This window comes from Pseudomonas sp. CCC4.1 (assembly GCF_035019225.1).
GTDB classification, from domain to species: domain Bacteria; phylum Pseudomonadota; class Gammaproteobacteria; order Pseudomonadales; family Pseudomonadaceae; genus Aquipseudomonas; species Aquipseudomonas bubulae.
This window is the reverse complement of record NZ_JASJWL010000029.1, coordinates 1-57,671: the sequence shown is the minus strand read 5'-3', so window position 1 is coordinate 57,671 and position 57,671 is coordinate 1. Positions and strand designations below refer to the sequence as shown.

Sequence of the window (57,671 nt, the reverse complement as noted above, 5' to 3'; positions counted from 1 at the left end):
CGAGACTTTCACCACCGGTGCCATCGCCAACCCATACGGCGTGCCGCGACCTGTGGTGAATACGTGCAGGTTCATACCGGCGGCCAGTTGCAAAGTACCGCAGACAAAATCGCTGGCAGGCGTGGCACAAAAAATCAGGCCCTTGCCCTTGACCCGTTCGCCGGGCCCCAGCACGCCATTGATCGCGCTGCTGCCGGATTTGACGATGGAACCCAGGGACTTTTCGACAATATTCGACAACCCGCCTTTCTTGTTCCCCGGCGTGGTATTGGCGCTGCGATCCGCCTCACCCTTGGCCAGGTAACGGTCGTACCAGTCCATTTCGCGCACCAGTTCCCGGGCAACGGTTTCGGTTTCGGCGCGAGAGGTCAGCAAATAGATGGCGTCACGCACCTCGGTGACTTCGGAAAACAGCACCGTCGCCCCCGCCCGCAGCAACAGGTCAGAGGCATAACCCAGTGCCGGGTTGGCGGTGATGCCGGAGAACGCATCGCTGCCACCGCACTGCATGCCCAAAATCAGCTCGGACGCCGGTACGGTTTCGCGGCGACGCTGATCGAGTTTTTTCAACCGCACTTCGGCCAGCGCCATGATCTGTTCGATCATTTCGGTAAAGCCGTGGCTGGAGTCCTGCAAGCGGTACAACCACGGCTCGCTCAAGTCCACTGAGCTGTCGTTTTCGTGCATCACCTGGCCGGCCTGGAGCTTTTCGCAGCCCAGACTGATCACCAGCGCTTCGCCACCCAGGTTGGGGTTGCGCGCCAGGTTGCGCACGGTACGGATCGGGATATAGGCGTCGGTGGCGCTGATCGCCACGCCGCAGCCGTAGCTGTGGGTCAGGGCCACCACATCATCGACATGCGGGTAACGGGGCAACAACTCGTCCTTGATACGCTTGACCGCATGGTCCAGCACGCCGGTCACACACTGCACGGTGGTGGTGATGCCGAGGATATTGCGCGTCCCGACCGTGCCATCGGCGTTGCGATAACCCTCGAAGGTGAAGCCCTCAAGTGGCATTTGCGGTGCGGGAACATCGGTGGCCAGTGGCAGGCTATCGAGCGGCGGTGCGGTGGGCATGCGCAGTTGGTCCTCATTGACCCAACTGCCCCGCGCAATGGCTTGCAGGGCATAGCCGATCACCTGACCGTAGCGGATCACCTCGCCACCTTCGGCAATAGCCGCCAGCGTGACCTTGTGGCTCTGGGGGACAAAATCCACCGTCACCAGCCCGTCGGCAAACACAGTACCCGCCGGTACGCCCTGGTCGTTGACCACCACCGCGACATTATCCCGCGGGTGCAGGCGGATCGAGCGCGGTGAGTCGGAATGTTCAATCAACGTCATGACGCCGCTCCTCAACTATGGACAGGTAAAATGTCAGCGATTTTCGGGTCGCTGGTCGGTGGTTCTTTAAGTACCACACGCTTGATCGGGCCGACGATCACCAGATAGCTGAAGACCGCCACCAGTGCGTTGCAACCGACAAACACCAGCGCCCATTTGAACGAGCCGGTGGCACTGATGATGTAGCCAATGACGATCGGGGTAGTGATGGAGGCGATGTTACCGAAGGTATTGAACAGGCCGCCGCTCAAGCCGGCGATCTGCTTGGGCGAGGTGTCGGAAACCACGGCCCAGCCCAGTGCGCCCACGCCCTTGCCGAAGAAGGCCAGGGCCATAAAGCCCACCACCATCCATTCAATGTCCACATAGTTGCAGGCCACGATACTGCTCGATACCAGCAGGCCGGCGATGATCGGCGCCTTGCGGGCGAAGGTCAGGGAGTGGCCCTTGCGCAGCAGGTAATCGGAAATGACCCCGCCCAGCACGCCGCCGATAAACCCGCAGACCGCCGGCAGTGAGGCAATAAAGCCGGCCTTGAGGATGGTCATGCCGCGATCCTGCACCAGGTACACCGGGAACCAGGTCAGAAAGAAATAAGTGATGCCATTAATGCAGTACTGACCCAGGTAAACGCCGAGCATCATGCGATTGGTCAGCAGTTGGCGTATGTAGTACCACTTGGGGCCGTCGGCCTTTTTGCCTTTCTGGTCCATGTCGACCATGCCGCCGTTGTCGGCGATGTGTTTGAACTCCGCTTCGTTGATGCGCGGGTGCTCACGCGGGCTGTAGATCACTTTGAGCCAGATGCCCGAGAAGACGATGCCGAACACACCCATCACAATAAAGACGTGCTCCCAGCCGTAGGAATACACGATCCAGCCCATCAACGGTGCAAACAGCACGGTGGCAAAGTATTGCGCCGAGTTGAAAATAGCTGAGGCCGTGCCACGTTCGGCGGTGGGGAACCAGGCGGCCACGATGCGGGCGTTGCCGGGAAAGGACGGCGCTTCGGCCAACCCCACCAGAAAACGCAGCATGAAGAGCGCCACCACGGCCGTGGACATGCCGAACTCACCGACAAAGCCTTGCAGCACGGTGAACAGGGACCAGGTAAAGATGCTCAGGGCATAGATTTTTTTCGAGCCGAACCGGTCGAGCAACCAGCCACCGGGGATTTGCCCGGCCACATAGGCCCAGCCAAATGCGGAGAAGATATAGCCCAGGGTCACGGCGTCGATGCCGAGGTCTTTTTGCAGGCTGGAACCTGCGATGGCGATAGTGGCACGGTCGGCATAATTGATCGTGGTCACCAGAAAAAGCATGAGCAAAATCAAATAACGGACATGCGTCGGCTTGGTCGCTTGCATGTAGTACTACTCCCACTGATTATTTTTATGTGCGGGTTAATCTGTTTTGGCTGTAGCTGACGGGTGGAACTTATGTGGGAGCTGCGTGAGCCACCGATCGTATTCCTTTACGTAAAAAGCCGCTGATTACTCAGCGGCCTTGGTCATTGCTTACTGCGGGCCTTGCTTGTCGATCAAGGCTGCCAGTGCCTCGTACTCGTCCGGCAGCAGATCGGTCAGCGGGGTACGCACCGGGCCTGCGCCGTAACCGGAAATGGTGGCCCCGGCCTTGACGATGCTGACCGCGTAGCCGGCTTTGCGGTTGCGGATGTCCAGGTACGGCAGGAAGAACTCATCGATGATCTTGCCGATCGTGCCGTGATCGTCACGGGCCACCGCACGGTAGAACTCCATCGCGGTTTTCGGGATAAAGTTGAACACCGCCGAGGAGTAAACCGGTACGCCCAGTGCCTTGTAGGCAGCGGCGTACACTTCGGCCGTCGGCAAGCCGCCCAGATAGCTGAAGCGATCACCCAGGCGGCGACGGATCGACACCATCAATTCGATATCGCCCAGGCCATCCTTGTAGCCGATCAGGTTGGGGCAGCGCTCGGCCAGACGTTCCAGCAGCGGTGCGGTCAGACGGCAAACGTTGCGGTTGTAGACGATCACGCCGATGTTTACCGACTTGCACACAGCCTCAACGTGGGCGGCAACGCCGTCCTGGCTGGCTTCAGTCAGGTAATGCGGTAACAGCAGCAGGCCTTTGGCGCCCAGGCGCTCGGCTTCTTGAGCGTATTCGATGGCCTGGCGGGTCGAACCACCGACACCGGCCAGGATCGGCACGCTGGTAGCGCAGGTATCGACTGCGGTTTTGATCACTTGCGAATATTCGCTGGCTGCCAGGGAGAAGAACTCACCCGTGCCGCCAGCGGCAAACAGGGCCGAAGCGCCGTACGGAGCCAGCCATTCCAGACGTTTGATGTAACCCTCAGGGTGGAAATCACCTTGAGCATTGAAGTCGGTTATCGGAAAGGACAACAGACCGGAAGAGAGGATGGACTTCAGTTCTTGTGGATTCATTATTCGAACACCCTGGGAGCACATTGTGATGAGAAATACGTTAGCGATTCGTTGCGTCGTACGTCATCGTACAACTTAAAAAACGAACGTCAATCTCATTTCTTGAAATCGTGGCTGCCCTGGGGCGAATCAGTTTCGATAAAAACAAAAAAGCCCGTCTAGTACGGGCTTTGGTGGAGTGTGGTGAAAGTGAAATTTAATTTTTGGTAAGTGACAGGTTGTCGTAGAACAGCTCATCTTACGCAGCAATACCCGGTGGGAGGGGCTTGCTCGCCATGCAAGCGCCGCGTTCTGTCAGGCAATCCGCGTCGATACGATCGCGGCCAAGCCCGCTCCCACAGGTGGAGGACGCCCTACCCGCGCTGCGCCTCTGCCTCTTCATGGGCATGGCGCAGGCGCTCGCGGCTGTTGGTCAGGTGCAGGCGCATGGCAGCGCGGGCCGCTTCCGAATCCTGACGGGCAATAGCCTGGTAGATTTCTTCGTGTTCACGGTTCAGGCGGTCCATGTACTGCTGCTGGTCATCATGGGCCAGACGCGCCGAATTGAGCCGGGTTCGCGGGATAATGCTGGTGCCCAGGTGAGTCATGATGTCCGTGAAGTAGCGGTTGCCGGTCGACAGTGCAATCTGCAAATGGAACTGAAAATCCGAGGCCACGGCATCACCGTTACGCGCGGTGTTTTCATTCAGGGCATCCAGCGCCGCGCGCATTGCGGCCAGTTGTTCGGCACTGCGACGCTGCGCCGCCAGCCCTGCAGATTCAACCTCCAGGCTGATGCGCAACTCAAGAATCGCCAGCACATCGCGCAATGTGACGACAGTTGCCGGATCGATGCGAAAACCGCTCGGGCTCGGTGTATCCAGCACAAAGGTGCCGATGCCGTGTCGCGTCTCGACTTGCCCTGCGGCCTGCAGTCGGGAAATGGCCTCGCGCACCACCGTACGGCTAACACCATGGGCTTCCATGATCGCCGACTCGGTGGGCAACTTGTCGCCGCGCTTGAGCATGCCGTCGCGGATCTGCTCGGACAGCACCGTCACCAACTCTTGCGCCAGGCTGCGGCGCTTGCGAGGGAGGCGGGGTACGTCGTTGTGGTTTTCCATGGTGAACATTTTTCTCGAAATCAAAAGGATCGGAAGCATTGATGATTAAAGCAGCTGATCTATCGCCTTGGCCGACCTGAACACTGCGAAATCGCGCCCCCGTAGGGACGCATCATAGCTCAAGGTGGTTGTACGATCACCTGCTGACACATGACAACGCAAAACCCCAAGGGGGTGGCCTGCCTGTAATACAGGCGCTGCGGTCTGGCTGGCCGGGTCACGGTATCGCGAGCAGGTTCGCGCCTACTGTTCCCCGGCGACCATCAGACGGTCAGTGGCAAAGACTGCTCAGCCTCGACATCGCTCACGGCCAATGTGTCGTCCGGTACCCAGAACAAAAACGGATCTTTGGCCGGACGGTTATCATGGGCCCGCACACGGCCCTCCTCGGTGACTGTTCCTGCGCGTTCAAAGCCATATACCCGACGGCGCTCGACATGAATGCTCGGCGCCGCGCCTTCGCCGCTGGCAGGCTCGATGTTCATTGCCTTCAAGGTAGCCAGCAAATCATCAATGATCTGCTGACGATCAAGGGTAAAAGCCGATGCAAAGCAACGCCAGAAACGCCAGCCCGCCCGCTCCAGAATACGCTGGCGACGCATGTCGCTGTCCCAGCGGTCCGGGCCGTGGAAGCGGTCGCCGTCACATTCGATGGCCAGGCGACTGTCGTTGTCGCCCTCGACCACCATGTCGATGCGATACGCGCCAACGCCCACCTGCGGAATCACCCGATAGCCACGCTGGGTCAGCTCATCGTACATCTCCTGCTCGAAGCCGGATTCGCACAACTCGCGCAGATCACTGACCTGCGCAGCATCCTGGGTAAAAGGGGTTTCAAAGTGCTCAATCAGGCCGCGGCGCAAACTGTCCACAGGGCTGAGGTCGGTCAGCTCGACACTGCGCACCAGGTACATGCGATCCCGTGCCCGCGAAGCGGCCACGTTGAAGCGCTGGGCTATCGAGTCGCGGCTGTTGGCAAAGCAATCGCCGGGAGAGGCCACCATGCTCAGGAACATGATGTCGCGCTCCTTGCCCTGGAACGTGCGGGCATCGCCACAGCTGATCTGGAACTGGGTAATAGCCTCTTCACCCAGCTCCTTGGTCAGCATCTGCATGATCTTTTGCGCTTGCTCGGCGCCCAGCAGCGAGACCACGCCGATGCTGCGTCCAGTGATCTGCGGCAGGGCGATCAGGCGGCGAATTTCCTCGACGATCACCTGGGCTTCGCCAAGGTTGAACTTGCCTTTCTTCTCCCCGTCCATCACCAGCAGATCCACCAGCGGCGGGTCAAGACGCTCAGTCATCAACGGCAGGCGCAGCGGTTTGAGTTCGTGGTTGTAGAACTCTCGCTTGGAGTATTCGATGATCGGCGCCACACAGCGAAAATGCTCGCGCAGCATGGTGCCGCTCTTGGCAAATACCACTTTGAACAGGTCATACAGCGAACGCTCGGGCGACATCAAGGGCCGATACAGGCCCACCTGATTGCCCAGAAAGCGCGCCATCATGTTCTGCACGCGCTCTTCTTCCATGCCGATACCATCGGGCGATACTTGTTTGTCATCGCCCACCACCAGCACTTTTTTCGCCCGCAGCAACGCCGGCAATGCACTGAGATCCGACTGCGACGCTTCGTCGATAATCACCAGGTCAAAGGCACCGTACTGCGCGGGCAGGCTTTCGCAAATGCGGTAATGCGGCATGATCCAGCACGGGATGGCCGAGATCGCCACATCGGCCGCCAGTCGCGCATCCTGACGATAACGCCCGGCGCGTACGCCGGTGCCCTTGCCGATCTTGCGGATTGCGGTGCGGTACAGCTCAAGGGCTGCCCTGACACTCGGCGTGGCGTTTTCCGACAGCCGCAGCCAGGTTCGTTTGACCACCGCATCCTGATAAAGACGCGACAGACTCAGCTCCAGCTCACCGCGTAACTTGAACAATCGCTTGAGGTCTTCGCGTCCGTCGATGCTTTCGAGGTAGCGGGCCAGACGGCTCAGGCGCCACACATCCAGGCAGTTGTCCGGGAGCAGGCCGTCGACCGGCCCGACGACCGGCTCTTCACGCAAACGGGCGGCCCAGAGCAGGCCGCCGCTTTGCGCGATCAGGTCGGTTACCCGCTGTACGGTCTCAAGGGCACTGGCCAGGGCCATCACCCGGCGCAACTCGTCCATCAGCGCGGACCACCGGGTTTGCAGTAAGGCGGTATCAACCTGAGGCTGACCAAGGCTCAAATCCAGAAAGCCTTGCAACTGCTCACTGATATCGCCACCACACCCGGCCAGGGCTTTGTTGAAGGTTTCCTTGATGGCCCAGGTGGCCGCCAGGCGATGGCGTATCAGGTAGTGTCGCAGGATGCTTTCGGCCTCGGCCAATACCGATGCGTTGCTGCGCAACTGGCTAACCTCGGCCCAGTCCGGGAGCAGCTGCTTGAGTTCGCGGTGGGCACGGGCTTCGCCCTGCTCTGTGAGCACAATGGCATCGAACTGCTCGATCGCCCGGGCCGCTGCCATCAGTTGTTCGGCGTCGGTTTCCAGCGTCGGCAAGGGTATTTCGGCGGCCAGCGCATTCCAGCGCAGCAGCAAGGTACGGCTGTGTTGCTGGAAGTGCACAAAGGCTTGCACATGCTGCCAGTCCTGGTCGCTTTGCGGCTTGCTGCCCAACACCACAATGGTGTCCAGCAACTGTTTTTGCGTGCCCTTGCCAAGCAGGCCGGACAAGCCGAACGGGCGTCGCCCCTGGGCCATGTTATCGATAGCTGCTACCACCTCGGGTTGCGCATGCAACTCGAACGACAGGCTTACCGGTCGTGCCACAAAGGCCTTGCGCCCTGCCAGCGCGTCTTCGATCTCGCCCTTGAGGCTGGCAAACAGCGCCAGCACATCATCGTTGCCACCACGCATCAGACAAGCCTGCATGGGCGCGGCCCAGCTGTGGGCCGAGGTGCTGATCTGTGTGCGCAGGGTTTGCAGTTGGCCCAAATGCTCGACCAGCGCCTGGGCCTGCTCCAGGGTTTCGGCACTGTTATCCAGCAGGCGCGGCACTTCGCCGGTGCTTTCCTTGAGCTGCAGCTGGCTTTCCTGAGCCAGATCCTGATGCACCTGAATCAGTGTCTGCGCGTCCGGGAAGTCAGCCAGCTGCGGCAGTTTCTGGCCCAGGTAGGCCAGTGAGTCCTTGAGTTCAAGCCGGGCTTCGCGCAAGGCGATGATGTCTTGCAACGTAAAGCGCGGACGATACGCTTCGTCCACGCCGATCCGGTCGGTAAAACCGCTGATTTCATCTTGGGCCGCCGCAACCTGCAAGGCCGCATGGGTAGGGCTCAGGCGCTCACCGTCGATCTCCAGGTCCGACAGATTACGCTCGGCCCAATGAGTGATCTCACGATCAACGCCGGCCATCTGACCATGAAGGGTGTTGATTTCGTCGTCAATCTGGCCGATTTCGCGCTTATACAGCGCACGATCGATGCGCTGTACTTCAGCTGAGATCTTTTGAATGGCAAACTCGAACTGCTTCATGCCGTCCGCTTCACTGCTCAACAAACTGATTGCCAGCGGACGTATGGCTTCCGGGAGTTTTTCCTGCAGCACCGCCAGGGCCGGGTCTTTCATCGACGTCACCAGCACCCGCTTGCCATTGGCCAGGTAATGGCTGATGACGTTGGCGATGGTATGGGTCTTGCCCGTACCGGGCGGGCCCTGCACCACAACGCCATCGTGCACTTGCAGCAGCTGGATGATTTGCACCTGCTCATCGTTGTACGGTTTGGGGAAATACAGCTCCTGCGCTTTTGCCGCCGGCGCATCATCCCCCTGGGTACCGCTGACGTAGGACAAACCACGAAACGGTGGCAGGACCACATCTTCCAGCACACTGGACGGTTCGGTGAGAATGGCCCGCAAGGCCGCCGGCAGCTCACCGGCCTCCTCGATCCCGGCTTCAAAGCGACCCAGGTCTTCAATAAACATATTGCTGTCGCGGGCGCGGGCAAACAGGCACCAGGTATCGGTGACACACAAGAACTCGGCAGCCTTGGGGACGGATCGATCACCCTCGGCCAGCGTCACCGGCAAAAACTGACCATGGGCATCGAGCAGGGTCGATGCTGAACGAATCACCGGCTCGTAGCTGGCGGCGTTGAACGGGCTGATGCCGGCCTGATCCTGTTGGAAAAAATCCTTGGCCAGGGTTGCCAGCGGCCCGACACCGGCAATATCGGCCGCCACATAGGCATCCACTTCCAGGCGTGGCTCGGCAGCGCGCGGACGCACTTCAATGGCCATGCTGTCGGGGTTGATGGCGATCTCCACCAACTGGCTAATTAACGGGTAATGGATGACACCGACCACGGGATGTTCCCACGTCGAAACCCCCAGGCCCCACACCAGTTCCAGCTGCGCATCCCCCAGGTTGCCCTGCATCTGTTGAACCAGCATAAAAAGCTCGGCATACAGTTCGATGCTTTTGCGCCGCTGTTTTTCCTCAGCGGCCCACAGGCGCCAGGCCGTTTGGCTGTAAGACTTGAATTGCGCACGGATCTCGCCAGCATCCAGGCAGTCTTCCAGATTGACCCACTCTTCGACAGCGACGTCTTCCCCGATCTGCAGGGCTACAGGCATCAAGCGCGAGCGTTCGTCCTCGGAGATCGCCGTGCTGTTGATCAGGACCTCCCGTGCCAGGCGGACCTTGAGTGCCGGTTCGGTCTGCGGCGTGCCCTTGAGTTCGATCCACAACCCCAGCAGCGGGCTGAGGGGCGCCGGTGGCTTGCGCTCATGCAGACGTTCGAGCTGCAGCCAGACTTCGTCTTCCTCGCCGTTGTGCAGATCCAGGCTGACCCCGGGCAACGCCCGCAATTTTTCTTCGCTGGCACTGAAGGCGCTGTGTTGGCTAAGGGTTAACGCCGGCCGCTTTTGCATCAGCGCGGTCTGTTTAACAAATTCAATCAGGCCGGCAAGACGGGCACGTACTGTTTCCATGGGTGAGCTGAACCACTTCGATAAGGGGGCACTTCGACAGAATCTGGAAGCGCCGAGTAAAAGCGAAATTTCTTACAATGGCCGACACGATACAGAGGTTCTGGTGGTATTCGGATACATCATTTTGTAAAACCTGTTCGCTATACATGACGACCTTATTATTACAAAAAAGGTCGTTCGTCATGCCCGCCTCACCCCAGCGTCTTGCGCTCACCCTTGCACTGCTGAGTACCAGCTGTTTATCCCCTGTGGCGTTTGCCAAAGCGGCCCTCCTCAGCACCGCCAGCACCGACAGCCTGACCCTCAATGGCAACGACACCCTGACGTTGACGCCCAGCGGCAGCCTGACCTCCACCAAGGTGGCGGTCACTCTGAAAGACGACACCCGCGGCTCAGGTGTCGTCATCGACAACGCCGGCAGCTTGATCTCGACAGGCGGGCGAGCCATCGATACCAGCGGCAGTACCCGTGGTGAACGCAACTACAGCATTATCAATCGCAGCGGCGCGACGATTCAGGGCAGTAACGATGCTTTGCGAATCGACACCAATTTCACCAGTGGCAGTGTGTTGATCGACAACAGTGGCACTGTGCGCTCGACCGGCAGTGGCCAGGCCATCGACCTCGACTCGCTGCGCAGCGAGGGTGTCCAGACCACCCTTATCAACCGCGAGGGTGGGCTGATCCGCGGCGAATTCAGTGACGGCATGAAAACCGGTTCCAACGCCACAATCCTCAACTACGGCGAGATTTCATCGGGTGATGCCCTGACCGACGACAACAAATTCGACGGCATCGATATTGACTCGGCAACCGGCGTGACCGTGACCAACCACGGCACCCTTTCAGGTGGTCGCCACGGCATGACCACCGATCTGGGCGCAACCCTGGTCAACTACGGCGAAGTCACCGGGCGCAACGGTTCGGGCTTTGGTTCGGACGGCAACGGCACCGTGATCAATTACGGCACCATCACCGGCGCCTATTCCGGGCTCAAGCCCAACGGTGACGGCGATGGCGTGGATATCGACCTGATCGCCCATATCGAAAACTATGGGGTGATTCAGGGCACCGGCGCCGGTGGCGTCGATAAAAACGGCTTTGCCAATGGCAGCGAAGGTATCGCCCTTGGCGGGGGTTATCTCTACAACGCCGAAGGTGCACTCATCAGTGGCGCCAACAATGCGGTGCTGGTGGATGACGGCAGCGATGGCCCCGGGGTCGCGGCCACCCGACTGATCAATAACGGCACAATCAAAGGGCTGGACGGTTTTGCCGTCAGATTTGTGGGAGAGTTCGATGATGTGGTCAGCAACAAGGGTCTGATCAGTGGCAGCAATGGTCTGGCCCTGGACCTCGGCGGCGGCGATGACCACCTGACCCTGGGCAGCGCCAGCCGCTTCGACGGCCTGGTGGATGGCGGTAGCGGCTACGACCGGGTGACATTGGATGACCCGGCCGGTGGCCGCTTCGGCAATAGCCAGAACGTTGAATGGCTGGATGTGAAGTCCGGCAGCTGGATCCTCACCAGCCACAACGACTTCAGTGACGGCGGCGAGGTGTTCAGCGGCGCCCGCCTGGTCAACCTGGGAGCCATCAGCGGCGCTATCACTGTCGATGAAGGTGGCATGTATGCCGGTGGTGGCAGCGTCGCCAACCTGCAGGTCAACGGCACGCTGCAAACCGACACGCAGCTGGGCAGCGCCACCATCAGCCATGACTTGACCCTGAGCAGCGGCGCGACCCTGGCCTATGGCGTCAATGCCGATGGCAGCAGCGCACCGGTGCAGGTTGGCGGCACCGTCCACCTCAATGGCTCGACCCTGGCCATCAATGCCGGTAGCGGTACCTATCCGTGGCTAAGCCAGTACAGGGTGCTGAACGCAGCGGCCATCGACGGCACCTTTGGCAAAGTCACCAGCGATTACGCCTTCCTCACCCCGACCCTCAACTACACCCCCACCAGCGTCGAGCTGACCTATGCGCGCAATGACGTAGCATTTACCGATTATGCCAGCAGCGCCAACGGCCACAGTGCGGCCATCGGCCTGAGCCAGCTAAAGGCCGGCAACGCGCTGTATAACGCCCTGCTCAACACCTCGGCACAGACGGCGGGCGCCGCCATCGAGCAGCTATCCGCCAGTAGCAATGCGAGCCTGGGCAGCGCCACACTGGGCGCCTCTTTGCAGGTGGGCAGCAGCATGCTGGCGGCCATGCAGTCGTTGGGCGCAGGCGGTGGCCTACAGGTTGCCAGTGCCGCCAGTGACACCCCTGCCCTGGCCGCCACGGGCCTGGTGCCGGGCGTGCGCAACCTCAACGACCCGAATGCCCGGGGCAGGCTCTGGCTGCAGGGCCTGGGCAGCTATGGCCGGCTGGACGCAATCCACGGCAACAGCGACCTGACCCAACGTACCAAAGGCGGTGTACTGGGTGCCGACTGGGCGCTAACCCCGGACTGGCGCATGGGTGTACTGGGCGGCTACTCAAAAACCGACGTGGACAGCACCGGCATGGAGGGCAGGGTCAACAGCTGGCACGCGGGCGCCTATGCCATTCACCAGAGCGGTGCGCTGGCCCTGCGCCTGGGGGCGGCGTATAGCGGCCATAACGGCGACAGCAAACGCAGCTTGATATTCAACGGCTTCAGCGATCAGCCCAAGGGGGACTACCACGCCAGCAGCCAGCAGGCTTTTGCCGAACTGGGCTACGCCCTGGGTAGCGGTCGTCTGAGTGCCGAGCCGTATGCCAACCTGGGTTATCAGCGTTATCAACGTGACAGCTACACCGAAAAAGGCGGTGCCGCGGCGTTGCAGGTTGACCGGCAAACCCAGGACAACTTCAGTAGCACCCTGGGTGTACGGCTGGCGCATCTGAACCAGCTCGAAAACGGCATGAGCATCACACCCCGCCTGAGCGCTGGCTGGAAACACCTCTATGGTGATGTCGGCAGCTCAACCACCCAGGCCTTTGTGCTGGGCGGATCGGCCTTTGATGTCGAGGGCAGTGCGCTGGATCGCAACTCGCTGGTGCTGGAGGCCGGGCTGGATCTTGGCGTCTCTGCCAGGCAGACCCTGGGGGTGAGCTATACCGGCGATATCGGCAGCAACAGCCGCAACCACGGGCTGATGGGGCAGTGGCAGATGAGGTTTTGATCAAGCGGTGCGTGGAATACTTGTAGCAGCGGCCGAGGAACGAAGGCTGCGTTCGAGGGCGAAGACCTCGTAAAACCTGAGCGTTCAATCTATCTGATGCAGCGAAGTGTCTGATTTCACGACGGCTTCGCCGCCGAACGCAGCCTTCGTTCCTCGGCAGCTGCTACAGGTGTTTATACACAAAAAAAAGGCCCTCCCCGATACCGGGGAGGGCCTTTCGTTTAACGCTGGGGGTTAGCCCAGGTTAACGCCAAAGTTCGAAGCCAATGGCGCCAGGCCACCGGCAAAGCCCTGACCAATTGCCTTGAACTTCCACTCTTCGCCATTGCGATACAGCTCGCCGAAAACCATCGCGGTTTCGGTCGAAGCGTCTTCGCTCAGGTCAAAACGTGCCAGCTCCTTGCCGTCAGCCTTGTTCAGAACGCGAATGTAAGCGTTGGATACCTGACCGAAGTTTTGCTTGCGGCCATCCGCTTCGTGAATGGTCACCGCGAAAGCCAGTTTTTTGGCTTCTTGCGACAGACCCGACAGGTTGACGTTTACTTGCTCATCATCACCGTCGCCGGCGCCCGAGCGGTTGTCGCCCTGGTGCACAACGTTGCCGTCGGGCGAAGTCTTGTTGTTGTAGAACACAAAGCTGCCGTCGTTCAGCACTTTGCCGTTCTCACCAACGATAAACACCGAGGCGTCCAGGTCGAACTCCTGACCGTCAGTAACCCGTGGGTCCCAACCCAGGCCTACAACCACTTCGGTCAGGCCAGGTGCTTCTTTGGTCAGGGAGACGTTGCCGCCTTTACTCAGACTTACTGCCATGTTCGTGAACCCTTATATGAAAAGTTGATGGGGTGCAGATTAAAACTTCAGGCCGTAGCTTTCCGCCAATGGCTTGAGACCGCCAGCAAAGCCCTGGCCCACAGCGCGGAACTTCCACTCGGCGCCATTGCGATACAGCTCGGCAAAGATCATCGCGGTTTCGGTGCTGGCGTCTTCTGCCAGGTCATAACGCGCCACTTCACTGTTGTTGTCCTGGTTCACAATGCGGATGAAAGCATTGCGCACCTGACCGAAGTTTTGACGGCGAGCGTCAGCTTCGTGAATGGTCACGGTAAACGCGATCCGGTCGATGTCGGCGGGTACTTTGGACAGGTCGACCTTGATCGCCTCGTCATCGCCGTCGCCTTCACCGGTACGGTTGTCGCCCGTGTGTTCAACCGAGCCGTCCACGCTTTTGAGCTGGTTGTAAAAAATGAAATCGGAGTCAGCGCGTACTTTACCGTCAGCCTTGAGCAAGAAAGCGCTCGCATCCAGGTCGAAGTCTTGACCATCGGTGGAGCGAGCATCCCAGCCCAGACCCACGAGGACTTTGGTCATCCCGGGGGCTTCTTTGGACAGAGACAGGTTGCCGCCTTTGGAAAGGGAAAGTGCCATGTGTAATTCTCCTTAGTAATGTGCGATCAAGCTTTCGTGTCGTTGTTAACGTCGGATTGCTCTTCTTCCTTACCGGGAAAGATGATGCTGGCCACGATACCGATAGCCAAGACCACCAACACCACAATCAGACTGGTGTTTGGATCAATTTCATAACCATGGCCAAACAGGTGATCGGTTGCGTTCAGGGCCAGCTTGCCGGCGATAAAGAACAACAGGGCGATAACCGCTTTTTCCAGGTGCACCAGGTAGCGTTTCAGTGCTTCGAGAACGAAGTACATGGTCCGCAGACCCAGAATGGCGAACATCATGGCCGAGTACACGATCAAGGGTTCACGGCTCACAGCAATCACTGCCGGTACGGAGTCGAAGGCAAACAGAATGTCTGAAACCTCAACCACCACCACACACAAAAACAGTGGGGTAGCAAAAAGAGCGCCCTTGCCTACAAGAGTCATTCCCTTGTTCTGCGGCTTCGTGATCTCTTTTTCAAGCTCTTTGCGTGAAACAAAGAAATTATGCCCGTGCAGTTTCGGCCAGACCGGGAACAGTTTTTTCGCAAAACGGTAGGCGATGTGCTTGGAGTAATCCTCCTCCTCATCCTCTTCCTTGCTGCGCAACATCATCACTGCGGTCCAGGCCACGACCACGGCAAACAGCACTTCGACCCAAGGGCCAAACGCCAGCAGGCCAGTACCGATTGCCACGAAAATCAGGCGGAACACAATGGCGCCGATGATGCCCCAGTACAGAACCCGGTGACGCAATGCGTCCGGGATCTTGAACCAGGCAAAGATCGCCATGAACACGAACAGGTTGTCGACGCTGAGTACTTTCTCCAGCGCATAACCGGTAACGAACAGGCTGGCCACACTTGGGCCGTGGGCCACATACAGGTAGCCCGCAAACATGAGCGAGATCACCACCCAGAACACCGACCAGACGGCGGCGTTGGTCAGCGAGACCGGTTTATCGCTTTTGTGGGTAAACAGGTCGATTGCCAGAGCAATGACCGCCAGAGCCACAAATACAGCGATGGTAGTTGGCGGAAAGCCAATTGCCGTGTTTTCCATGATGTCCTCAGAGATCAAAATCGCCAGGGTTCAGCCCCAGCTCATTGCAGATAGTGCGGCAGGCAGCCCGCTCACTTTCATCGAAGTTACCGTCGGCGCTACCGATTGCGCAGCAAACACGCACCAGCAGGCGGGCGGCATCTTCTTTTTTACGTAGCTGACCGATAGATTTCAGCGCTTCAGCGCGACCGATCTGCTGGTCAAATTCAAACTTTTCACACACGGAGTTGAAAGCTTTGATCACGTCCTTGACGTCAAAGACCTTCAACTCATTGGAGTTTTGAATAAATCCGACCATTTTCTGTTTTTCGTCGCTGCTGATATTGCCATCGGCAGCGGCCACCAGTGCGCAACCGGAAACCACGGCTTCCATAAACTCACGGTTCTTGAATTTGCTGACTTCCGCCGAGAGCTTGTCACGGGCGGCGCTTGCGTTGGTTTTGAGCCATTCGAGCATTGGAGTCACCTTGTCAGAAATTGCAGGTACGGCGCCTGTTTCATCAGGCGGCCACTTACAGAGCGCTCATTTGGAGCCGGCAGCCCAGCGCATACCCCAACCAAACGCTTTATCCATGTCAGAGTGGCCCTTGAAGAATTCAACCCGACGGTTGACCTTCACACTGCCACCGACGTTTTCGAGCAAAGCAATGGCGCACATGCCTTTGGTCCCGCCCTCTTCGCTCAGGCGCACTTCAATCGGCGGCTCACCCGGGATGTACAAGGTGATGACACCGTCAGTCGCCTGCCAGTTCGGGGCACCTTCGTAGATGAACGCGTAAACCAGCACGCGACGCATCTTGCGCCACTCCTTGCCATTGATGCGCAACCACTCGCCGTCACTTACCGAGCCGGTGCGGTCGTCGCCCATCAACTGGATAAACGGCTCGTCACGGAAATCACCGAAGGCATTGCCCAGGGCCTGTACCGCGCCTTTGCGGCCGTTCTCCATTTCGTACAGGCAGCCCACGTCCAGGTCGATCCCGCCCGACTTGCCGCGCAGCGAGGCAAAGAAGCCGCCGCCCCCGACGTTGGGGTTGGTACGGTTCCAGTTGAGGTTGATCTTGATCTCGCCGAAGTCACCGTCCTTTTTCTCAAGGCTGATGGACGGACGCTGCTTGTCCAGGGTGATCTTCGACAGATTGATCTTCGCTGCCGGTGCCGGTGCTGGTGCTGGAGGCGCTGGAGGTGGCGTCGGCGCTGCTGCCGGAGCAGGAGCAGGAGCAGGAGCCGCAATATCAACCCCAAAGTGCTCGGCCAAGGGCGCAAGGCCACCGGCAAAGCCCTGTGCTACGCAGCGGAACTTCCACACGCCCTGACGGCGATAGAACTCGCCAAGGATCAACGCGGTTTCCTGCATGCCCTGGGTCGGAATCGGTGCTTCGATGCCGCCGCTCACCGTTACGGTCAACTGCGGGAAGGCGTCGAAACGGGCCTTGTTCTCATAGATGGTTGCGGTGAGGGCGACTTTTTCGATGGCCTGATCAATGGCGTCCAGATTGACGCTGAACACACTGCGACCTGCAGCCGATTCCACCAGCTTGACCGCGCCATTGTTGACGCTTTGCTGGCCGAAGAAGCACATGTCGTTGTCGCCACGCACCTTGCCCGACTCATTGAGCAAAAACGCAGAAACGTCCAGGTCCGCGCCGGTCACCGGGGTATAGCTGACGGTGACGCTCAGGGTACCGCTGGCAACGCCGGTGTTGGCGCCCGGGGTCAATGTGGTCATGAGCGCACCGCCTGGGCTGCGTCAGTGGCCAGATCCTGGGCGGTACGGCCATTGGCCACGGTGCCGATGGCGGTCAGGTCCCAGCCCGCCGATGTGCGGCTGATGTATGCCATGACCACGCCGGTGTGACGGCCCTTGTCCGACAGGTTGAAGCGCGCCAGCTCTTTGCCGGTCAGCTCGTCAACGATACGGCAGTAGGCGTTTTCTACCGCTTCGAAATTTTGCCCGGTAAACGAGTTCACGGTAAACACCAGGTGCTTGACCCCGGCCGGCAGCTGCTCCAGGTTGACCTGGATCGACTCGTCGTCGCCATCGCCCTCACCCGTGCGGTTGTCGCCGGAGTGCACGATGGAGCCGTCTTTGGACTTGAGCTGGCGAAACCACACCAGGTCCAGCGGTTGTTTGGCACTGTCGAGCAGGATGCACGAAGCATCCAAGTCGATGGCGGTATCACTGCTCAGCAGCTTGGCGAAAAAACCGCTGGGCTTGACCGGATCCCAGCCCAGGCCCATGCGAATTTTCTTGAGACCGGCTCCCGCTTCTTTCTCGAGAGAGATGGTTTGATTCTTGGACAGCGAAATGGCCATGAAACGTCTCCTTGTCTGCACTGAAGCACGATAGGTAATTACTGATTATTGACATGCTTTGCTTGCGCCTGGCTTACAGCTCCTCGCGCAAGCACACGTCAAGTGGCCGCTTGCGACGCCACAGTGCGTGAAATTCACGCCAATGCGGCTCTTGAGCGGCTCCGAGCATCTGTTCATCGCCCCGGGTGTCACCCCAGGCACGCAGTGTGTATTGGTCCAGAGGCCCGTATTGCGCCTCCAGCCGAATGACTTTTTGTTCACAGCGACAGTTGGTGCCCTCGATATCCCCGGTCAGCACGCCATCGACTGAGGCCAGCCGTGTACCGATCAAGCCGATACCGAGTTTTTTGGCAAAAGGTGTGAGCACCAGTTCAGGGGACGCCGAGCAAATTGTTACCTTGGCGCCCTGCTCAATCTGGTTGGCGACGGATGTTAAGCCCAAAGGCCGCATCAGACGCTGCCAGGAAACGTCACAAAATGCTTCAGCGCGCTCCTTTACCCAGGCCTCTTTGGCGCCGGTCAGGTAGACCGCGATCAGTTTCTCTTTCAAATCATTGCGAGAAATCCTGCCCAGCAGGTAGCACGCCGTGGCCGGAATCATCCGCAACAGGCGCATCGCGAACAGGCGATTGCCAAAGGCAAAGCGCAAAAACGGCACAAAGCTGTCGTGATAGGTCAGTGTGCCATCGAAGTCGAACGCTGACAGAACCTGCTTGTTGCCTTTGTCCGATGTATTCAAAACGTCGTTCAACCCACTAATTCAGCCAATCTCAGGCTGCCTCCAAAAGTGTCTGTCGGGCAGGCGACTTCAGGGCGAACCCCTTGCCAATGTGCCCGTTCAATAATTGTTTGCGCCCATTTGTAATGGGTCGCAGGCTCGCACATGGCGTCGTTGAACTTGAACACCGCAGGCGCCGCCTCACTCAATATTTGGCGTGCGCTGTTGAGATCTTCAAGGCTGACTTGCAACGCCCTGTGGATAACTGCAATTTGTGACGGGTGAATCGCAGTTTTCCCCACAAGCCCGTGAGCCATATCCAGCGCCAGTTCCTGATCCAGCACGTGTGGCGTATTGAGCTGCTCGAACACCGGTGCGGTCAGGGCAAAACCTGCCGAGCCCATGATCCCGCACAACATGGGAATCACATAGCTCATGGGAGTGCTGTACAGGGTCATGGTTTGTGGACGACGCAAGCCCAGGCAGCCCATCAGGTCGTTGCCACCGATGCGCAGGGCAATAATGCGCTCAGGCAACAGCTCCAGCATGGCGCTGCGCAGCTCTACCATGGCATTGGGCACAAAGACTTCCGGGGTTTCCAGAGTGGGCATCAGCATCAGGTCGTCGCGGGTCACCGCCTGCTGCCACTCGCGGATATTGCCAAGGCTGAGTTTGGGCACCACAAAACCGTCGACATAGCGCATCAGCGACCAATCATTAAGCACCGCTGCCATTGCCGCATCACGCGGGCGCACAAACAGGATCGGCCCGCTCGACGGACGGCCGCCACGCGCCTCGATGCCCAACAGCAGGTTCTTGAGGTTGTTCAGCCCCTGCTGCACGTCGATTTCGGCCACGGCGTCTTCTAGGCACACCACCAGCGAGCGTAAACCCTGGATCTTCTCGCCCAGCACCACATCCAGAATATCGGGACGGGTGGCCGGCATATAAAGTGTGGCGCCCAAGGCATAGGCTGAATGCTTGATCATCAGCGAACACTCCTGATTACGGTCACAGCGCGATACGGCCCCAGTTCATCACCGACTTCCTGGACCTCGATATTGGCCTGGCGCGTCAGGTGCAACAGCAGTTGCACGTCCTGATCGTCAAGGTTGCGCACCAGCACGTGGTCCGGTACCCGGCGCATCACGGCGCGGGTGGCCTCGGCGATACCCGGTTTGACCCGGTTGGGGTTGGTCACCGCAAACCGCGTCGAGATACGTTCGACCGCGGCTACCGCCGAGTGTTGCAAGGCTGCGGCCTGATCCAGTGTCCAGGGTTGCGCAGCGGCCAACGGGGCAAGCTGTGCCCGCTCGGTTTCGATGCTGTGGATAAAACTCATGGTCACGTCGTGTTCCGCCAAATGGTCATACACCACGCAACCATGCAGGCCCGGGGTTTGCGGCCAGATGGAACGAGAAACCAGCCCGGAAACCGTAGCCCCCAGAATGCCCGAGGGGATGAGCCAGTCTTCAGCGGACGCCGCCAGCCAGGCGCGGCCACAAGGGTCCGCCAACACCACCAGGCGTGGGTCTGCCGGGAAACGCGAGTCTCCCGCCAGGCTGTCGCGGATCTGGCCGCTGATCGCGCCCTTGCCGGTCCAGCCATCGACAAACACGATGTTTTCGGCACCGTGGCTCTTGATGATAGCTTCGAGTGCGACGTTGTCGATTCCACGGTCACGAATAATGCTGATGCCGTAATGCGCAGCCTCGCGCCCCAGATCAAGCAGCGCCCGGCGCAGCAGTACACCCAGCGGTAAACCGGCGCGCACAAAGGACACCAGCGCAATCGAGGGGCCGTTGTAGCGCTCATTCAAGGCCAGCGCCAGCGCCTGCACATCGGCCGCCATGCGCGCGCCATTTTGCGTCAGGGCACGCTGGTAAAGGCTTTTATGGGTGTCGGACGGCGCATGTTCCTGGCTGATCATCTCGGAGTAATGGCGTTGCCGGGTCTGGATCAGCCGCTCTTTTTCCTGCACGTCGGTGACTTCAATCTGCAGGGCGCGCAGTAAAAAGTGCACGTCATCGGCGTCATAGCTGCCACTGCCGACGGTTTCCAGGCCTGCGAAAGCATTACTCATGGTCGACGCTCGCCAGCACATGAGCGGCCAACTGCCCGCGTTTGGGCGTGCCCCACCAGTCGCACTCGGCCATAAAGCCCAGGTCCGACACACTGTCACCGAAGCCCAGCAACGGGCGCTTGCCGTTGATCGCCTGATCGCGGCGGATCCATTCACGTACCGCTTCACGCTTTTGCAGGGTGATGGGCAGAAACGCCAGGTTGTTGCCATTGCCGTGTACATACAGGCCATCGAGCAACCCGCGCGCCTTGACCTCGGCCAATACGACGAGCAGCGCTTCGTCGGTTTCGTTGTTGTGCTTGGTGACCACGTAATTGGCCAGGCCCTGCTCTTCAACCACCCAGCCACGCAACGAAAAGCCAAGTTCGGCACCAATGGCCAGGGTTTGCTCGCTCAGTTGATGCAACCGGGTTTGCTCAAGGGCCAGTTCGTCGCACATGCGCGCATGCCAGACCGGGTCCAGCGAGCCGTCGGGCTTGAGAATCACGCCGCCGTGGGCACACACCGCGCCGTGGACGAACGGCAATTGCACACGTTGATAGGCCTCGATGCTGCGCGCAGTTACGGGGACGACATCGCTGGTGGCCAGCAGCCATTCCACAAAGCTCTTTTGTGTTGCGCTCATAAAGCCGTTGGGCTGGCCGTCCACATCCAGGGTGGCGGCAAAGCGTGGCTCATCACCCATTTTGCGGGCGGTTTGAAACAGGGTGTCGTCCAGATCAACGAACACCAGAGGACGATTACTGCTCATCAACGATTACCTGCGCATTCAACGCGCTAACCAGCGCCGGATCGACCGCAGCTGCCGGGGTTTCGCTGCAGATCAGCACCCGGTCGAACTGGCCGGGGGCGACGTTATAAAGAAAGTTGGGGATACCCAGGCCATAGTTGTCCGAGAACGACAATGCATGATCGATGCAATGGCCCAAGGCAATGGGCGAGCGGCTGGTGGAGCTGAAGCGCACGTCGGCGCCCGCCCGCTCAAGGCGCTCGGCCAGCAGAAACGGGCGCCAGACAAATTCGCTGGTGCCGACCACCAAGACCCGTTCACCTGGGGCGACCTGCAGATCGGGCGCCAGGGTATCAAGGTGTTCGCGAACGCCCATGCGCCCCCAGTCACGGCTGGCATCAAGTGCCCAGTCGCCCTGGGCCACGCTGCCCACTTCGGGCATTTGAGGGAGTTCTGCGGTGGTATCTTCGGCGAACGTGTAGCGACCATCGAGCAAAGAGACGCTGCTGACATGATCGCCCATGGCCTTGCGCACAGCGTCCCGGGACCAGTCGGTCAGGGTCGTGGTGACAATACGCTCGACCGAGTTGAGCCCTGCTTCGGCCAGCGCCCGGGACAGATTGATAAAGGTATTGCCGGTAGAGGCTTCATCGTCCACCAGCACCAGCGAGCGGGCGTTGAGCATCATCTCGCGGGTGTGTGCGTCTTGCGGCAAATGCAGCAGATGCGAGCTGGCGTGGCTGTGCTCTTCTTCAAAACGGGCAAACAGTTCACTGCCCGTAGGGTGGCGGCTGCTGCACAGGTACACGCTGTCATCACGGGTCTGGCTGAGCGCGCGGTGCACGCCAGCACCCAGGCCAACGGCGGTTTCAGCCATGCCGATAACCAGCACCGGGCCGGGCAGGTCGGCAGGGATTTTTGCAGCCAGGGCATTGAAGCTTTCCGCCATCAGTGACGGCCGTGCCGGGATATGACGCCCCAATACACGGGAAACGAATAAAAAGGCGCGCTTGGGGTTTCGGCGCTCGGCAAAATCGAAAAGTGCCTGTGGCTCAAAGGTCGATGCATTGACCTCTACCTCCAGACGACCGCGCTTGAGGTTTGCATGCAATACCTTGGGTTCGGTCTTGGAATTACCGCTGTTCATTGATGTTTACTACCTGAACATACTGAAAAAATGGGGGACGATTAGGGAGACGGGGGGTTAAGACAAGTAAAAAATGGTTACTGAAGATGGCTGGCGTCAATCCGCCACAGTCCAGCCTGCGAAGCGCGTACCAACTCCGGCGTGCTCAACGAACGTTCACTGCACCCGCGCCGGGCCGGTACACGGGCTGCCTCAAGGAACGCCAGTACCAGTGCCGACTTGACAGCAAAGTTCATGTTCTGCGCATCCGCCATGCTCGAGGTCACCAGGCCACTGACCAATCCTTGCGGGTCAAACACCGGGCTTCCGCTGGAGCCGGGCTGAATCGGTGCGGTGAACTGCATCAGGCTGGCATCGTCGCGAAGGCCAAACAGGCCCGAAACCACACCTTGGGAAACTTGCACGCCACCGCCTGCCAGCCCGGCGAGCGGAAACCCCAGGGTGACGACACTTTCGCCCAGCTCACAGCCCACGCCCTCACGAAAAGTCACCGGGTTCAAAGGGGGGGCACCAATGACCCGCAGCAAAGCGAGGTCGTTCTTGCGATCGACCACCACAGACTCCGCCTTGTATCGACCCTCAAAGGACGTAATCGACAATTGCTCGAGGCCTTCAATGACATGGGCACAGGTCAAAATATGCTGGGTGCTTACGGCAAAACCAGTACCTGTAGCCCCTTGGCGCGCAACGCTGTCGTCTGATGCCTCAGGTCTCATGCGTTGCGGATGACGATCATCCAGAGCCAGCCCCAGGCGTCGGGCAAACGCGCTCAAGCCGTAGGCGGACGCTTCGGCGAGTGCGCGGATTTTCCATTGATCGCTGCGTCGGTACACCTCGGCAATGACCATTGCGCCATCACCGAACTCATCCAGTGCCAGACTGTGCTCGATCTGCTCTCCGACCTTGAGCCGGAACTGGCCGAGTTCACGTAACGGACCCAGCGCGCCGAACACATAGAGCACCAGCAATACACGCTCACAATCTGCAGGCAATTGTTCCAGCACCAGGCTGAAGCGTGCCAGGCCGGCGGTGTCATGCCATGCCAGCCAGGGTTGCGGGGCGTGTATCAGCGCAGGCTCCCCGACGGGTTGGCGCTTGCCATCCACGGCCAGCAACGCCAGCCCCGCATAGTCACCCAATGCGCCCGCTCGCGAGCAGGTCAGGCTCATCTCACAACGCACAGATTCAAGGGCCGCATTGGCGCCCGGCATCAATATCATCGCTTGTGACTCCCCTGTGCCCGCGACAAACAAGAGCTGATCACCTTAACAGCTCTTCTCCGCGAACCGGAACCACCACCGTGATTGCCTTGACCTGCACATTCTCGCGCCATGTACTGGCTGGCACGGGCAGGCCCAGGCGGCGTGCGGCAAAGATACCCGGCAGGTTGACTCCGGCTTCGCGGGTGTAGCCGATACCGCCAGAATAGCGCAGGTTGATCTCCAGCAAATGCGGCTGGCCTGCGGCATCATCCCGGGTCTGCACATTGACGATACCGTCGCACTTGAAGTGCCGCGCCGCCTTGATCGCCAGTTCGACCGCCGCACCGTCGCGCTCGAATGTCTGCATCAGGCCCTGCTTGCGCCGCCCCACATAGGCCACGGCCTCGCCCGCCTCACAGACCATGTCCACCGAGCATTCGCTGCCGGGCATATAAGGCATCACCAGCAACGGTTGGGGCGCATCCGATTGACCGTAGGCCTGGGCAAACACCGCCGCATTGACTTCATGGGCGTCGGCATTGGCAAAACTGCGAAACGGGTCCACGTTATCGGCCAAACGCCAAAAGCCCTGGCCGTAAATACCGCGCGTCGGTTTTACACACACCTGGCCGTCGCGGGCCAACTGGGCGTAAGCCGTCTCCAGTTCAGCCTGGGTGCTCACCGTCATCGCCGGTATGCACGCCAGCCCGGCCGCCAAGGCCTCACGGGTAAACGTCGACTTGTCGTCAACCCGCTCAAAGGTTTCCAGGTCCAGCGCCCCGGTAATCAATTGCAACCCGGCTGCTTCGAACTCGGCGCGGTGCGCTTCATATACCTGACCCACACGCCCGGCCAGCACCACCTTGATCTGCCGGGCGCGGGCCTGCTCGATCACCCAGCCGATGCGCTCCTGATTGTCTTGCGGCTCCCGCCAGGCGACATCCGCCAATCCGGTGATTTCAGGGCGATTTTGGCGGTGCGAGGCGAAAATTTGCACGGTGTCCGGCAGCGCCGCCCGGGCACCTGCAATCACATCGCGTTGGCTCGATTGCCCTTCAAGAAACCAGATCATGAACATCCCTTGGTACGGATAAACGCGGGAGTCTAGCGGATGGCCGCTACCAACGCCCTTAGTCATTAGAGGGAGGTCGTGTAACCAAATATGAAATTAATTAACTAAATAGTTCATAATGTGCGGCATCGTGTCGCGCCCCGTCGCCGACACTTCATATAAAGGAGCTTCTGTAGATGTTTTTCTCTTCCCGCGCCCTGCTGAACACCAGCCTGTGCGGCGGCTTGTCATTGCTGGCCTTGACGCCTGCCTGCGTACTGGCCGACACCACCGACAACCTGATGAACCGTTCGACCCTGACCGGCGACTGGGGCGGCGAGCGCCAAAAGCTGATCGACAAGGGCATCAAGCTGACCGGTGATTACAACTCCGAAACCTTCTCCAACTTGCATGGCGGGATCAAGCACGGCACCCGTTACTCGCAACAAGTGCGTATCGGTGCCCAGTTCGACCTGAGCAAAATACTGGGTAGCGCCGATGCTGGCCTGGTGCAAATCACCGTCAATGATCGTCGCGGTCACAGCGCCTCCGAAGACCTCGTAGGCAACCGCCTGCCAATCCAGGAAAACGCCGGCGGCAACTACACCCGCCTGTCCGAGTTCAGCTACCAGCGCACGCTGTTTTCCGAAGACCTGACCACCAAGGTTGGCTTTATGCCAATGGGCAACGATTTTGGCGGCATGCCGCTGTTGACCAGCTTCGTCAACGCCGGTTTCTGCGCGCATCCGCTGACCCAGTCCAATGGCAGCGGCTGGACCAACTACCCCACCGGCCACTGGGGCGGCGAACTGCGCTACACCGTCAGCCCGGCCCTGACCCTGCAAACCGCCGTGTTCCAGGTCAACCCCGAATACAACAGTCGCTCCTCCGAAGCCTTCAGCATGACCACCAAAGGCACTACCGGAGCGATCATGCCGCTGGAAGCGATCTTCACCAACAACGCCTGGCTCAATGGCCAATACAAAGTGGGCTGGTACTACGACACCTCCAATACCCGCAAGATTGGCAGCACGCAAAAAGCCAACAACCGCACCGGCGCCTATGTGCTGGTCGACCAGGCCATCTGGCGTGATGAGCAAGACCCCGAAAGCGTATTGCGCGCCTTTGGCCAGGCATCCAGCAGCAATGCCGCGACCTCGCCTATGCGCCACTGGTACTCGGTAGGCCTGGTCAAACAAAAGCCGTTTGCCAGCCGCCCCAAAGACAGCATCGCCTTTGCCTACGGCCGCGCCGTATTCAACTCGCGCTCCCGCGACGTGCAGGAAGCGGCAGCCAGCAGCCCGGAACAGGCGGACATGATCGCCAGCCTGGACAGCGGCGAGCAGTTGCTGGAGCTCAACTACGGCGCGCAAGTCACGCCGTGGCTGCTGTTGCGCCCGGACCTGCAATACATCATCGAACCAGGGGCTTTCTACGGCGCCAAGCGCAGCAATGCGCTGGTCGCGGGGCTGCAGATCAAGGCAACGTTCTGACACAAGCGTTTATGTAGCTTTCACAAAGCTTTAAGGTTTGCCCTCCTATACTCCAGTGCAGTACTCCATTCGATTGCTGCCTGGTAGCCCAATGCGTCTGACTCGTCCTGCCCTGCTGTTACTGCTTCTCGGTTGCGTGCTGTTCTTTTTTGCGCTGGGGAATCACCAATTGCAGGGCTCGACAGAGTCCCGCGTGGCAGGCATAGCCATGCAGATGCACCTGAGCGACGATTGGGTAACGCCCAATTTGCTCAATGCCCCCTTCCTGGAAAAACCACCCCTGAGCCTCTGGCTGGATGCAGGAGCCATTCGCGTATTCGGCGGCGAACTGTTCGCCGTACGCCTGGCTTCGGCCTTTGCCGGTCTATTTTGCGTGTTGCTGCTCTATGCAATGCTGCGCAAGCTGGGCCGCCCCACAGCACTGGCCTGGACAGCCGCCGCCATGCTGGCAACCATGGGCATATTTTGGGGCAACACCCGCCAGGTGGGCGAAGATGCCTTGCTCACCCTGGGCGTAACCATGGCCTTGCTGGCGTTTTTTCATGCCAACCGCCAGCCCGGTTTTGCACGGGGCAGCTGGCTGTTATTCGCGACCGGCATCGCCATTGCCACCTTGAGCAAAGGCGTACTGGGCCTGGCACTGCCGGGCGTGGTGATTTTTGTCTATCTGGTGTGTGAAAGCCTGCTGGAAAAACGCTTCAAGCCGCGCAACTGGCTACGCCCTGCCCTGCTGACCCTATTGGGGCTGATCCCGCTGACGGTCTGGCTGTGCATGCTCTATCAGCGCGGCGGCATGCCGTTAGTCAGCGAACTGCTGCTGACCAACAGCGTTGGCCGTTTTAGCGGTTCCTTTGTCGAGGCCGGGCATTACGAACCCTTTTACTACTACCTGCGAAAACTGCCCGAAGCCTTCCTGCCGTGGAACCTGCTGACCTATCTGGGTCTGTGGCACTTTCGCAAACAACTGCGCAGCAACCCCTTCCTGTTGTTTTTCTGTGTATGGCTGGTCGCGCAATTTGTGCTGCTCAACCTCGCCTCCAGCAAGCGGGCGGTGTACATGATGTCGATGGCCCCTGCGGCTGCAGTGATTGCCGCCGAGTACGCCCGGGTGCTGCTGGGCTGGCTGTACCAAAAAAGCGCGCACTCGACCGTGGCCAAATTCTTCAGCGACAACCATCGCCCGCTTGCCATCGCGCTGCTGGCCGCTCTGGTGGGCGCCTACCTGCTGGCGGCCCATCGGGCACCGCTGGCCGACAAGGAACAGTCTTTCCAGCCCCTCGCCGCTGAGGTCATGAGCCTGCAGGCCAGCGGCAAGCAGGTCGCACTGCTGCGGCCCGACGAACGTCTCGGCGCCGTGGTGTTCTACAGCCAGCAGTTGCAGCACACCCTCAGTTCAACAGAAGAGTTGCAGGCATTCCTCAGCGCATCCCCCGACAATATCGCCCTGGTAGAAAACCCCGAGATACCGGGCATGGCCCTCAAGACTCTCGACAAGCTCAGCGTCGGCCGGCACCACTTCTACCTTGTCAGCCTGGCCGCTTCAGCCCCATAAACTTGATCCCGGGCAACGCAACCGCAGATACCGTGGCCGATCACGGCACATTGACTACGCTCCTTGGACAATTCCCGACCAAGGAGCCCGCCATGACCATCGGTATATCCAGCAAAACATTGAGCGACTACGACGCTCACCTGGCCTTCAATACGGCCACCGCCTTCTTGCGCAAATCCGATCTGGCCAACTATCTGATCGATCAGCTAGAGCAGCAGCATGTGAAACTCAATGTCGAGGTCAGCACCGACCCGGCATTGGCCAATCAGGAGGTGTCGAACAACGGCGCGATTCTATGGAACCTGCGCAGCAACCTGTCACCCGGTGCGAACCTGCCTGACGTGGCCGCCCTGCTCAACCGCATCCCCGAGCAACAAAAGCCCTACATCACCAGCCTGTGGGCGCTGATGCACTTGCTCGCCCAGGCGTGCCAGCAATTGAACAACCAGCTCAACTTCCGCGATGCGGATGCGACCTGGCCATGGCTCGACGAAAAAGTGCTCAGCGCCAACGATATCGAAAACGTGGTGGCCCGCGAACTCAGCGACCTGCCATTGCCGGCAGAACAGAACTGGGATCGTTTGTTCAAGCACAATTGAGGGGGATGGGTTGACTCTATGGGCGCGAGCCTGCTCGCGCCCACGATTAGAACTGCGAGGCTTCAAACCCGTGACGGTTGTTCGGGGTGACCACCGGCACGATATTTTTCCAGTCTTTGGGCTCGATATAGCCCAGCATCTGCGGATCCTCGTTCGCGCCATCGGTCTTGATAAACAACGAAGCGCCATAGCCAAACGTGGTGCTGGTTGACAGGTTCATGTCCATCAACAGTTGGTCCATGCATTCGCTGTGGCTCACCAGAATCAGGTTGTGGCCCGCCACTTTGTGCTTGAGAGCATCACGCAGCATGCTGCCGCGGCAGTTGAACAGCCAGTCCTGCGCCTCTACCGGGCGGGCAAACATGGCATCGGCGGTTTGTCGGGCTCGGGTCAGCAGGCTGCTGTGAATATCAGTATGGCTGAGCCCCAACTGCCTGAAGTCTGCGCCCAGCGCCTGAACTGCTGCTTCACCGCGCACCGTCACGCCGTCCATGGGGCCCAGGCACTGGGCCGAGGAACGGTCGCAACGCTCGCCGTGTCGAACCAGCGCAATCACATCACCCTTGGCCCAGCTGTCGGTGAGCAACAACACACGATCGGCATGGCTGGGCTGCGCCAGATCAGGCGGGGCCGCAGGGGCCAGCAGCCTCAATGTCAGCGCAACGGCAAGCGCACTTGCCACGATCACCACCAGCACATTTTTGTAACGGGCCAGAGCACGACGCAACAGCGTACGGTTAATTCCGGTCTGATCAAGACTCAACGTCACGATGCTTATGCCCTCTGCGCCAGCCAGTGATATCACTGACCGACACCCTATAGCGCGAATATGACAACGGGTCGTTTCGCGGCCCGGCGGTATAAACAGACTTGCATAAAGCAGGTCTCTATTAGCTGAACATAGGCTAAAAAAAGGGAGGTCAGAGGCAGGTGAAACGGATGTGAAAAAAAGCGTAAAAGCGCAATCCAGGCACGCTACTCAAATGGATAGGTTGTTATGTGAACTGGCGCCCAACAAAACGTTTCAGCTCTGGCGAATGCAGCCGATACCCCTCCAACACAACACTCGGCTGGGTCAAAAAAAATAATTCCCTCCAGCGAACTTAGATCATGCGTGCAGCGTTCCTGGAGAACTCTATGAATAGATGGCTGAGCAATATCAGCGTCAACCTGAAACTGTCCCTGGGCTTTGGCCTGGTACTGGCCCTTACCTGCGTAATGGCCGTCAGCAACTGGATCAGTCTGGGCCAGATGATTGATCGCAGTAACTGGATGAGCGACATCACCCGTTTAAACACCGCGTTTACCAACCTGCGGGTGACGCGTTTGCAATACATGCTGACCGATGGCGACGAAACTGCCGCACAAAGTGTACAGGCCAGCATTGACGCGTTTTCTGCGCAACAAAGTCAGCTGATTGCCACCTTCCAGAGCCCGGAAAACCTCAAGTTGCTCAAGGAGCAACAAGCCATCATCGGCCGCTACGAGCGTGCACTGGTGAGCATGCGCAAGGCTTACGTCGAGTCCGCCGCATCCCGTGCCGACATGGACCGCAGCGCCGCTCAGGCCCAGGACGCCATCACGACGTTGCTGAACCGCGCCCTGCAACTGCCCGCAGGTGACGAAAACCGTTTTGCCATGTACCAGAGCGTGTCTGAAGTACGTGAACAGTTCCTGCTCTCGCGCTATCAGGTGCGCGCTTATATTGCTGCGCCCACCCCCGCCACGGAAAAGGCCGCACGCCAGCAACTGGACGCGGCCCTTGCCAGCCTAGACCGCCTGAGCTCGCACTTTGCCGCCAATGCCGGCGACACCCTGCGCACCCTGAACAAAACCATGGAGCAGTACCAGCAGGCGCTGGAGCTGTACACCAGCACCGACAACACCATCATTGCCATGCGCAAGGACATGACCGAATACGGCTCCAGCATCCTTGGCCGCAGCGATGAGCTGTACAAGATTCAACTGGAACGCCGCGACATCGAAAGCGCCACGGCAAACAGCATGCAACTGATCACCACCTTGCTGGTATTGCTGTTTGGCATCACCGCGGCCGTGATCATCACCCGCCAGATCACCGTGCCCCTGCGTGAAACCCTGGCCGTGGTCGATCGCATCGCCAGTGGCGACCTGACCCAGAACCTGCGCGTCACCCGTCGCGACGAACTGGGCGTGCTGCAACAAGGTATTGCGCGCATGGGTACGACCCTGCGCGAGTTGATCAGCGGTATCCGTGATGGCGTCAGCCAGATTGCCAGTGCCGCCGAAGAGCTGTCCGCGGTGACCGAGCAAACCAGCGCCGGGGTCAACAGCCAGAAGATCGAGACTGATCAGGTGGCCACCGCCATGCATGAAATGACCGCCACCGTGCAGGAAGTGGCGCGCAATGCCGAGCAAGCCTCGCAAGCCGCCGCGGCCGCAGACAATGAAGCCCGCGAAGGCGATACCGTGGTCAACCAGGCCATTGACCAGATCGAGCGCCTGGCGGTGGAAGTGGGTCGTTCAACCGAAGCCATGGCCGTATTGCAACAGGAAAGCGACAAGATCGGCAGCGTGATGGACGTGATCAAGGCCGTGGCCGAGCAGACCAACCTGCTGGCCCTCAACGCCGCAATCGAAGCAGCCCGTGCCGGTGACGCCGGGCGCGGTTTTGCCGTAGTGGCCGATGAAGTGCGTGGCCTGGCCCAGCGTACGCAAAAATCCACCGAAGAGATTCAAACCCTGGTCGCGGCCCTGCAAAGCGGCACCCAGCACGTGGCCAGCGTGATGCACAACAGCCGCACCCTGACCGACAGCAGCGTGACCCTGACCCGTCACGCGGGGACCTCGCTGCAGGGCATCACCCGCACGGTGTCGAATATTCAGTCGATGAACCAGCAAATTGCTGCTGCCGCCGAGCAACAGAGCGCGGTGGCCGAAGAGATCAGCCGCAGCATCGTAAACGTGCGCGACGTTTCCGAGCAAACCGCAGCGGCGAGTGACGAGACGGCCAAGTCCAGCGTTGAATTGGCGCGCCTGGGTAACCAGCTGCAAGAAATGGTGAGCCATTTCAAAGTGTAACAACTCAGGGTTCAACTTCTGTTGCAGAAGTTGAACCCTCTTCAACTCCTTAAGATTAAATCCGGATAAATGACGATTTAAACGTGGCGCCCCAACATAGCCGGAAATGACGTTTGCACCCTCGCAGCGTTATAACTATAAGCCCACAACATCAAGGCTTAATGGCATCACCTATACCGCAGCCACTAACTACTCCTTACTACAACTTATAACGACTTCCCCCACATCTAAATGTAATCCCGCCCATCGCCGCCCCTGATTACAGCACTTAAGATCTCTGGACCTCATTAAAAACAGTCCCCTGGACTATGCTAATCAAAAATAAACGTGCGCTCCTGACAGGTCTTGCTATCGCCAGTGTACTGACCGCTTCTCCACTGCTGGCTGAATCTCGCAAAGACTACACCCTGAGTTGCTCGGCGAATGGCTTTACAGGTACCGCTTATGTAACGGCCGTCAGAAACGGAGACTTGCTCTTCGCTACCACCACCGGGTATACAATCAAAGCACCTAGAGAGTCACAATCGCGTACCAGTGCCAATTTAAATCTTCGGGTGTGGGGCGCCACAAAGAATGCCTGGTCTCCTTGGAGCTACTCGAATGACAACCTTCAGCAGGATGGAGTGCGTCGCCCTGTATTCGTGAAAGCCAGCGTTAACGAATCACGTCTAGGAGCAGTAGAAGTCAACTTTATATTTGATAAAACCGGCACCGATCCCCGCTGCACAGCGAAAGAGATGATTCGCAAGTTTTAATCGGTCATAAACAATAAAAGTCGCATGTTCAACATGCGACTTGTTAAAAACCACGACAGCACCGCATCACTGTAAAAATCGCAGCCTTCGGCAACCCCCGCGTTAACGGGGGCGATAGCCGATTCAGTCGTGCCCCACCCGTGCACGCTTAAGCAGCTTCTTGCTGCGCTCGGACAGGTGCAACACCCGCAGATGCTTGCCCGCTTTGCGATAGCGCTCGCGCAGGGTGTCCAGTGCCGCAATGGCCGAGTAATCGACCAGGTTCAAATGACGACAATCGAGCGTCACCTGCGCCGGGTCATTACCCGGATCGAACTGTTTGAGAAACGTCGTAGTCGAGGCAAAAAACAGCGTGCCGTGCACACGGTAAAGCTTGCTGCCATCGCTCTGCAGATCCGCGTCGGCATACATCTGGCGCCCCTGCTGCCAGGCAAAATTGAGCGCAGCAATAACCACCCCGCACATCACCGCTACCGCCAGATCGGTAAACACGGTAATCACGGTCACCGCGACAATCACCAGCACATCGTTGAGCGGCACTTTGTTCAGTACTCGCAAAGAGGCCCAGGCAAAGGTCTGCTGCGACACCACAAACATCACCCCCACCAGCGCCGCCAGCGGAATGCGTTCAATAAATGGCGACAGGAACAACACAAACAGCAAAATCATCACACCGGCGGTCACGCCGGACAATCGCCCGCGCCCGCCGGAGCTGAGGTTAACCACGGTCTGGCCGATCATCGCGCAACCGCCCATGCCGCCGAATGCCCCCGACACCATATTGGCCGCCCCCAGCGCCACGCACTCGCGGTCCGGGTAGCCACGGCTTTCGGTGATTTCGTCGGTGAGGTTGAGGGTCAGCAGGGTTTCCAGCAAACCCACCACTGCCATCACGATCGCATAGGGCGCAATGATGCCCAGGGTCTCAAGGGTCCAGGGAATCTGCGGCAGGCTGAAGCTGGGCAAACCACCGGCGATATGCGCCATGTCACCCAGGGTGCGGGTTGGCAAACCCAGCAAGTACACCGCCAGCCCTACGCCCAAAATGGCCACCAGCGCAGGTGGCGCGGCGCGGGTCAGACGAGGCAACAGATAGACGACGGCCATGGTCACGGCCACCAGCCCGATCATCATGTACAACGCCATACCGCTGAGCCAGGTGTCGCCATCCTTGAAGTGATCCAGTTGCGCCATGGCAATCACGATTGCCAGGCCGTTGACGAAGCCCAGCATCACCGGGTGCGGCACCATGCGTACCAGCTTGCCGAGTTTGAACAAGCCGAACGCCAGCATGATCAACCCGCTCAGCAGCACCGTAGCCAACAGATACTGCACACCGTGTTGCACCACTAGGGCAACGATCACCACCGCCATCGACCCGGCAGCACCGGACACCATGCCCGGCCGGCCGCCAAACAGAGCGGTTAGGGTGCAAATGATGAACGCGCCATAGAGCCCCATCAAAGGGTTGAGATGGGCGACCAACGCGAACGCAATGCACTCGGGCAACAGCGCGAAGGACGTCGTGAGTCCGGCCAGGACATCAGCGCGCAGACGTGAGAGTTTCATGGTTTACCTAAAATTCGGGACGGGAAAAACTGAGGGAGTTACAGGCAACAGATGGTAACAAATTGCAGGGGCTAAAAAGCAATTGTGGGAGCGGGCTTGCTCGCGATGGCAACAACTCGTTGAACCAGAATGGCCGAGGTGTCTGCATCGCGAGCAAGCCCGCTCCCACAAGAGTGATGCGTCTATGTGCGTTGCGGGCTTACTTCACCACCATCCCCACACCACGGCCACGCGGGTCGGAGGCGGTTTCAAGCTCGGTGCCTTTAACCCGGATGGCCTGAATATCCCCCATGTTCCAGCCCTGATCCTCCAGGGTGTAGCCCATCGCTTTCAGCTCCTGAGCCACCTTGCCGGTAAGTGGCGCATAGGCGTCGAAGTAGATCGTGTCTTTAGGCAGCAACTGGTGATGCACACGCTGTGCAGCTACGGCTTTTTCCAGCGGCAGGTCGTAGTCGTAGATATTGTTCAGCACCTGGAAAATCGAGGTAAAAATCCGTGAGCCACCCGGCGTGCCCAGCACCAGCGTAACCTGGCCATCGCGGGTTACCAGACTTGGACTCATGGAAGACAACATGCGCTTGCCCGGCTCGATAGCGTTGGCATTGCCGCCCACCACACCAAAAGCATTGGCCACCCCGGGCTTGGAGCTGAAGTCATCCATTTCATCGTTCAGCAAAAAGCCCGCGCCTTTAACTACAACGCCGCTGCCGTAATCCCAATTCAGGGTATAGGTGTTGCTGACCGCGTTACCCTGTTTGTCGACAATGGAAAAGTGCGTGGTCTGATGGGATTCCAGGCCCGGTTTGACATTGGCGGTCGGTGAAATCGCTTTCGGGTTAACCTCTTTCGCACGCTTGGCGATATAGGCCGGATCGGTCAGCTCGGCCACAGGCATCTTCCCGAAGGCCGGGTCGCCGAGGTAGTCGGCACGGTCGGCGAACACACGTTTTTCGATTTCGGCCAGCAGGTGGATATAGGGCGCAGAGTTCAGCTCCACACCTTTGAAGTCCGCTGCGCGGTCCTCCTTGATACCGATCAACTGCGCCAGGGCAATACCGCCCGAGCTTGGCAGCGGCGCGGTGTACAGGGTGTTGCCACGAAAATCCACGCGCATCGGCTCACGCCAGCTGACCTTGTAGTCGTTGAGGTCTTGCTTGGTGATCAAGCCCTTGTCCTGCTGCATTTGCGCGACCAGCAGGTCGGCGGTCTTGCCGCGGTAGAACTCCTTGGCGCCCTGGTCGGCAATGCGCTCCAGGGTCACGGCCAGCTCTGGCTGTTTGAACGTTTGCCCGGGCTTCATGCTGCCAAAGTAGTCCGCGAAATTGGTAGTGCCCTTGAACAGCGCCAGTGCATCTTCGCGGTACTGAAATTGCTGATCGGCCACTTTAAAGCCGTTTTTCGCATACCCCACGGCCGGGGTCAGCAATTCGGCCCACGGCAATTTGCCAAAGCGTTGATGCGCTTCCCACAGCCCCATCACCGTGCCCGGCACGCCGGCAGCGCGGGAACCGACCAGGCTCAAGTTCTCGATGATGTCGCCTTTGTCGTCCAGGTACATATCGCGGCTGGCGGCTTTGGGGGCGGTTTCGCGATAGTCGAGGAAATAGGGTTTGCCATCGATGTACATCGTCATAAACCCGCCACCGCCGATATTGCCGGCTTCGGGGTAGGTCACGGCCAGGGTAAAGGCGGTGGCTACTGCGGCGTCGACGGCGTTGCCGCCTTTTTTGAGAATTTGTGCGGCCACTTCGGCGCCGTATTGATCGGGTGCGGCGACTGCGCCGCCGTCCAGGGTGACGGCATACGCCGAAGAGCTGGCCGCGATGGCAGCCGTCAGGGCCAGGGTTTTGAACCACACAATGCGCATTCGATACATCCTTTTATTGTTATCAACTGTGGCCGAACCTTGTCTGAATTCGGCGATATTTTCAAACAACAAACGTAAAAGTGCGCAATGACACACACCCTTGAGGGCTGCGCGGTTCTGCACCAAAACAGAACTGGTAGCAGCTGCCGAAGGAACGAGGCTGCGTTCGACGACGAAGTCGTCGCAAATCCTGCAAACGCGGTATTCCTGAAACACCAGGTTGTAGGGTTTTACGACTGCTGCGCAGCCGGACGCAGCCTCGTTCCTTCGGCAGCTGCTACAGAGGGCGTTATGTGCGCGTTTCGGTGATCAGTGCATCCACCAGACCACGGGCCAGCTCGACGCCGTGAATTACGCACCACAACTGCTCGGCCTCAAAACCGCTGAGGTGGGAACGGATGTCGTCGGCGGTCAGTTCTGCGCCCTTGAGCAACAGCGAGGCATGTTTGAGCGCCTCCTGCATCGGTACGCCGGGGTTGATGCTAAATAGCGACGTGCCCTGATGGGCGGTGGTGAGCAGCGGAGGGTCGGGAACAATTTTTTTCATGGCAAAATCTCTCGAAAACAGGCTGAAAGAACTGCCACTGTCCCGCTGTCAATCGGTAAGGGTGGCAGCTGCGTGCGGGTTGACAGACCGAGGAGAGATATCAAGACCCGGCGCACTCGAAAGTGCCCCGTACGCAGCCGCCGTAACACGATGAAAAGTTGTTGGCGTCCATCTTGATATCCCTCAACGGTCTGTCAAAACCGGTCACTGAAATCAGCGACCCGGCGAGACTAGCCACCCGTTTGCAGCGCCACAAGACAGCAAGGATTCTCTAGGAATCGTCCCTCAATAGAAAGCGACGCAGTAGGTGCAGACGTTGCTTTATATGTAGGAACCTCACTCAAGCCCTGTGGGCTTGTCGCAGATCGCGTAGCTGGCCAGCTTGGCCTGGATAAAGTCCAGAAAGCACTGAATGCGCAGCGCCAGCTGCGAGTTGCGGTAATACACAGCATGGATCGGCTGGCGATAGCCGCTGTTGAACTCGCCCAGCACCACCTGCAGGCGCCCGGCGCTGATATCTTCGTGGGTCATAAAGTGCGACAGGCAGGCGATGCCCTGACCTTGCAACGCCAGATGACGTACGGTTTCACCGCTTGAGGCACTGATGGCAGGCTGAATGGGCCAGCGGTCGCCCTGCGCATAACGCAGCGGCCACTGGTTGAGGCCATCGTTCTGGGTAAAACCTATCAGGGTATGGTGGGCCAAATCCGCAACATTTGTGGGCATGCCGTGGGCGGCAATGTAGTCCGGGCTGGCGAGGATATTCAGCGGGCTGCACCCCAGGGAGCGGGCATGCAGGGTGGAGTCGGCCAGGGTGCCGATACGAATGGCAATATCGGTGCTTTGTTCCAGCAGGTCGATAATCAGATCGTTGCTGTTGAGTTCCAGCTGGATCTCGGGGTACAGGGCACGGAATTCAGGGATATACGGCACGATGGCATGTAGCACAAACGGCGCGGCGGCATTGATGCGCAAGCGCCCGGAGGGGGTACGCTGGTGCGAGATCAGGCGCTCTTCCAGCTCGTCCATTTGCTCAAGGATCAATTTGGCCCGTTCGAAAAAGAACTTGCCCTCCTCGGTCAGGTCCATGCGCCGCGTGGTGCGGTTGATCAGCGTGGTTTCAAGCTTGGCCTCCAGCCGTGACAGCGTACGGCTCACGGCCGAAGGCGTTTGCCCGGCCTGCTCGGCGGCGGCAGATATCGAGCCGCACTCGATCACCGAAACAAAGATTTGCAGCTCATCGGATCTGGCTTTCACGCGGTCGACCTTATCTACGTGTGGGAGCGGGCTTGCTCGCGATGGTATCACCGCGGTTCGTCATAACAACCGAGTTGCCTGCATCGCGAGCAAGCCCGCTCCCACCCCGGCGTCGCTTACGCCTTCAGGCCAAACACCTCGGCCAGGTGCTGCTCGTAACGGGCCGCATCAACGTCTGGCTGCGGACGTTTCATCACGTCAACACACAGGAAAGTCGGCAGGCCGGTCATGCCCAAAAATTCATTAGCCTTGTGGAACGGGAAGTACACCGCGTCCACGCCCTTGCCTTCAAAGAAGTCGGCCGGGTCATCGAACGCCTGCTGCGGTGCGTTCCAGGTCAGCGACAGCATGTACTGCTTGCCCTGAATCAGGCCGCCGCTGCCGTAGCGCTGCGAAGCGTCGGAACGGGTGCGGCCGTCACTGGCGTAAAGTTTGCCGTGACCCTCGGTGAACACTTCATCCATGTACTTTTTAACGATCCATGGCGCGCCCATCCACCAGCCCGGCATTTGGTAGATGATTACGTCAGCCCAGAGAAATTTTTCCACTTCTTCGGCGATATCGTAGCCTTCGTCGATATGGGTCACTTTGACTTCAAAACCCTGACGATCAAAAAACGCCAGCGCAGTGTCGTGCATGGTCAGGTTGTAGCGACCATCGGAGTGGGCGAATTTTTTCGCACCGTTAAGCAAGAGTATTTTTTTCATCATCAGCCTCCAGGGGGTTAAACCCTCAGCGCTGTTGAGCGACAGGGGGGTTCAAAAACATGTCGGCAGAATATCGTTGCCCTCGCATGAGAAAAACCCGTGATGGGTCAAATCACCTTTGCCGCTACAGCACGAATCGATTGTTAATTATTGATTACCAAGTGAGTACCCAGCAGCGCCATGCCGATAAAAAACACCCGCTTAAACAGCAAGGCGCTGATGCGCTGGCGCAACCATTGCCCCAGCCACATGCCGAGCATGGCGGGCAACAGCGCCAGCAATGAGGCATTGAGCTCAGCGCCAGCCAGGTTGCCGCGCCAGTACAGCCCGGCGGCAAGGGCCAATGTGGAGACGCTGAAGGACAAACCCAAGGCCTGCACCAACTGGTTTTTGCTCAGGCCCAGGGCTTGCAGATAGGGCACGGCAGGGATCACAAACACCCCGGTAGCCGAGGTGATGATCCCGGTGATCAGCCCGCACACCGGGCCCAGCCAGGGCTCCCGTTGCGGGGCTACGCGCAGGGTGGGCAGGAACAACCCGCTGAGGGCATAAAGCAACAGGGCCGCGCCCAGCGCTCGTACCACCCAGCTACCGCCATCGATACTGAGCCACAGCATGCCTGACGCGGTGCCGATAAAAATCCCCAGCTGCATGGGCCACAGACGTTTGAGCAACCCCCGCAACTGGCCGCCGGCGGCCAGTTGCCAGGCGTTGGTCACGATGGACGGGATAATCAGCAGAGCCGCAGCCTGCGCCGGAGCAATAGCCAGCCCAAGCATACCCATGGCGACAGTCGGCAGGCCCAGGCCGATGACGCCCTTGACCGTACCGGCCAGCAAAAAGGTCACTATCACCAGCAGTGACAAGGCCCATCCCAGGTGTTGGTAAAACTCGACAAGTGTTTTCATGGGCCTATGCTGGGGCATGGGCCAGCGCCTGAAAATGCGCCATGCACAGAGTCTGCCTATCGCCTGACAATAGGCAGAACCCCTCACCCGTAGCAGCTGCCGAACGCAGCCTTCGGCAGCTGCTACAACAGCGGTTTGCGGCGCTATTTAGAATCTTTACAGGATCTTCAAGGACCTTTCATGCACTTCGACCTGGTTGACCTGCGTCTGTATTTGAATGTGCTGCAGGCAGGCAATATCACCGCCGGCGCCAGCCTCAGCCACCTATCGCTGCCTGCCGCCAGTGCGCGGATCCGGGCGATGGAAGCGTCCCAGGGCGTGGCGTTTTTGCAGCGCAGCCGTCGTGGCATCAGCCCTACCCCTGCCGGGCAAGCGCTGGCCCAACATGCCCGGTTACTGTTGCAGCAGGTGGAGCGCATGAACCACGACCTGAGCGAATACGCCCAGGGCTTCAAAGGCCGTATCCGCCTGCTGTGCAACACCGCCGCCCTCACCGAATACCTGCCCGAGCTGCTCGCCGACTTTGTACGCCAGCACCCTGCCATAAGCGTCGACCAGCAAGAACTCACCAGCCTGCGCATCACCCATGCCCTGCGCCTGGACGCCGCCGATATCGGTGTGATCTCCAACGCGGTAGACACCCGTGACCTGCAAACCCGGCCCTTTCGCGATGACCCGCTGGTACTGGTCATGCCCCTAGACCACCCGCTGGCCCACAGGCCCGGCCTCTCGTTCAGCGACACCCTGAGCCATGACTATGTCGGGTTGTCGGCCAGCAGCGCGCTGGCGGTGTACTTGGAAGAACAGGCACTGCATATGGGGTGTCGCATGCAGGTGCGTATCCGTGCCGAAGGCTTTGACGGGGTATTGCGCATGGTCGCTCGCGGCGCCGGGCTGGGGATTGTGCCCAGGGCCACCATCGAGCGCTGGCAGGCCCCGCGCACCTTTGAAGTGGTGAATTTGAGCGAGCCCTGGGCTGATCGCAAATTGCTGCTGTGCGCCCGCTCGTTTGCGCAATTGCCCACCTATGCCATGGCATTGCTGGAAGCTTTGAGCTTGTAAGAATAGTCGCCGTTTACTGCCAGCCTGTATGCCTTGGTTTTTACCCAGAGTAATATCCGGGGCTTGCGACACCCGGGGCGCCTTTGCCCACGGGTACTTTTATCCAGTTTTGAGAATAACAACTCACAGGGCACCCGATGGCTGACGCTAATTCCCCCCCGGTCACACTCAAACGCGGTTTGAAAAACCGCCATATCCAGCTGATTGCCCTGGGCGGCGCTATCGGTACGGGCCTGTTTCTGGGGTCGGCGGGCGTACTCAAGTCGGCCGGGCCGTCGATGATCCTGGGCTATGCGATCGCCGGCTTTATCGCGTTCCTGATCATGCGCCAACTCGGCGAAATGATCGTCGAAGAGCCAGTGGCCGGTTCCTTCAGCCACTTTGCCCACAAGTACTGGGGCGGTTATGCGGGGTTTCTTTCGGGCTGGAACTATTGGGTACTGTATGTGCTGGTGGGCATGGCCGAGCTGACGGCCGTGGGCAAGTACATCCAGTTCTGGTGGCCCGAGGTGCCAACCTGGGTCAGCGCCGTGGTGTTCTTTGTACTGGTCAACCTGATCAATACCCTGAACGTGAAAGTGTTCGGCGAAATGGAATTCTGGTTTGCCATTATCAAGGTGGTGGCGATTGTCGGCATGATCGTCCTGGGTTGCTACCTGCTGTTCAGCGGCACCGGCGGCCCTCAGGCGTCGATCAGCAACCTGTGGAGCCACGGCGGGTTCTTCCCCAATGGCGGCATGGGGCTACTGATGGCCATGGCCTTTATCATGTTTTCCTTCGGTGGCCTGGAGCTGGTGGGTATCACCGCGGCGGAAGCCAGCGAGCCGAAAAAGGTGATCCCCAAGGCCATCAACCAGGTGGTGTACCGGATCCTTATTTTCTACGTGGGCGCCCTGACCGTGCTGCTGGCACTGTACCCGTGGGACCAGTTGCTGGTAACCCTGGGCGCCGGCGGCGATGCCTACGGCAGCAGCCCGTTTGTGCAGATCTTTGCCTTGATCGGCAGTGATACCGCCGCGCAAATCCTCAACTTTGTGGTACTGACTGCCGCGCTGTCGGTCTATAACAGCGGCGTGTACTGCAACAGCCGCATGCTGTTTGGCCTGGCCGAGCAGGGTGATGCCCCCAAAGCCCTGATGAAGCTGACCAAAAATGGCGTGCCGTTGCGTGCACTGGGCGTGTCGGCACTGGTGACGCTGTTGTGCGTGGTGGTCAACTATGTGGCCCCGCACAAGGCACTGGAGCTGCTGTTTGCCCTGGTGGTTGCCTCGCTGATGATCAACTGGGCACTGATCAGCCTCACCCATATCAAGTTCCGCAAGGCCATGGCCGTTCAGGGCGTGACGCCTTCGTTCAAGGCATTCTGGTTCCCGTTCAGCAATATCCTGTGCCTGGTGTTTATGGCGGTGATCGTCTCGGTTATCTGGATGATCCCCGACGTTCGTGCGTCGGTGTATGCGATTCCGGTGTGGCTGCTGATCATCTACGGCTTCTATGTGCTGCGCCTGCGCACCGGTAAGGCTCTGGCCAACTCGCACTAAGCATTTGGCTGTTACAAAAAAGCCCCGGCACTGAAAACAGTGCCGGGGCTTTTGCGCATCTGGGGGTCGGAACCAGGCATCTGTCAGAGTATCGCTGCGGTTAGGGTGAGGTTCGATAACCCATCACCGGAGGTCTTATGTCTGCGCCAATCACCGTGCTTCGCGACACCCATCCCCTGCCCGTGCTCGATGCCTGCAAATGGGAAAAACTCGAAGGCGACCCCCATACCGTCAACCTCAACGCCTACACCAGCGAAGACGGCAGCAAGATCATGGGCACGTGGATTTGCACGCCCGGCAAGTGGTATGTGGAATATGTGAAGTGGGAATACTGCGATTTCCGTGAGGGCTATTGCATCATCACCCCAGAGGGCAAAGAACCGATCCATCTGCGGGCCGGGGATATCTTTGTGGTCGAGCCGGGCATGAAAGGCACATGGGAAGTGGTTGAAACCGTGCGCAAGTATTTCGTTTTTGCCTGAGTGAAACCACGCAAAAAACCCGGGAGCCCGCCCGACGCGGGCTCCCGGTAAAGCGACCAGTTACTGAGGTTTGCGATAGCTGTTGATGATGGCCGAGAAATCCTTGCCGCCTTCGCCGCGCAGGCTCATGGCCTGATACAGCTGTTGCGCCACGGCACCCATCACCACAGGCTGGTGGGCCTGACGTGCTGCCTCGGTGGCCAGCCCCAGATCCTTGAGCATCAGCTCGGCACCAAATCCACCGGTATAGCCGCGTGACGCAGGGGCGGTTTCAACGATGCCCGGCCACGGGTTGTACACCTCCGAGCTCCAGCAGCGCCCGGTGGAGCTGTTGATCACCCCGGCCAGTACTTCGCTGTCGATACCCAGTGCAGCCCCCAGGGCCATGGCCTCGCTGACGCCGACCATGGAGATCCCGAGCAGCAGGTTGTTGCAGATTTTAGCCACTTGGCCGGTGCCCACATCCCCGCAATGGACGATGTTGCGGCCCATTTGTTCGAGTACAGGGTGCAGGGTGTCGAACAGCGCCTGGGGAGCGCCGACCATAAAGGTCAGGGTGCCCGCCTGCGCGCCACCGGTGCCGCCGGACACCGGCGCATCGGCCATCTGCACGCCCTGTTTGGCGGCTGCAGCGGCGACATCGCGGGCGGTCTGCGGGTCGATGGTGCTGCAATCAACGGCGGGTACACCTGCGCCGATGCCAGCCAGCACGCCGTCCTCACCCAGCCACACGCTGCGCACATGGGCAGCAGCCGGGAGCATGGTGATCACCAGTTCGGTGCCTTGGGCGGCCTCCCGAGGCGAGGTGCTGATATGGCCACCCAGGGCGGCCAGCTCGGCGAGAATGCTTTGGTTCAGATCAAACAGGTTCAGCGAATGCCCGGCCTTGAGCAGGTTGCGCGCCATTGGTGCGCCCATGTTGCCCAGGCCGATAAATGCGATATTCATGCTGTGTGCCCTCAACGAAGATTGATGGTTGTGTTGACGCCATCATTCACGCTGTCATCGTCGAACCAGCGACTGGTGACGGTCTTGGTTTGAGTATAGAACTGCACCACTTGCTTGCCGTACGGGCCAAGATCGCCGAGTTTCGAGCCACGGGAACCCGTGAAGCTGAAGAACGGCACCGGCACCGGGATCGGGATATTGATACCGACCTGGCCCACATCGATTTCAGTCTGGAACTTGCGCGCTGCAGCGCCGCTTTGGGTAAACAGGCCGGTGCCGTTGCCAAACGGGTTGGCGTTGACCAGTGCAATGGCCTGGTCGAGGGTATCGACCTCAATCACCACCAGCACCGGGCCGAAAATTTCCTGGGTATAGATTTGCATATCGGTGGTGACGCCTGAAAACAGGGTCGGCCCGATAAAGTTGCCTTGTTCGAAACCCGGGACCTTGATGTTGCGGCCTTCCAGTTCCAGCACTGCGCCTTCTTTGATGCCGCTTTCGATCAACCCCAGTACCCGCTCTTTAGCACGCCTGGAGATCACCGGACCTACATCCGTACCCGCCTCGCTGCCGGCGTTGACCTTGAGTTTTTGCGCCAGCGCCTTGAGGTCCGGCAGCCATTTTTTCGCCGCCCCCACCAGTACCACCACCGAGGTAGCCATACAGCGTTGGCCGGCTGCGCCAAAACCGGCACCGACCAGCGCGTTGAGGGTTTGCTCGCGGTTGGCATCGGCCAACACCACGGCGTGGTTTTTCGCGCCCATCATCGATTGCACGCGCTTGCCGTGACGGCCCGCCAGGTCATAAACGTGGGTACCGACGGCGGTTGAGCCAACGAACGAAACCGCTTTGATATCGGTGTGGGTGCACAGCGCATCCACCACATCCTTGCCGCCATGCACGACGTTGAGCACACCCGGCGGAACCCCGGCTTCCAGCGCCAGCTCGACCAGCATCAAGGTCGACAGCGGGTCTTGCTCGGACGGTTTGAGAACGAAGGTGTTACCGCAGGCGATGGCCATCGGGAACATCCATAGCGGAATCATGGCCGGGAAATTGAACGGTGTGATCCCGGCGCAGACCCCGATAGGTTGGCGCAAGGTGTAGGTATCCACCCCGCCCGCAACGTTTTCAGCGAATTCACCCATCTGCAAGGTGCCGATGGAGCAAGCATGCTCGACCACTTCCAGGCCGCGGAAAATATCGCCTTCGGCGTCGGCAATGGTTTTACCCTGTTCGGCACTGAGCACAGTGGCGATGCGCTTGGAGTGCTCGCGAATCAGCGCCTGCAGCTTGAGCATGATGCGCATGCGCGCGCCAATGGGCGTCAGCTTCCAGGTCTGGAAAGCGCGCTGGGCGGCAGCGATGGCGGCGTTGACTTCAGCGGCAGTGGCAAACGGTACTTTGGCCAGCACTTGCTGAGTGGCGGGGTTGATGATGTCGTGCCACTCGGTGGTCTGCGACTCGACCCATTCGCCATCGATCAGCAGGCGGGCGTTTTGGTACGGGGTGGTAGAAACGTTCATGGAAGTCTCCGGCATTATTATTTTAAGTAGGGCTGTCCAGATTGGTCGCAGGACTGTTTTTGGAGTATAGGTGTGCGTTCTTCTAATAAGAACGCACATAAAAGCCGATCAAACATGCAAAAAAACATCACATCGTTAAGCGCATTGAACTGGGACGACCTGAAGTTTTTTCTCGAGGTGGCCCGTACCCGTAAAGCCAGCACTGCGGCCAAACGGCTGGCGGTGGACTACACCACCGTATCGCGACGCATCAGTTCGCTGGAGGCTGCCCTCGGCACACTGCTGTTTGAAAAATCACGCACCAACGGCTTCACCCTGACCAACGAGGGCCAGCGCTTGCTGGGCTATGCCGAGGCCATCGAAAGTACCCTGCATATGGCCTGCGAGCAGGTGTCGGGCTCGGGGGTGGCGTTGTCCGGGCATGTGCGCATGGGTTGCACGGAGGGGTTCGGGAGCTTTTTTATCACCCCTCAGCTCAGCCATTTTGTCGACGCCTACCCGGCCATTTCAGTGGATATCCTGCCCCTGCCGCACTTCATCAGCTTGTCCAAGCGCGAGGCGGATATCGTGATCGCGCTGGAGCGTCCGGAACACGGGCCCTATGTGTGCTGCAAGCTATGCGACTACCGCTTGCAGCTGTATGCCACCCAGGAGTATCTGGACCAGCACCCGCCTATCAACCGGGCGGCGGATTTGGCCGAGCACACTTTTATTAGCTATGTGGACGATCTGGCGTTCAGTTCGGAGCTGCTGTACCTGGCCAACGTGCTGCCTGGCGCCAGCGCCAACCTGCGCAGCACCAGCGTGATTGCGCAATTCGTGGCAGCGCAGCAGGGCCGCTCGCTGGCGATTTTGCCGTGCTTTCTGGCCGCCCAGGACCCGCGTTTGCTGCCGGTATTGCCGGGCGAGGTCACCCTGACACGGCAGTTCTGGATGTACTGCCGCGAAGATCTGAGGAAGTTGAAACGCATCACCCTGCTATGGGATTACATCCGCGAAGTGACGGAACTGAATGCGCCGCTGTTGCTGGGCGAGACCCGGGGCATGAGGTTTGTGGACTGACCACACCGCCCCGTAGCAGCTGCCGAAGGAACGAGGCTGCTGCTACGGACCCGGCTTATCAGTCGGCAATCACCACAATCGACACACGGCGGTTTTCCGTACGCCCGGCCCGGGTGTTGTTGCTGGCTACCGGCTCGCGACTACCCAACCCACGGACCTGGATATTCTCAGGGCGCATGCCAACTTTGGTCAGGGCCTTGACCACGCTGTTGGCGCGGCGTACCGACAGTTGCTCGTTGTAGGACTCCTTGCCCGAAGAGTCGGTGTGACCATCCACCCGCACCCGCTGGATATCGGCACCCAGCAAGGCCGTGCCGATACGCTCAACGATTTCCTGGCTCTGTGGGTTAAGCACTTCAAGGTCGCTGCCAAACAGCACTTTGCCCGAAAGACCAAATGCCCAGCCCTCTTCGGTCAACTCAAAGCCCTGTTCCTTGAGGACCGCAATCTGCGCCGGGGTCAGACCCTTTGGCGGGGGAGTCTGGCAACCGGTCAACGACAACGTGGCCAACAACAAGGCAACGCTGAAAAACTGCAGATAACGCTGGGTCAATGCACGCATTTTTGAGTTAGCTCCTGATATTTACGGTGTTTGCGGGGTGCTCCGACTCCGCTACATGTTGCCCGCCTCGGGCGAGGCGCTTGGCCTGGTACATCGCCGAGTCCGCTGCACAGAGCAGTTCCTGGGCGCTTGCACCATGTTCGGGGTAGACGGCAATGCCGATACTCAGCGATGTCACGACGCTCACCTGCCCCGGCAGTTCGATGGCCTCAAGCATGCTGGCAATGATCTTCTCGGCAATGCGCTGGGCATCTTCTATTTTGTGCAGCGGAGTCAGCAAGATCGCAAATTCGTCACCGCCCAGGCGCGCCACTACGTCGTCTTCACGCAGTTGCGCACGAATGCGCGTTGCTACCGCTACCAGCACCGCATCACCGGCGGCATGGCCGTAGGCATCATTGATACCCTTGAAGCGGTCACTGTCGAGAAACAGCACCGCAGCCTTGTCCCGCGTTTTATTGAGCGAGCGCAGAGTGCGCGTCAACCGGGCTTCAAAGTAGGCGCGGTTAGGCAGGTTGGTGAGCGAATCGTGGCTGGCCTGATGAGCCAGGGCCTCATTTTCGTTTTGCAGATGGCTTTGCCATGACTCCAGCTCGTCGAGCAGGGCATTGAAGTCGTTGCCCAGACTATCGAGCTCGGCAATATGCGCGGGCGGTACGCGACGATCGAACGCACGTTCACGACGGGCAGCGTGGGCCACTTGCGCCAGCTGCTGCAAAGGCCCGGTAATGCCATCCAGCAGCCGGCGCGACAGGTACAGCGCACTCCAGGCACTGAGCGCGGTACACACCAGCACGCCAAGCAAGCCGCTAAGCAAAAAACGCAGCATATTGGCGCCATGCCCGCGCAGAACGACCCGGCCAACCTCCTGGCCCTGATGCAAAATCGGCATGCTGATCGGCTGCTGCAGCAAGCCATCGGCCAACAGCATTTCGACCCTGGACAGCAGATCGGTTTGCGGACGCTGCCATTGCGCGAGCAGTTCACCCTCGGCGGTATACACCTGAGCCTCGGCGACCGCTTCGGTGGAAGCAATCAAGGCCAGGGCCTCGGTTGCTGCCCCGGGGTCGTCAAACACCACGGCCGCTTCCACGGTGTAGTTGATGGAGCGGGCAATCAGGTGCAGGTTGTGATCGGCATAGACCTTGAGCGCCAGCACGCCCAGCAGGGTCATGGAGGCGCTGGCCAGTGTCACCGCAACCAGTGCCACGCCAAGATGCCCACGGCGCAACACCGAACGCAGCCGGCGACGTCGTTGCGGCGCATTCAACCCGCTCATGGCTGCGCCGCCCGACGGCGTGACAGTTGCAACACACTGGGGTGAATACGTACACCGCTGCGGGCGACGGAGTCGAGGTTGACCTCGAACGACACTTGCTCATCACGCACATGCAGGCAAAACAGGCTGCCCACGGTGCATTGGTCACCGTCTTCGCTGATGCTCAGCACCGCCTTGGTGTTGAGGCTGCTAAACAGGCGACTGCGCTCGTCGGCGCTCAGCTTGCCCAGGTATACCGCGTTGCAACTGCTGGCGATGCCGGGGTCACTCGCCAGCACGCGACGCACCTGCACCGGTCGGCCAGTAGACTGGGTCGCGCCCTTAAGCAGGTCATCGGTGTATTCGGTGGGGCCGATCACGCACAACTGCAGTTGTGCCGGCTCTGTGGGCCAGCGCGCATAACTGAGGATGCCCAGCACAACCTGGGTCACGGCCTTGGCGCGCTGATCCGCCAGGTTGATGGGCGTTTGAGCCTGAACCAGACAAGGAGTGCTCAGCAGTAACAGGCAAAAGGAAATCAGCCGTAGCCGCCATCCAAAGTGCTGTTCTGTCGATGAGACAGCCACATCCATGCGGGATTTCTCTGAGATCTTTATGGGAATAGTGTCGTAACGATAGCACGACAACCGTATTAACTGTGATACAGGTCACATTGGACGCGCCATTTCTTGTGGGAGCGGGCTTGCTCGCGATGGCATCACCCAAGTTTGCCAGCTCCCACAAAAAAGTACCCCGATCAGGATCAAGACTTCGGCTATCCCAGCCCCAGCATCAACCCGCTCAGGCGCTTGACCTTGCGCTGTACGGCCTCCTCAAAAACTCCCGCTCGCGGCTCTATCAGACTGAACCAGTGCTTGGCCCGGGTGATACCGGTATAGATCAGCTCTTTCGTCAACACCGGGTTGAGCGCTTCGGGCAGCACCAACGCCGTATGGGAAAACTCCGAGCCCTGGGATTTATGTACGGTCATGGCATAGACCGTCTCGACATCATTGAGCCGGCTTGGCAGTACAAAACGGATGCCGCCCTGCCCGTCGTTACGCGCGAAAGCCACCCGCAATACATGACGCCGGGCCTGACCATCACCCTCGGGAAGTGTGAGGGCGATGCCAATATCGCCGTTCATCAGGCCCAGTCCGTAATCATTGCGGGTCATCAGCACCGGGCGGCCTTCGTACCAATGCCGGTCGCCATCAATCAGCTTGCGGGCAAACAGGGCGCCGGTGATACGCTCATTCAGGCCCTCCACGCCCCACGGTCCCTTGCGCACGGCGCAGAGCACCTGAAAGGCCTCGAACGCCTGCAGCACGTTACCCGCCCATACCGCCCAACACGGGTCTTCAAGACCGCTCTCGGTGTCTGGTCGCTGATCGCGCAAAACCTCCAGGTAGTGCCGATAGCCTTTAGCCTCTGCCCCCCGCCCTTCCAGCGCCAGACGTTCAAATGCGCGGTCCTGCTCACCCTTCAGGGGCAACGCAAAGAGGTCGGCATGGCTGCCTGCCGCCAGCAAGGCTCGCGCTTCGCGGGGCAGTTGCTGGTTAACCAGACGCGACAGCTGGCCAATACCGCTGCCCTCACCAAAGCGCCGCGAGTGGCGCAGCATCACTACCTGCTGCGCCAGCGGGTGCGTACTGTCCAGGTCTTGCTGCAAACCACTGGCACTGAGATTTTCGCCGCTAACCTGCTCCAGCCAGTTTCGGGTTTGCGGGGTATACCAGCCCGCTTCGGCGTCGCGGCACAAATCACCCAGCACGGCACCGGCTTCAACCGATGCCAACTGGTCCTTGTCACCCAGCAGCACCAGCCGCGCATGAGCAGGTAGGGCATCGAGCAAATTGGCCATCATTTCCAGATCGATCATCGACGCCTCATCAACCACCAGCACGTCCAGCGGCAGGCGATTGCCCGCATGATGGCGAAAATGCCGCGTACCGGGGCGGCTGCCGAGCAGGCGATGAACAGTGGTCACGTCGCTGGGGATTTTTTGCCGGACCTTGTCGTCCACTTCCAGGGATTTGACTTGCAGGCTGATCGACTCTGTCAGGCGCGCAGCCGCCTTGCCGGTCGGTGCCGCCAGGCGAATGCGCAAAGGCGTGCCCGCCTCTACCGCCGGTGCTTGCAACAACGCCAGCAAACGCACCACGGTGGTGGTCTTACCGGTGCCGGGGCCACCAGTGACAATGCTGAAAGCTCCCCGCGTGGCCAGGGCGCAGGCCAGTTTTTGCCAGTCAATCGGCGCATCCTGTGCAGGTCTGCCAAACAAACCGTCAAGGCGCGTAGGCAAATCCGCCGGTGTCGCTTCAGCCATCGCCAGACGTTGGCGCAAGGCACCGTCGATTCGACGTTCATAGGCCCAATAGCGACGCAAATACAGACGCCGCTCACTCAATACCAAGGGTCGGCTGGCCGCATCCGCAGACGACCAGCCCGTGTGTTCAACCAGCGGGCTGGCTTGCAGGGCCTTGCACCAGGCCTCGCCGTCCAGGGCCTCAAGCAGTTGCGAAGGCAGCAGCATGGCGCCGGTTTGCACATCACCTTCGGGGGGTAAAGAGAGTGCAAAATCCGGCTCTTTCAGGGTTTCAAACAAATCCAGGCACACATGACCGTGGCCCAGTTGATGGCTGGTCAGGGCCGCCGCCAGCAACACCAGGGGGTCGCCCTGCGGATCGCGCTCATGCAGGAACGCGACGAAGGCCTTATCCAGAGCGCGCAACCAGCCGCGCTCGACCCAGCGTTCAAGTAACAACAGCAAATCCTCGGCCCGGCCCAGCGGTTGAAGCAGGGCCAGGCTTTCGGCCGTCAATGGCGTAGGCAACAGTTCGGCAAACGAACGACTCATAACAACACTCCCTGTTCCCACGCCGGTTCAGCTGTTTTCGGCAGCGGTTTGCCCTGGAACATCAGGTCCAGGCTTTCGATCAATAGTCTGGGCGGGCGGGTGAAAAACACGCCCTGTCCCTGGGCGCGGGTACCACGCAAAAACAGATACAGTGCGCCGCCCATATGCTGGTCGTAGTCATAGCCGGGCAATCGAGCCTTGAGCTGACGATGCAAAGCCAACAAATACAGGACATATTGCAGGTCGTAGCGGTTGTCCAGAATGGAGGCGGTCATCGCCTGCTCGGTGTAGGCCGAATCATCGGTACCCAGCCAGTTGGATTTGTAGTCCGCCACGTAATAACGCCCCTGGTGCTCAAAGGTCAGGTCGATAAAGCCCTTGAACATGCCATTGAGCAGGCTCGGCTCGGCCCCCGCCCGCGCGGCGCCACCGTGGGTATGCTGACGCACCAGTGTGTCCATCTGCACAACATCGACCTTGTGGCTGGCAAACCAGAATTCCATTTCAATCTGGTACTGGCTCAACTCACTCAAGACCACAGCGGGCTGACCATTATTCAGACGCAGCGGTTCATCTTGCAGATGCTGCAGCCAGTCACTCAAGGTTTCGATCCAGCCTTGCCAGCCACGCCGGTTGCAGCGCCGTGCTACAGCGTCCTTGATCGCTTCGGGGTCGGCCTTGAAGCCTTCGCTGCCCGCCCACTCAAGCAGGCCATGGAGAAAAGTCCCGGGATTTGGCCCACGGGGGAAGCGGTGAATATCACCCCCACTGAGCAACACTTCACGCGGTGCCTCAGGGTCGAGGCGCTCATCATCCGAGAGCTTTTGCGCCAAGGCACTTTCAGGTGCTTCGGCCGGGCTGAGGCTGTCACCAATGCGCAGTGCGCTATAGGAAGCGATCCACCAGTTTTCAGCGGCGCGGCGGCCCGGGATCAGCGGCTCAAGCAAGGTTGCCTGGTTGAGCGGTGGATAAAAATGCGCCGCGTCAGCAGCTGGAACGGGTTCGCACTGCAAGGCGTCGCAACCTTGCTGCACCTCGGCCAACCAGCTCTGCAAGCCCGCCGACTCGGCCAGCATGGCACCACCACCCAGCAAATAACCCAGGGCGCAGAGGTGCAAGACCGAGCGATTGCTATTGCCGCGCTTGAGGTCGGCAACCCCCAGCCAACACGCATGCCGGGCACGGGTCAGGGCTACGTACAGCAAGCGCAGGTCTTCGGCCAGACGCTCGTCATCGGCCTGGGCAATCAGCTCTGGCGTCGGTTTCAAACTGACCTGGGCGTTGCCCGCAGCATCGTGGAAGTGCAGCGGCAGACGACTGCCATCCACCGGTTTTGCGGAGCAGATAAACGGCAAAAACACCAACGGGTACTCCAGCCCCTTGGACTTGTGGATAGTCACCACCTTGACCAGTTGCTCGTCACTTTCCAGGCGCAGGATCTGTTCTTCACCCGCCTGGCCGGACAAGGCCAGGTGCTCGGCCAGATGACGGATAAGCGCCTGCTCACCGTCCAGCTCGGCTGCGGCTTGCTGCAACAATTCGGACAAGTGCAAGACGTTGGTCAGAACGCGCTCGCCATCGGGGCGGGCAATCAGGGCCTGGGGCAGTTCAAAGTCATGCAGCAGACGACGCAACATGGCGAGTACCCCTTGCTTGCGCCAGGTTTCGCGGTAACCGCGGAACTGCATAACACGTCTTTCCCAGGCCAGTTCGTCCTGGTTCAGACGCTCCAGCTCAACCAGCGGCAAGTCCAGGGTGATACAGGCCAATGCGGCACGCAGTGGGCGCTCGACGTCAGGCTCGGCGCAGGCCTTGAGCCAGGCCAGCACATCATGTGCTTCCTGCGCGGCGTACACCGAATCCTTATCCGACAGGTAAACGCTTCGCACACCACGGCTCGATAATTCTCTCCGCACGGCCTGAGCTTCCTTGCCGTCACGCACGAGAATCGCGATGTCGGCAGGTAATACGCCACGCAGCGCTTCGCCGTCCTTGATAAAACCGCAGCGCCCTTGCTGGCCACCATTAAGCAGCTCGACAATCTGGCTGGCACAGGCGGCCGCCAGATACTGACGATACACAGCACCCGACAGCGGTTGCTCGGAGGGCAATTGCCAGAGCGTCAGGGCGCTGACAGGCTGGCCATCAAGCTGCAGGACTTCCTTACGCCCCTGGGATTTAACCGAAACAAAGGGCACGGGGTTTTCTGAACCCTCGCGGAACAAAAATGCCCCACGTCCGCTATCGCGCAGCTCGGCCCGCTCAAAGACATGATTGACTGCCTTGACCATGGCGTGACTGGAGCGGAAGTTGGTATCCAGCGTGTGCAAGCGCCCTGCAGTCGCCTGACGTGCGCGCAAGTAGGTGTAGATATCCGCCCCGCGAAAGGCATAGATAGCCTGTTTCGGGTCGCCAATCAAAAACAGCCCGGTGTCTGGGCAATTGTCTTCAATCCGGTAGATGGTCTCGAAGATACGGTACTGCACGGGGTCGGTGTCCTGGAACTCATCGATCAGCGCCACGGGGAACTGTTCACGAATCAGGGTCGCCAGACGATCACCGCCATCGGCCTGCAATGCCGAGTCCAGGCGCAGTAGCATATCGTCGAAACCCATTTCGGCACGGCGGCGTTTTTCTTCTTCAAAACGCACACTCACCCAGTGCGCCGCATGCTGCAGCACGGCGGCGTCCGGGCTCGGCAAGCCATCGAGCGCGGCCTTGAGGCCGGGCATGGCATCCAGGCCCGGATGCTGCAGGGCAACGCCTTTCCAGGCTTCGGCCATACCGTCGGGAGTCAGACGCGTGAAGCCGGTACCCAGATCAAGCTGTTCCTGATCTTCGTCAGCCGCCCAGGCGCTGAGCTTTTCAAACCAGGGTTCAAAATAACGGGCCTGCATTTTACGACCGTCGACCGTTTTGCTGGCCACGCCCTGCAGGCAGATCTCACGCAGCTCTTGAGCCCATTGCAACCAGGGGGCTTTAAGCTGCACCAATGCCTGGCGGCGCTCCAGCAAGCAGGCCTCGATCATTTGTGCAGGCGTTTGTTCAGCATTGGCTGGCTGGCGCGAGCTACCAAACAACGCTCGCACGCGCGGCATCAAGGCGGCGGGGCCGCTCCAGTTGGCACGCACCCAGTTCAGCGCGTCGCCGTGCATGGGGTAGCAAAACAGCCGCCAGTAATCGCGCAGCACTTCGCCCAGCAAGTCGCTGTGATCGGTTTCCAGGGTCTGGGTAAACAGGCTGCCGCTATCGAAAGCGTGCTCGCGCAACATGCGCTGGCACCAACCGTGAATGGTCGAGACCGCAGCCTCGTCCATCCATTGGGCGGCGATATCCAGACGCCCGGCGCAAGCAGCCCACTGTTCGGGAGCAAACTGGTCACGCAGTTCTTCGACCAAGGCATCCGGCGCGTCGATCTCGCCACGAAAATAGCGTGCGGCTTCTGCCAGGCGGGTACGGATGCGGTCGCGCAGTTCTTTGGTGGCAGCATCAGTAAAGGTCACCACGAGAATTTGCGGTGGTAATAGCTCACGGCCAAAACCCGATTCTACGCCGCCATGCCCCAAAATCAGGCGCAGGTAGAGTGCCGAGATCGTGAAGGTTTTACCGGTGCCTGCACTGGCCTCGATCAATTGGCTACCGCGCAGGGGAAATGCCAGGGCCAGCGGTAATGTTTGCTCGCTCATTAGCGGGATGCCTCGCTGTTTAATGAGCGCCAGGGCGCATCAAAAAGGGGTCGATAGAGGGCATCGCACCACTCTTCGAATTCGTCGCCAGCCATCAAGGCCGCATAGTCAGGAAACTGCCGGGCCAGGGCGGCGCTTTCACGGCGCTCGCCGTCACTGGTTTGGCCATCACCCTCATAGGCTTTTTGCGCCGCCGCATCGGCCTTGGCCGGATCTGTCTGGGCCAGCCAGGCAAAAGCAGTTTTTACCGCGACAGGCAGCGGGTGGCTCATCCCGACTTTCCAGGCAGTGAGCAAGTTGCCAAGAATCTCCCGGGCCTGCTTGGTGTCCAGAGGTTCGAGCAGCAAGGTGTCATCACTGGCCACCAGGGCGGTCGTCATCTGCAGGCCACAGGCGCAGGCTGCCAGATGGTTTACCCATGGCCGGGTCAAACGGTGCCATTTCCGGGTTTTGATCGCACCAATGCTATTAGGAATAGTGGTGACAGACAGTAAGCCCTTGTCGCTACGCTGGTGCAGATTGCCGAGCCAGCCTTCCAGCGTCAGACCTTGATCCTCAAAACTGACAGGCAACGCGCTGTTTAGCGGTGTAGGCCAAAGAGCCAGCAGTTGCTGATAGCGCTGTAGTACATCTGGTAATGGCTCGATTAGTTCGTGTTGCAGGCACTCTCCAAACCCGGCCATGGGCAGCAAACCGCTGCCTTGCAGGCGCTGGGCACGGGTATGCAAGGCGCTTTCCAGTTGATCCGGCTGCGCCAGTGCAGCTTCAAGCAGGCTGTCGCTCAAGGTGTAGCGCTGCAATGCGTCGAGTACGAAAGGTTCTTCATCGGCCAAAGGTACTTCCGCTGCCTCAAAGAATACTTTCAGGCGCTGACTAAAGAAGTGGCGCACTGGGTTTCGCAAAAAATCCTGTAACTGCGTCAGGTTCAGTGGTTCTTCCTGGATATGCGCGCCAAGCGTGCCGGGGCCAACGGGCTCCGGTTGTGGCGCATGCAAGCGCTGCCATTCACGCGCATAGCTGAACAGGTTAGGGTTGCCTTCATGAAAGTAACGAGTGCTAAAGGGTTGCAGTGGGTGCTCTTGGGTCATGGCCTCAAGCAGGTCGCCGCCCCCTTGCAGATGCCAACCACTGGCAAGGTGGTCACGCAGCTGGCCAATCAGGACACAGGCCGGACGCTCGCTGTTGTCGCGAATACTGCGCCCTACCCAGCTGATATAAAGCTGATCACGAGCCGAAAGCAGCGCTTCAAGAAGCAGGTAACGGTCATCTTCGCGGCGCGAACGATCGCCCGGGCGGTAATCGCTGCCCATCAGATCGAAGTCCAGCGGCGGCTGGGCTCGCGGGTAGTCGCCGTCGTTCATGCCCAGCAGGCATACCAGCTTGAAGGGGATGGCCCGCATCGGCATCAGGGTGCAGAAGTTGACCGCCCCGGCCAGGAAACGTTGTGACAACTTGCCCTGGTCAAGCCCGGTAAGCCAGGCCTCGCGTACTACGGTCAGCGGTAACTCATCCTGCAGACCAACCAGTTCACAGGTTTCGAGCCAGGTTTCGCGCAGCTCTTCAAGCTGGGCCAACAGGTAGTCGTCGTGCTCTGTTTCGGCCTGGAAAAACAGCTGCACCAAAGCCTGCAGGCGCTCGCCCCAGAGCTGCGGCAATGCCGGTTGCGAGAGCTCCTGATGAGCGATTTCCAACGCATCGAGTAAAGCTACCAGCGGGCCGATCAGTACGGCATCCAGCCCCCCGATCTCATCGTAGGGCTCAATACCGTCGCAGGCCTCACCACTGCCTACGGCATACCCGAGCAACATGCGGCGCAAACCAAAACGCCAACTGTTTTGCTCCAGTTGCTCGGGCAAACCAAGACCGGCACGCTGCTGCGCATTCAACCCCCAGCGAATGCCAGCGCCTTCAATCCAGCGATGCAAGGTTGGCAAGTCGCGCTCTTGCACCTTGAAGCGGGCGCGCAGTGATGGCACGTCGAGCAAATCCAGGATTTCACTGACGGGGAAACGGCTGTCAGGCAATTTAAGCAAGTGTTCGAGAGCGATCAGCAATGGATCACGACCACGCTGCCCCTGGTCGGCCAGGGTGTAGGGAATAAAGCGCCGATCATCACGTTCGATTTGCCCAAAAACAGCACGGATATGCGGCGCGTAACTGTCCACATCCGGCACCATCACAATCACATCACGTGGCTGCAACTGAGGGTTCTCGCTGAAACGTGCGAGCAACTGGTCGTGCAGGATCTCGACTTCACGCTGCGCACTATGCGCAACATGGAAGCGTATTGAGCGATCCTGTGCCAGATCGATGGCGGGCCATAGCTCCCGGGTTTCGTTGAGCGGGCGCAGCTCAAGAATATCGTCCTGCAACTGGTTGAGCAGGTTAAGCGGTTCAACTTCGCTGAACAGGTCGATACGGCCATCGCGAAAAGCTGCGCGATAACTGTTGGGCTCGTCGTAGCTGTCGAGCAGGTTGATATAGTCACGGCCTTGTTTACCCCAGGCAGCCAGCAAGGGATGGGCATGCTGATGCAGGGTATCCAGATCAAGTGCTGTAGGCATTCCGCTTTTGCGGGCCTGACGTTTGTACTGATGACGCAGCAGATCTTTATCGGCAACGATGTCAGACCAATGATGGCGGCAAGGGTTGTGCACACACAACAATACCTGGCTGAAGCGGGCGAGCCCGGCCAGGGCTTCAAGTGCCTGAGCAGGCAGTGACGAGATGCCAAAAACGATCACCCGCGCGGGCAAGCCGGGCGGGGCTTGCTCGAGGCTGTTGATCTTGTCCATAAAACGCTGATGAACGCCGGCACGGCTCTGTGACATGCCCTCTTCACCTACATCGAGCAGAAGCGCACGCCACAACTCGGCCTGCCAGCAGTTAGCCGGGCTCAGGGCCGGGCTTTCGCCCCGGGCGTTACGCAATTGATGGCGACCTGCGGCCCAGTCCTCAAGCCAGTCGGCGCGATATACCTGATATTGGTCGAACAGGTCGGCAAGACGCTCAGACAGCTGATAGCGCTTGCGCAGATCGGTGTCGTGAGTCAGGAAGCGCTGCAGGGGTTCGAAGTGCGGCTGATCGATAAGGGCAGGCAGCAGGCGCATCAAACGCCAGGTCAGCGGGGCTTTATCGAGCAATGACTTGGCGGGGATTTCTTCACTGCCCAGTACCAGCCGATAGAGCTGCCACAAAAAACTGCCGGGCAACTGCACGTCCACGGCTGCAGCAATACCGCAGCCGCCGAGGTCGTCGTCGCGGGCATCTTCGGCAAGAGCCAGCTTTAACCATTGGGCGATGCCGTTACTCTGCACCAGAGCAATTTCGTTCTCCAGAGGAGCCAGCGGGTAAAGGCGCATCCAGCTGACAACCAGGCTGCGTAACTCATCGAGGCGGTTGCCATGAACCACCATAAAACCCGCATTGAGAGGCGTAGCAACCGACATGACGGCATCCTTAGGAGAAAGCGAAATCCAAAGGCGAACCTTAACATTGCTCGGCAATGGAGGCTTGAAGCTGCGGCTGTTTTTCTGCCCACAAAAACAAACCCCCTGTCTGCGTTAGCAGACAGGGGGTTTGGAATTTAATCTTGACGATGACCTACTCTCACAT

The 57,671-nt window shown here is 59.5% G+C and carries 43 protein-coding genes and 1 pseudogene (1 of these 44 running past the window's edge); 11 read left to right on the top strand and 33 right to left on the bottom strand.

The window, feature by feature from the left end; genetic code table 11:
- The 5 genes from garD to QN377_RS13435 form a co-directional block, all read right to left on the bottom strand.
- Window positions 1–1,347 carry the 5' portion of a galactarate dehydratase gene (gene garD, locus QN377_RS13455; protein WP_095018733.1) on the bottom strand. The gene continues 207 nt to the left of window position 1, outside the view, so the window shows 1,347 of its 1,554 coding nt (coding positions 1–1,347); it begins with the start codon at window positions 1,345–1,347; its stop codon lies beyond the left edge, outside the window.
- 11 nt (window positions 1,348–1,358) lie between these two features.
- Window positions 1,359–2,714 (bottom strand): MFS transporter, encoded by a 1,356-nt coding sequence (locus QN377_RS13450; protein WP_095018732.1) that lies wholly within the window; start codon window positions 2,712–2,714, stop codon window positions 1,359–1,361.
- A 150-nt stretch (window positions 2,715–2,864) separates the two neighbouring features.
- Window positions 2,865–3,776 carry a 5-dehydro-4-deoxyglucarate dehydratase gene (kdgD, locus tag QN377_RS13445; protein ID WP_095002493.1) on the bottom strand — a complete coding sequence of 304 codons (912 nt, stop codon included), beginning with the start codon at window positions 3,774–3,776 and terminating at the stop codon, window positions 2,865–2,867.
- Between the two features lie 353 nt (window positions 3,777–4,129).
- Entirely contained in the window at window positions 4,130–4,879 is a 750-nt protein-coding gene (locus QN377_RS13440; RefSeq protein ID WP_095002585.1) for a FadR/GntR family transcriptional regulator, read from the bottom strand.
- Between the two features lie 263 nt (window positions 4,880–5,142).
- Window positions 5,143–9,855, bottom strand: a complete 4,713-nt coding sequence (locus QN377_RS13435) for an AAA domain-containing protein (protein ID WP_296303211.1) — start codon at window positions 9,853–9,855, stop codon at window positions 5,143–5,145.
- A gap of 182 nt (window positions 9,856–10,037) precedes the next feature.
- Between QN377_RS13435 and QN377_RS13430 the strand changes: the two genes are divergently transcribed.
- Window positions 10,038–13,007, top strand: a complete 2,970-nt coding sequence (locus QN377_RS13430) for an autotransporter outer membrane beta-barrel domain-containing protein (RefSeq protein WP_322212312.1) — start codon at window positions 10,038–10,040, stop codon at window positions 13,005–13,007.
- Between the two features lie 234 nt (window positions 13,008–13,241).
- On the opposite strand, the gene QN377_RS13425 is transcribed toward QN377_RS13430, so the two are convergent.
- The 13 genes from QN377_RS13425 to QN377_RS13365 form a co-directional block, all read right to left on the bottom strand.
- Window positions 13,242–13,820 carry a TerD family protein gene (locus QN377_RS13425; protein ID WP_095002490.1) on the bottom strand — a complete coding sequence of 193 codons (579 nt, stop codon included), beginning with the start codon at window positions 13,818–13,820 and terminating at the stop codon, window positions 13,242–13,244.
- 39 nt (window positions 13,821–13,859) lie between these two features.
- Window positions 13,860–14,435, bottom strand: a complete 576-nt coding sequence (locus tag QN377_RS13420) for a TerD family protein (protein ID WP_016783512.1) — start codon at window positions 14,433–14,435, stop codon at window positions 13,860–13,862.
- A 26-nt stretch (window positions 14,436–14,461) separates the two neighbouring features.
- Entirely contained in the window at window positions 14,462–15,508 is a 1,047-nt protein-coding gene (locus QN377_RS13415) for a TerC/Alx family metal homeostasis membrane protein (RefSeq protein ID WP_095002489.1), read from the bottom strand.
- A gap of 7 nt (window positions 15,509–15,515) precedes the next feature.
- Window positions 15,516–15,965, bottom strand: a complete 450-nt coding sequence (locus QN377_RS13410) for a tellurite resistance TerB family protein (RefSeq protein WP_322212311.1) — start codon at window positions 15,963–15,965, stop codon at window positions 15,516–15,518.
- A 66-nt stretch (window positions 15,966–16,031) separates the two neighbouring features.
- The gene (locus tag QN377_RS13405) at window positions 16,032–17,237 is read right to left on the bottom strand and encodes a TerD family protein (RefSeq protein WP_322212309.1); all 1,206 of its coding nucleotides are present in this window, start codon (window positions 17,235–17,237) and stop codon (window positions 16,032–16,034) included.
- A complete protein-coding gene (locus tag QN377_RS13400; protein ID WP_095002486.1) occupies window positions 17,234–17,824 on the bottom strand; it encodes a TerD family protein in 591 nt (196 codons plus the stop codon). The genes QN377_RS13405 and QN377_RS13400 overlap by 4 nt, the downstream gene beginning before the upstream one ends.
- 73 nt (window positions 17,825–17,897) lie before the next feature.
- Window positions 17,898–18,575, bottom strand: a complete 678-nt coding sequence (locus QN377_RS13395) for an HAD family hydrolase (RefSeq protein WP_095018727.1) — start codon at window positions 18,573–18,575, stop codon at window positions 17,898–17,900.
- Window positions 18,572–19,531: an HpcH/HpaI aldolase/citrate lyase family protein gene (locus tag QN377_RS13390; RefSeq protein ID WP_322212306.1), complete on the bottom strand. Its 960-nt coding sequence runs from the start codon at window positions 19,529–19,531 to the stop codon at window positions 18,572–18,574. Before QN377_RS13390 ends, QN377_RS13395 begins: the two co-directional genes overlap by 4 nt.
- Window positions 19,531–20,625, bottom strand: a complete 1,095-nt coding sequence (locus QN377_RS13385) for a cysteine protease StiP family protein (RefSeq protein WP_322212304.1) — start codon at window positions 20,623–20,625, stop codon at window positions 19,531–19,533. Before QN377_RS13385 ends, QN377_RS13390 begins: the two co-directional genes overlap by 1 nt.
- Window positions 20,618–21,376, bottom strand: a complete 759-nt coding sequence (locus QN377_RS13380; protein WP_095018724.1) for a trehalose phosphatase — start codon at window positions 21,374–21,376, stop codon at window positions 20,618–20,620. The genes QN377_RS13385 and QN377_RS13380 overlap by 8 nt, the downstream gene beginning before the upstream one ends.
- Window positions 21,366–22,502 (bottom strand): phosphoribosyltransferase domain-containing protein, encoded by a 1,137-nt coding sequence (locus QN377_RS13375; protein ID WP_095020647.1) that lies wholly within the window; start codon window positions 22,500–22,502, stop codon window positions 21,366–21,368. The genes QN377_RS13380 and QN377_RS13375 overlap by 11 nt, the downstream gene beginning before the upstream one ends.
- Before the next feature lie 77 nt (window positions 22,503–22,579).
- Window positions 22,580–23,722 (bottom strand): trypsin-like peptidase domain-containing protein, encoded by a 1,143-nt coding sequence (locus QN377_RS13370; protein ID WP_138738824.1) that lies wholly within the window; start codon window positions 23,720–23,722, stop codon window positions 22,580–22,582.
- Window positions 23,723–23,762: 40 nt separating this feature from the next.
- Window positions 23,763–24,776, bottom strand: coding sequence for an ATP-grasp domain-containing protein (locus tag QN377_RS13365; protein WP_095025646.1), 1,014 nt, complete (start codon window positions 24,774–24,776; stop codon window positions 23,763–23,765).
- A gap of 176 nt (window positions 24,777–24,952) precedes the next feature.
- Here QN377_RS13365 and QN377_RS13360 point away from each other — a divergent pair, with 176 nt between their 5' ends.
- From QN377_RS13360 to QN377_RS13350, 3 genes are all read left to right on the top strand, one after another.
- Complete coding sequence (locus tag QN377_RS13360; protein ID WP_095002478.1) at window positions 24,953–26,248, top strand: carbohydrate porin; 1,296 nt, start codon at window positions 24,953–24,955, stop codon at window positions 26,246–26,248.
- A 91-nt stretch (window positions 26,249–26,339) separates the two neighbouring features.
- Complete coding sequence (locus QN377_RS13355) at window positions 26,340–27,800, top strand: ArnT family glycosyltransferase (protein ID WP_095002477.1); 1,461 nt, start codon at window positions 26,340–26,342, stop codon at window positions 27,798–27,800.
- A 92-nt stretch (window positions 27,801–27,892) separates the two neighbouring features.
- Window positions 27,893–28,399 (top strand): hypothetical protein, encoded by a 507-nt coding sequence (locus QN377_RS13350; protein WP_095018720.1) that lies wholly within the window; start codon window positions 27,893–27,895, stop codon window positions 28,397–28,399.
- Between the two features lie 46 nt (window positions 28,400–28,445).
- On the opposite strand, the gene QN377_RS13345 is transcribed toward QN377_RS13350, so the two are convergent.
- The gene (locus QN377_RS13345; protein ID WP_254925892.1) at window positions 28,446–29,168 is read right to left on the bottom strand and encodes a histidine phosphatase family protein; all 723 of its coding nucleotides are present in this window, start codon (window positions 29,166–29,168) and stop codon (window positions 28,446–28,448) included.
- Between the two features lie 341 nt (window positions 29,169–29,509).
- Between QN377_RS13345 and QN377_RS22885 the strand changes: the two are divergent.
- From QN377_RS22885 to QN377_RS13335, 3 genes and pseudogenes are all read left to right on the top strand, one after another.
- A pseudogene (locus QN377_RS22885) lies at window positions 29,510–30,604 on the top strand (methyl-accepting chemotaxis protein); the annotation flags it as partial.
- Complete coding sequence (locus QN377_RS22880; protein ID WP_370824284.1) at window positions 30,596–31,459, top strand: methyl-accepting chemotaxis protein; 864 nt, start codon at window positions 30,596–30,598, stop codon at window positions 31,457–31,459. The pseudogene QN377_RS22885 and the gene QN377_RS22880, both read left to right, overlap by 9 nt.
- Window positions 31,460–31,767: 308 nt before the next feature.
- Window positions 31,768–32,214 (top strand): hypothetical protein, encoded by a 447-nt coding sequence (locus QN377_RS13335; protein WP_141232290.1) that lies wholly within the window; start codon window positions 31,768–31,770, stop codon window positions 32,212–32,214.
- 123 nt (window positions 32,215–32,337) lie between these two features.
- On the opposite strand, the gene QN377_RS13330 is transcribed toward QN377_RS13335, so the two are convergent.
- The 6 genes from QN377_RS13330 to QN377_RS13305 all read right to left on the bottom strand — a co-directional run bounded on the left by QN377_RS13330 (window position 32,338) and on the right by QN377_RS13305 (window position 39,069).
- The gene (locus QN377_RS13330; protein WP_095018718.1) at window positions 32,338–33,783 is read right to left on the bottom strand and encodes a SulP family inorganic anion transporter; all 1,446 of its coding nucleotides are present in this window, start codon (window positions 33,781–33,783) and stop codon (window positions 32,338–32,340) included.
- A gap of 199 nt (window positions 33,784–33,982) precedes the next feature.
- The gene (gene ggt / locus QN377_RS13325; protein WP_095018717.1) at window positions 33,983–35,650 is read right to left on the bottom strand and encodes a gamma-glutamyltransferase; all 1,668 of its coding nucleotides are present in this window, start codon (window positions 35,648–35,650) and stop codon (window positions 33,983–33,985) included.
- Between the two features lie 289 nt (window positions 35,651–35,939).
- Window positions 35,940–36,197, bottom strand: coding sequence for a DUF3077 domain-containing protein (locus QN377_RS13320; RefSeq protein ID WP_095018716.1), 258 nt, complete (start codon window positions 36,195–36,197; stop codon window positions 35,940–35,942).
- A gap of 336 nt (window positions 36,198–36,533) precedes the next feature.
- The gene (locus QN377_RS13315) at window positions 36,534–37,454 is read right to left on the bottom strand and encodes a LysR family transcriptional regulator (protein ID WP_095002472.1); all 921 of its coding nucleotides are present in this window, start codon (window positions 37,452–37,454) and stop codon (window positions 36,534–36,536) included.
- A 116-nt stretch (window positions 37,455–37,570) separates the two neighbouring features.
- Window positions 37,571–38,161, bottom strand: coding sequence for an NAD(P)H-dependent oxidoreductase (locus QN377_RS13310; RefSeq protein ID WP_095002471.1), 591 nt, complete (start codon window positions 38,159–38,161; stop codon window positions 37,571–37,573).
- A gap of 143 nt (window positions 38,162–38,304) precedes the next feature.
- A complete protein-coding gene (locus QN377_RS13305) occupies window positions 38,305–39,069 on the bottom strand; it encodes a sulfite exporter TauE/SafE family protein (protein ID WP_095018715.1) in 765 nt (254 codons plus the stop codon).
- A gap of 180 nt (window positions 39,070–39,249) precedes the next feature.
- Here QN377_RS13305 and QN377_RS13300 point away from each other — a divergent pair, with 180 nt between their 5' ends.
- From QN377_RS13300 to QN377_RS13290, 3 genes are all read left to right on the top strand, one after another.
- Complete coding sequence (locus QN377_RS13300; RefSeq protein ID WP_095018714.1) at window positions 39,250–40,131, top strand: LysR substrate-binding domain-containing protein; 882 nt, start codon at window positions 39,250–39,252, stop codon at window positions 40,129–40,131.
- Window positions 40,132–40,268: 137 nt separating this feature from the next.
- The gene (locus QN377_RS13295; RefSeq protein WP_095018713.1) at window positions 40,269–41,672 is read left to right on the top strand and encodes an amino acid permease; all 1,404 of its coding nucleotides are present in this window, start codon (window positions 40,269–40,271) and stop codon (window positions 41,670–41,672) included.
- Between the two features lie 137 nt (window positions 41,673–41,809).
- The gene (locus tag QN377_RS13290; RefSeq protein ID WP_016783536.1) at window positions 41,810–42,154 is read left to right on the top strand and encodes a cupin domain-containing protein; all 345 of its coding nucleotides are present in this window, start codon (window positions 41,810–41,812) and stop codon (window positions 42,152–42,154) included.
- Window positions 42,155–42,214: 60 nt separating this feature from the next.
- Here the strand turns inward: QN377_RS13290 and mmsB are convergent, their stop codons facing one another.
- Together mmsB and QN377_RS13280 are read right to left on the bottom strand one after the other, a co-directional pair.
- A complete protein-coding gene (mmsB, locus tag QN377_RS13285) occupies window positions 42,215–43,102 on the bottom strand; it encodes a 3-hydroxyisobutyrate dehydrogenase (RefSeq protein ID WP_095002466.1) in 888 nt (295 codons plus the stop codon).
- An 11-nt stretch (window positions 43,103–43,113) separates the two neighbouring features.
- Window positions 43,114–44,628, bottom strand: coding sequence for a CoA-acylating methylmalonate-semialdehyde dehydrogenase (locus QN377_RS13280; RefSeq protein ID WP_322212284.1), 1,515 nt, complete (start codon window positions 44,626–44,628; stop codon window positions 43,114–43,116).
- 114 nt (window positions 44,629–44,742) lie between these two features.
- Between QN377_RS13280 and QN377_RS13275 the strand changes: the two genes are divergently transcribed.
- Entirely contained in the window at window positions 44,743–45,690 is a 948-nt protein-coding gene (locus QN377_RS13275) for a LysR family transcriptional regulator (protein WP_095002464.1), read from the top strand.
- A gap of 58 nt (window positions 45,691–45,748) precedes the next feature.
- Here the strand turns inward: QN377_RS13275 and QN377_RS13270 are convergent, their stop codons facing one another.
- From QN377_RS13270 to recC, 6 genes are all read right to left on the bottom strand, one after another.
- Window positions 45,749–46,252, bottom strand: coding sequence for an OmpA family protein (locus QN377_RS13270; protein ID WP_095002463.1), 504 nt, complete (start codon window positions 46,250–46,252; stop codon window positions 45,749–45,751).
- Between the two features lie 7 nt (window positions 46,253–46,259).
- Entirely contained in the window at window positions 46,260–47,531 is a 1,272-nt protein-coding gene (locus tag QN377_RS13265; protein WP_095002462.1) for a diguanylate cyclase domain-containing protein, read from the bottom strand.
- Window positions 47,528–48,103, bottom strand: coding sequence for a YfiR family protein (locus QN377_RS13260; RefSeq protein WP_095002461.1), 576 nt, complete (start codon window positions 48,101–48,103; stop codon window positions 47,528–47,530). Before QN377_RS13260 ends, QN377_RS13265 begins: the two co-directional genes overlap by 4 nt.
- A gap of 182 nt (window positions 48,104–48,285) precedes the next feature.
- Entirely contained in the window at window positions 48,286–50,370 is a 2,085-nt protein-coding gene (gene recD / locus QN377_RS13255; RefSeq protein ID WP_095018712.1) for an exodeoxyribonuclease V subunit alpha, read from the bottom strand.
- Complete coding sequence (gene recB, locus QN377_RS13250) at window positions 50,367–54,056, bottom strand: exodeoxyribonuclease V subunit beta (protein WP_322212281.1); 3,690 nt, start codon at window positions 54,054–54,056, stop codon at window positions 50,367–50,369. Before recB ends, recD begins: the two co-directional genes overlap by 4 nt.
- On the bottom strand, window positions 54,056–57,505 hold the full coding sequence (recC, locus tag QN377_RS13245; RefSeq protein WP_095002458.1) for an exodeoxyribonuclease V subunit gamma: 3,450 nt from the start codon (window positions 57,503–57,505) through the stop codon (window positions 54,056–54,058). The genes recB and recC overlap by 1 nt, the downstream gene beginning before the upstream one ends.
- Window positions 57,506–57,671 lie beyond the last annotated feature (166 nt).

What these genes read in the sequence shown, in the direction of transcription:
- QN377_RS13450 (WP_095018732.1), bottom strand. Translation starts at nt 2,714, where the DNA reads ATGCAAGCGACCAAGCCGACGCATGTCCGTTATTTGATTTTGCTCATG.
- kdgD (WP_095002493.1), bottom strand. Translation starts at nt 3,776, where the DNA reads ATGAATCCACAAGAACTGAAGTCCATCCTCTCTTCCGGTCTGTTGTCC.
- QN377_RS13440 (WP_095002585.1), bottom strand. Translation starts at nt 4,879, where the DNA reads ATGGAAAACCACAACGACGTACCCCGCCTCCCTCGCAAGCGCCGCAGC.
- QN377_RS13435 (WP_296303211.1), bottom strand. Translation starts at nt 9,855, where the DNA reads ATGGAAACAGTACGTGCCCGTCTTGCCGGCCTGATTGAATTTGTTAAA.
- QN377_RS13430 (WP_322212312.1), top strand. Translation starts at nt 10,038, where the DNA reads ATGCCCGCCTCACCCCAGCGTCTTGCGCTCACCCTTGCACTGCTGAGT.
- QN377_RS13425 (WP_095002490.1), bottom strand. Translation starts at nt 13,820, where the DNA reads ATGGCAGTAAGTCTGAGTAAAGGCGGCAACGTCTCCCTGACCAAAGAA.
- QN377_RS13420 (WP_016783512.1), bottom strand. Translation starts at nt 14,435, where the DNA reads ATGGCACTTTCCCTTTCCAAAGGCGGCAACCTGTCTCTGTCCAAAGAA.
- QN377_RS13415 (WP_095002489.1), bottom strand. Translation starts at nt 15,508, where the DNA reads ATGGAAAACACGGCAATTGGCTTTCCGCCAACTACCATCGCTGTATTT.
- QN377_RS13410 (WP_322212311.1), bottom strand. Translation starts at nt 15,965, where the DNA reads ATGCTCGAATGGCTCAAAACCAACGCAAGCGCCGCCCGTGACAAGCTC.
- QN377_RS13405 (WP_322212309.1), bottom strand. Translation starts at nt 17,237, where the DNA reads ATGACCACATTGACCCCGGGCGCCAACACCGGCGTTGCCAGCGGTACC.
- QN377_RS13400 (WP_095002486.1), bottom strand. Translation starts at nt 17,824, where the DNA reads ATGGCCATTTCGCTGTCCAAGAATCAAACCATCTCTCTCGAGAAAGAA.
- QN377_RS13390 (WP_322212306.1), bottom strand. Translation starts at nt 19,531, where the DNA reads ATGATCAAGCATTCAGCCTATGCCTTGGGCGCCACACTTTATATGCCG.
- QN377_RS13385 (WP_322212304.1), bottom strand. Translation starts at nt 20,625, where the DNA reads ATGAGTAATGCTTTCGCAGGCCTGGAAACCGTCGGCAGTGGCAGCTAT.
- QN377_RS13380 (WP_095018724.1), bottom strand. Translation starts at nt 21,376, where the DNA reads ATGAGCAGTAATCGTCCTCTGGTGTTCGTTGATCTGGACGACACCCTG.
- QN377_RS13375 (WP_095020647.1), bottom strand. Translation starts at nt 22,502, where the DNA reads ATGAACAGCGGTAATTCCAAGACCGAACCCAAGGTATTGCATGCAAAC.
- QN377_RS13370 (WP_138738824.1), bottom strand. Translation starts at nt 23,722, where the DNA reads ATGATATTGATGCCGGGCGCCAATGCGGCCCTTGAATCTGTGCGTTGT.
- QN377_RS13365 (WP_095025646.1), bottom strand. Translation starts at nt 24,776, where the DNA reads ATGATCTGGTTTCTTGAAGGGCAATCGAGCCAACGCGATGTGATTGCA.
- QN377_RS13360 (WP_095002478.1), top strand. Translation starts at nt 24,953, where the DNA reads ATGTTTTTCTCTTCCCGCGCCCTGCTGAACACCAGCCTGTGCGGCGGC.
- QN377_RS13355 (WP_095002477.1), top strand. Translation starts at nt 26,340, where the DNA reads ATGCGTCTGACTCGTCCTGCCCTGCTGTTACTGCTTCTCGGTTGCGTG.
- QN377_RS13350 (WP_095018720.1), top strand. Translation starts at nt 27,893, where the DNA reads ATGACCATCGGTATATCCAGCAAAACATTGAGCGACTACGACGCTCAC.
- QN377_RS22880 (WP_370824284.1), top strand. Translation starts at nt 30,596, where the DNA reads ATGGGTACGACCCTGCGCGAGTTGATCAGCGGTATCCGTGATGGCGTC.
- QN377_RS13335 (WP_141232290.1), top strand. Translation starts at nt 31,768, where the DNA reads ATGCTAATCAAAAATAAACGTGCGCTCCTGACAGGTCTTGCTATCGCC.
- QN377_RS13330 (WP_095018718.1), bottom strand. Translation starts at nt 33,783, where the DNA reads ATGAAACTCTCACGTCTGCGCGCTGATGTCCTGGCCGGACTCACGACG.
- ggt (WP_095018717.1), bottom strand. Translation starts at nt 35,650, where the DNA reads ATGCGCATTGTGTGGTTCAAAACCCTGGCCCTGACGGCTGCCATCGCG.
- QN377_RS13320 (WP_095018716.1), bottom strand. Translation starts at nt 36,197, where the DNA reads ATGAAAAAAATTGTTCCCGACCCTCCGCTGCTCACCACCGCCCATCAG.
- QN377_RS13310 (WP_095002471.1), bottom strand. Translation starts at nt 38,161, where the DNA reads ATGAAAAAAATACTCTTGCTTAACGGTGCGAAAAAATTCGCCCACTCC.
- QN377_RS13305 (WP_095018715.1), bottom strand. Translation starts at nt 39,069, where the DNA reads ATGAAAACACTTGTCGAGTTTTACCAACACCTGGGATGGGCCTTGTCA.
- QN377_RS13300 (WP_095018714.1), top strand. Translation starts at nt 39,250, where the DNA reads ATGCACTTCGACCTGGTTGACCTGCGTCTGTATTTGAATGTGCTGCAG.
- QN377_RS13295 (WP_095018713.1), top strand. Translation starts at nt 40,269, where the DNA reads ATGGCTGACGCTAATTCCCCCCCGGTCACACTCAAACGCGGTTTGAAA.
- QN377_RS13290 (WP_016783536.1), top strand. Translation starts at nt 41,810, where the DNA reads ATGTCTGCGCCAATCACCGTGCTTCGCGACACCCATCCCCTGCCCGTG.
- mmsB (WP_095002466.1), bottom strand. Translation starts at nt 43,102, where the DNA reads ATGAATATCGCATTTATCGGCCTGGGCAACATGGGCGCACCAATGGCG.
- QN377_RS13280 (WP_322212284.1), bottom strand. Translation starts at nt 44,628, where the DNA reads ATGAACGTTTCTACCACCCCGTACCAAAACGCCCGCCTGCTGATCGAT.
- QN377_RS13275 (WP_095002464.1), top strand. Translation starts at nt 44,743, where the DNA reads ATGCAAAAAAACATCACATCGTTAAGCGCATTGAACTGGGACGACCTG.
- QN377_RS13270 (WP_095002463.1), bottom strand. Translation starts at nt 46,252, where the DNA reads ATGCGTGCATTGACCCAGCGTTATCTGCAGTTTTTCAGCGTTGCCTTG.
- QN377_RS13265 (WP_095002462.1), bottom strand. Translation starts at nt 47,531, where the DNA reads ATGAGCGGGTTGAATGCGCCGCAACGACGTCGCCGGCTGCGTTCGGTG.
- QN377_RS13260 (WP_095002461.1), bottom strand. Translation starts at nt 48,103, where the DNA reads ATGGATGTGGCTGTCTCATCGACAGAACAGCACTTTGGATGGCGGCTA.
- recD (WP_095018712.1), bottom strand. Translation starts at nt 50,370, where the DNA reads ATGAGTCGTTCGTTTGCCGAACTGTTGCCTACGCCATTGACGGCCGAA.
- recB (WP_322212281.1), bottom strand. Translation starts at nt 54,056, where the DNA reads ATGAGCGAGCAAACATTACCGCTGGCCCTGGCATTTCCCCTGCGCGGT.
- recC (WP_095002458.1), bottom strand. Translation starts at nt 57,505, where the DNA reads ATGTCGGTTGCTACGCCTCTCAATGCGGGTTTTATGGTGGTTCATGGC.